The organism is Fodinibius sediminis (assembly GCF_900182555.1).
Taxonomy (GTDB): Bacteria; Bacteroidota; Rhodothermia; order Balneolales; family Balneolaceae; genus Fodinibius; species Fodinibius sediminis.
The window spans coordinates 1-57,671 of sequence record NZ_FXTH01000008.1 but is presented as its reverse complement, the minus strand read 5'-3'; the positions used below and the strand labels follow the sequence as shown (position 1 = coordinate 57,671).

48 protein-coding genes and 1 pseudogene (1 of these 49 running past the window's edge) are annotated in these 57,671 nt (G+C 48.0%); 32 read left to right on the top strand and 17 right to left on the bottom strand.

What is annotated here, in order from left to right; genetic code table 11:
• The 4 genes from FN808_RS10135 to FN808_RS10120 form a co-directional block, all read left to right on the top strand.
• A protein-coding gene (locus FN808_RS10135; protein WP_142714478.1) for a serine hydrolase domain-containing protein crosses the window boundary here: on the top strand, positions 1 to 2,858 show its 3' portion. It extends 88 nt beyond the left edge of the window; 2,858 of the gene's 2,946 nt are visible here — the last part of the coding sequence; its start codon lies beyond the left edge, outside the window; it ends in the stop codon at positions 2,856 to 2,858.
• Positions 2,858 to 3,565 carry a cytidine deaminase gene (locus FN808_RS10130; protein WP_142714477.1) on the top strand — a complete coding sequence of 236 codons (708 nt, stop codon included), beginning with the start codon at positions 2,858 to 2,860 and terminating at the stop codon, positions 3,563 to 3,565. Before FN808_RS10135 ends, FN808_RS10130 begins: the two co-directional genes overlap by 1 nt.
• 10 nt (positions 3,566 to 3,575) lie before the next feature.
• Positions 3,576 to 4,232 carry a hypothetical protein gene (locus FN808_RS10125; RefSeq protein ID WP_142714476.1) on the top strand — a complete coding sequence of 219 codons (657 nt, stop codon included), beginning with the start codon at positions 3,576 to 3,578 and terminating at the stop codon, positions 4,230 to 4,232.
• Positions 4,233 to 4,437: 205 nt separating this feature from the next.
• Positions 4,438 to 4,620 (top strand): histone H1, encoded by a 183-nt coding sequence (locus FN808_RS10120; RefSeq protein WP_142714475.1) that lies wholly within the window; start codon positions 4,438 to 4,440, stop codon positions 4,618 to 4,620.
• A gap of 193 nt (positions 4,621 to 4,813) precedes the next feature.
• Here FN808_RS10120 and FN808_RS10115 read toward each other — a convergent pair whose 3' ends face one another.
• Together FN808_RS10115 and FN808_RS10110 are read right to left on the bottom strand one after the other, a co-directional pair.
• Positions 4,814 to 5,587, bottom strand: a complete 774-nt coding sequence (locus tag FN808_RS10115; RefSeq protein ID WP_142714474.1) for an HAD hydrolase family protein — start codon at positions 5,585 to 5,587, stop codon at positions 4,814 to 4,816.
• Between the two features lie 78 nt (positions 5,588 to 5,665).
• Entirely contained in the window at positions 5,666 to 6,691 is a 1,026-nt protein-coding gene (locus tag FN808_RS10110; RefSeq protein ID WP_142714473.1) for a vWA domain-containing protein, read from the bottom strand.
• Positions 6,692 to 7,050: 359 nt separating this feature from the next.
• On the opposite strand from FN808_RS10110, the gene FN808_RS10105 reads away from it, so the two are divergent.
• Together FN808_RS10105 and FN808_RS10100 are read left to right on the top strand one after the other, a co-directional pair.
• Positions 7,051 to 7,716, top strand: a complete 666-nt coding sequence (locus FN808_RS10105) for a class I SAM-dependent methyltransferase (protein WP_142714472.1) — start codon at positions 7,051 to 7,053, stop codon at positions 7,714 to 7,716.
• A 72-nt stretch (positions 7,717 to 7,788) separates the two neighbouring features.
• Positions 7,789 to 8,985 carry a permease gene (locus FN808_RS10100; RefSeq protein WP_142714471.1) on the top strand — a complete coding sequence of 399 codons (1,197 nt, stop codon included), beginning with the start codon at positions 7,789 to 7,791 and terminating at the stop codon, positions 8,983 to 8,985.
• Positions 8,986 to 9,054: 69 nt separating this feature from the next.
• Here the strand turns inward: FN808_RS10100 and FN808_RS10095 are convergent, their stop codons facing one another.
• The 5 genes from FN808_RS10095 to FN808_RS10075 all read right to left on the bottom strand — a co-directional run bounded on the left by FN808_RS10095 (position 9,055) and on the right by FN808_RS10075 (position 16,689).
• A complete protein-coding gene (locus tag FN808_RS10095; RefSeq protein WP_142714470.1) occupies positions 9,055 to 9,480 on the bottom strand; it encodes a hypothetical protein in 426 nt (141 codons plus the stop codon).
• A 664-nt stretch (positions 9,481 to 10,144) separates the two neighbouring features.
• On the bottom strand, positions 10,145 to 12,304 hold the full coding sequence (locus FN808_RS10090; RefSeq protein ID WP_142714469.1) for a hypothetical protein: 2,160 nt from the start codon (positions 12,302 to 12,304) through the stop codon (positions 10,145 to 10,147).
• Between the two features lie 628 nt (positions 12,305 to 12,932).
• Positions 12,933 to 14,732 carry a hybrid sensor histidine kinase/response regulator gene (locus FN808_RS10085; RefSeq protein WP_142714468.1) on the bottom strand — a complete coding sequence of 600 codons (1,800 nt, stop codon included), beginning with the start codon at positions 14,730 to 14,732 and terminating at the stop codon, positions 12,933 to 12,935.
• 1 nt (position 14,733) lies between these two features.
• Positions 14,734 to 15,177, bottom strand: a complete 444-nt coding sequence (locus tag FN808_RS10080) for a response regulator (protein ID WP_142714467.1) — start codon at positions 15,175 to 15,177, stop codon at positions 14,734 to 14,736.
• A complete protein-coding gene (locus FN808_RS10075) occupies positions 15,178 to 16,689 on the bottom strand; it encodes a sensor histidine kinase (protein WP_221930010.1) in 1,512 nt (503 codons plus the stop codon).
• 262 nt (positions 16,690 to 16,951) lie between these two features.
• Here FN808_RS10075 and FN808_RS10070 point away from each other — a divergent pair, with 262 nt between their 5' ends.
• The 23 genes from FN808_RS10070 (at position 16,952) to FN808_RS09960 (ending at position 42,457) form a co-directional block, all read left to right on the top strand.
• Positions 16,952 to 17,821, top strand: coding sequence for a DUF3078 domain-containing protein (locus FN808_RS10070; protein WP_142714466.1), 870 nt, complete (start codon positions 16,952 to 16,954; stop codon positions 17,819 to 17,821).
• 758 nt (positions 17,822 to 18,579) lie between these two features.
• Complete coding sequence (locus FN808_RS10065) at positions 18,580 to 19,497, top strand: L,D-transpeptidase (RefSeq protein WP_142714465.1); 918 nt, start codon at positions 18,580 to 18,582, stop codon at positions 19,495 to 19,497.
• A gap of 350 nt (positions 19,498 to 19,847) precedes the next feature.
• Positions 19,848 to 20,300 carry an RrF2 family transcriptional regulator gene (locus FN808_RS10060; RefSeq protein WP_142714464.1) on the top strand — a complete coding sequence of 151 codons (453 nt, stop codon included), beginning with the start codon at positions 19,848 to 19,850 and terminating at the stop codon, positions 20,298 to 20,300.
• Positions 20,301 to 20,449: 149 nt separating this feature from the next.
• The gene (locus FN808_RS10055; protein WP_142714463.1) at positions 20,450 to 20,809 is read left to right on the top strand and encodes a 4Fe-4S binding protein; all 360 of its coding nucleotides are present in this window, start codon (positions 20,450 to 20,452) and stop codon (positions 20,807 to 20,809) included.
• A gap of 481 nt (positions 20,810 to 21,290) precedes the next feature.
• Complete coding sequence (locus FN808_RS10050; RefSeq protein ID WP_142714462.1) at positions 21,291 to 21,740, top strand: RrF2 family transcriptional regulator; 450 nt, start codon at positions 21,291 to 21,293, stop codon at positions 21,738 to 21,740.
• A 28-nt stretch (positions 21,741 to 21,768) separates the two neighbouring features.
• Positions 21,769 to 25,347 carry a pyruvate:ferredoxin (flavodoxin) oxidoreductase gene (gene nifJ / locus FN808_RS10045; protein WP_142714461.1) on the top strand — a complete coding sequence of 1,193 codons (3,579 nt, stop codon included), beginning with the start codon at positions 21,769 to 21,771 and terminating at the stop codon, positions 25,345 to 25,347.
• Between the two features lie 60 nt (positions 25,348 to 25,407).
• Positions 25,408 to 26,415 carry a dihydroorotate dehydrogenase-like protein gene (locus tag FN808_RS10040; protein WP_142714460.1) on the top strand — a complete coding sequence of 336 codons (1,008 nt, stop codon included), beginning with the start codon at positions 25,408 to 25,410 and terminating at the stop codon, positions 26,413 to 26,415.
• Between the two features lie 204 nt (positions 26,416 to 26,619).
• A complete protein-coding gene (locus tag FN808_RS10035; RefSeq protein ID WP_142714459.1) occupies positions 26,620 to 26,973 on the top strand; it encodes a 4Fe-4S binding protein in 354 nt (117 codons plus the stop codon).
• Between the two features lie 75 nt (positions 26,974 to 27,048).
• Positions 27,049 to 28,869 carry a 2-oxoacid:acceptor oxidoreductase subunit alpha gene (locus FN808_RS10030; protein WP_221930009.1) on the top strand — a complete coding sequence of 607 codons (1,821 nt, stop codon included), beginning with the start codon at positions 27,049 to 27,051 and terminating at the stop codon, positions 28,867 to 28,869.
• A 2-nt stretch (positions 28,870 to 28,871) separates the two neighbouring features.
• Positions 28,872 to 29,900, top strand: a complete 1,029-nt coding sequence (locus FN808_RS10025) for a 2-oxoacid:ferredoxin oxidoreductase subunit beta (protein WP_142714457.1) — start codon at positions 28,872 to 28,874, stop codon at positions 29,898 to 29,900.
• Positions 29,901 to 29,949: 49 nt separating this feature from the next.
• Complete coding sequence (locus FN808_RS10020; RefSeq protein WP_142714593.1) at positions 29,950 to 31,236, top strand: citrate synthase; 1,287 nt, start codon at positions 29,950 to 29,952, stop codon at positions 31,234 to 31,236.
• A gap of 210 nt (positions 31,237 to 31,446) precedes the next feature.
• Positions 31,447 to 31,908, top strand: coding sequence for an NADH-quinone oxidoreductase subunit A (locus tag FN808_RS10015; RefSeq protein ID WP_142714456.1), 462 nt, complete (start codon positions 31,447 to 31,449; stop codon positions 31,906 to 31,908).
• A 27-nt stretch (positions 31,909 to 31,935) separates the two neighbouring features.
• Positions 31,936 to 32,475 carry an NADH-quinone oxidoreductase subunit B gene (locus FN808_RS10010; RefSeq protein WP_142714455.1) on the top strand — a complete coding sequence of 180 codons (540 nt, stop codon included), beginning with the start codon at positions 31,936 to 31,938 and terminating at the stop codon, positions 32,473 to 32,475.
• A 2-nt stretch (positions 32,476 to 32,477) separates the two neighbouring features.
• A complete protein-coding gene (locus FN808_RS10005; RefSeq protein ID WP_142714454.1) occupies positions 32,478 to 32,960 on the top strand; it encodes an NADH-quinone oxidoreductase subunit C in 483 nt (160 codons plus the stop codon).
• Between the two features lie 16 nt (positions 32,961 to 32,976).
• Positions 32,977 to 34,122: an NADH-quinone oxidoreductase subunit D gene (locus FN808_RS10000; protein ID WP_142714453.1), complete on the top strand. Its 1,146-nt coding sequence runs from the start codon at positions 32,977 to 32,979 to the stop codon at positions 34,120 to 34,122.
• Between the two features lie 30 nt (positions 34,123 to 34,152).
• Entirely contained in the window at positions 34,153 to 35,187 is a 1,035-nt protein-coding gene (gene nuoH, locus FN808_RS09995; RefSeq protein ID WP_142714452.1) for an NADH-quinone oxidoreductase subunit NuoH, read from the top strand.
• A gap of 18 nt (positions 35,188 to 35,205) precedes the next feature.
• Positions 35,206 to 35,790: a NuoI/complex I 23 kDa subunit family protein gene (locus tag FN808_RS09990; RefSeq protein WP_142714451.1), complete on the top strand. Its 585-nt coding sequence runs from the start codon at positions 35,206 to 35,208 to the stop codon at positions 35,788 to 35,790.
• Positions 35,791 to 35,794: 4 nt separating this feature from the next.
• Positions 35,795 to 36,310, top strand: a complete 516-nt coding sequence (locus tag FN808_RS09985) for an NADH-quinone oxidoreductase subunit J family protein (protein ID WP_142714450.1) — start codon at positions 35,795 to 35,797, stop codon at positions 36,308 to 36,310.
• Between the two features lie 14 nt (positions 36,311 to 36,324).
• Positions 36,325 to 36,651 carry an NADH-quinone oxidoreductase subunit NuoK gene (gene nuoK / locus FN808_RS09980; protein ID WP_142714592.1) on the top strand — a complete coding sequence of 109 codons (327 nt, stop codon included), beginning with the start codon at positions 36,325 to 36,327 and terminating at the stop codon, positions 36,649 to 36,651.
• A 38-nt stretch (positions 36,652 to 36,689) separates the two neighbouring features.
• Positions 36,690 to 38,726, top strand: coding sequence for an NADH-quinone oxidoreductase subunit L (gene nuoL, locus FN808_RS09975; RefSeq protein ID WP_142714449.1), 2,037 nt, complete (start codon positions 36,690 to 36,692; stop codon positions 38,724 to 38,726).
• A 40-nt stretch (positions 38,727 to 38,766) separates the two neighbouring features.
• Entirely contained in the window at positions 38,767 to 40,353 is a 1,587-nt protein-coding gene (locus tag FN808_RS09970) for a complex I subunit 4 family protein (protein WP_281280771.1), read from the top strand.
• A 105-nt stretch (positions 40,354 to 40,458) separates the two neighbouring features.
• Positions 40,459 to 41,958, top strand: a complete 1,500-nt coding sequence (locus FN808_RS09965; RefSeq protein ID WP_142714448.1) for an NADH-quinone oxidoreductase subunit N — start codon at positions 40,459 to 40,461, stop codon at positions 41,956 to 41,958.
• A 49-nt stretch (positions 41,959 to 42,007) separates the two neighbouring features.
• Complete coding sequence (locus tag FN808_RS09960) at positions 42,008 to 42,457, top strand: hypothetical protein (RefSeq protein ID WP_142714447.1); 450 nt, start codon at positions 42,008 to 42,010, stop codon at positions 42,455 to 42,457.
• Positions 42,458 to 42,726: 269 nt separating this feature from the next.
• Here FN808_RS09960 and FN808_RS09955 read toward each other — a convergent pair whose 3' ends face one another.
• The 6 genes from FN808_RS09955 to FN808_RS09930 form a co-directional block, all read right to left on the bottom strand.
• Positions 42,727 to 43,398, bottom strand: a complete 672-nt coding sequence (locus FN808_RS09955; RefSeq protein WP_142714446.1) for an ABC transporter ATP-binding protein — start codon at positions 43,396 to 43,398, stop codon at positions 42,727 to 42,729.
• A gap of 13 nt (positions 43,399 to 43,411) precedes the next feature.
• Positions 43,412 to 44,374 (bottom strand): ABC transporter permease, encoded by a 963-nt coding sequence (locus FN808_RS09950; RefSeq protein WP_142714445.1) that lies wholly within the window; start codon positions 44,372 to 44,374, stop codon positions 43,412 to 43,414.
• A 4-nt stretch (positions 44,375 to 44,378) separates the two neighbouring features.
• Positions 44,379 to 45,590, bottom strand: a complete 1,212-nt coding sequence (locus FN808_RS09945) for an FtsX-like permease family protein (RefSeq protein ID WP_142714444.1) — start codon at positions 45,588 to 45,590, stop codon at positions 44,379 to 44,381.
• Complete coding sequence (locus FN808_RS09940; RefSeq protein ID WP_142714443.1) at positions 45,591 to 46,814, bottom strand: Fe-S-containing protein; 1,224 nt, start codon at positions 46,812 to 46,814, stop codon at positions 45,591 to 45,593.
• 379 nt (positions 46,815 to 47,193) lie between these two features.
• Positions 47,194 to 48,078, bottom strand: coding sequence for an alpha/beta fold hydrolase (locus FN808_RS09935; RefSeq protein WP_142714442.1), 885 nt, complete (start codon positions 48,076 to 48,078; stop codon positions 47,194 to 47,196).
• Positions 48,079 to 48,261: 183 nt separating this feature from the next.
• Complete coding sequence (locus FN808_RS09930; protein ID WP_142714441.1) at positions 48,262 to 52,683, bottom strand: aminotransferase class III-fold pyridoxal phosphate-dependent enzyme; 4,422 nt, start codon at positions 52,681 to 52,683, stop codon at positions 48,262 to 48,264.
• A 657-nt stretch (positions 52,684 to 53,340) separates the two neighbouring features.
• Here FN808_RS09930 and FN808_RS09925 point away from each other — a divergent pair.
• A complete protein-coding gene (locus FN808_RS09925) occupies positions 53,341 to 53,874 on the top strand; it encodes a hypothetical protein (protein WP_142714440.1) in 534 nt (177 codons plus the stop codon).
• A gap of 57 nt (positions 53,875 to 53,931) precedes the next feature.
• Here FN808_RS09925 and FN808_RS09920 read toward each other — a convergent pair whose 3' ends face one another.
• Genes FN808_RS09920 through FN808_RS09910 form a run of 3 tightly spaced genes read right to left on the bottom strand, consistent with a single transcriptional unit; the run spans position 53,932 to position 56,107 of the window.
• Positions 53,932 to 54,219: a hypothetical protein gene (locus FN808_RS09920; protein WP_142714439.1), complete on the bottom strand. Its 288-nt coding sequence runs from the start codon at positions 54,217 to 54,219 to the stop codon at positions 53,932 to 53,934.
• Entirely contained in the window at positions 54,216 to 54,854 is a 639-nt protein-coding gene (locus FN808_RS09915; RefSeq protein WP_185958343.1) for a DUF998 domain-containing protein, read from the bottom strand. The genes FN808_RS09920 and FN808_RS09915 overlap by 4 nt, the downstream gene beginning before the upstream one ends.
• Positions 54,855 to 54,898: 44 nt before the next feature.
• On the bottom strand, positions 54,899 to 56,107 hold the full coding sequence (locus FN808_RS09910) for a serine hydrolase domain-containing protein (RefSeq protein ID WP_142714437.1): 1,209 nt from the start codon (positions 56,105 to 56,107) through the stop codon (positions 54,899 to 54,901).
• Between the two features lie 207 nt (positions 56,108 to 56,314).
• Between FN808_RS09910 and FN808_RS09905 the strand changes: the two genes are divergently transcribed.
• Entirely contained in the window at positions 56,315 to 56,908 is a 594-nt protein-coding gene (locus tag FN808_RS09905) for a helix-turn-helix domain-containing protein (RefSeq protein WP_142714436.1), read from the top strand.
• On the opposite strand, the gene FN808_RS09900 is transcribed toward FN808_RS09905, so the two are convergent.
• Positions 56,892 to 57,419 carry a hypothetical protein gene (locus tag FN808_RS09900; RefSeq protein WP_142714435.1) on the bottom strand — a complete coding sequence of 176 codons (528 nt, stop codon included), beginning with the start codon at positions 57,417 to 57,419 and terminating at the stop codon, positions 56,892 to 56,894. The two genes, FN808_RS09905 and FN808_RS09900, sit on opposite strands and share 17 nt — an antisense overlap.
• Before the next feature lie 76 nt (positions 57,420 to 57,495).
• Here FN808_RS09900 and FN808_RS19245 point away from each other — a divergent pair.
• Positions 57,496 to 57,671 (top strand): annotated as a pseudogene (locus FN808_RS19245) (IS1595 family transposase); the annotation flags it as partial.

Below are 57,671 nucleotides of genomic sequence, written 5' to 3'. Positions count from 1 at the left end.
CTTTCCGTGCAGACGCCCCCACTGTAACCACCCACCAGGTAGCCGGACAGCAGACCCTCTTCGACTTCAATGACCCCGGAAACAAGATGCCGGAAACCGCCGCAGAGAAGGAAGTGGATATCAACAACCTGCTGGACGAGATGACACTTCGGGAAAAAATCGGCCAGCTCTTCTTCATCCGCGCCCGAGGCTATTTCAAGAATGTCGAAGACGAATCGTACCGCGCGCTTGCCTCGAAAGTGAAAAACTATAACCTTGGCGGCATCGTGTTCTTCAAGGGCAGTATCTACGGGCAGGCCGTACTCACCAACAGGCTCCAGGAACTGAGCGACATTCCGCTCTGGATGACCCAGGACATGGAATTCGGGGCAGCCATGCGGGTTGAGCAGACCACCCGGCTGACCCCGGCCATGGGCATTGCGGCCACCCAGAACCCCGACTATGCCTACCTGGCAGGCAAGATTACGGCCCAGGAGGCCAAGGTGCTGGGTGTTCGGCAGATCTTTGCCCCGGTCCTGGATGTGAATAACAACCCGCGCAACCCCGTCATCAATGTGCGATCTTTTTCCGGCAATCCCGATACAGTGGCCCTCTACGGACAGCGATTCATTGATGGCGTTCAGTCACAAAGAGTCGTAGCGACGGCCAAGCATTTTCCCGGTCACGGTGATACGGATACCGACTCGCACCGGGCGCTTCCGGTCATCAACCACGATTATGACCGCCTCAAGAAAGTGGAGCTCGCCCCCTTTGAACAGGCCATCAACCACGGCCTCCAGAGCGTGATGAGTGCCCACATCGCCTTCCCGAAGATAAGTTCCAATCCGCAGTATCCGGGCACGCTTGATCCTTCGATCCTGAACCGCATCCTCGTCGACTCGCTCAATTTCAAGGGCCTTGTTGTCACCGACGGCCTGGAGATGAGAGGCATTTCTGCACATTACTCGCCGGGTGAGGCTGTGACACTGGCGCTGAAGGCCGGGGCTGATATGATGCTGCTGAGCCTCGATGAAATCACGGCCATCCAGGAAGTGGAGCGCGCCGTGGAACGCGGAGAAATCAGCGAAGCCCGCATTGACCGCTCCGTGCGTAAAATCCTGGAGAAGAAGCGGCAAGCTGGCCTGTTCCGGGACCGAAAGGTTGACCTTGAACAACTGAATGTGAAAATAAAAAGCCTGGAAAACGAGCTTATTGCCGATGAGATTGCCCGTAACTCCCTCACGCTTCTGAAAAACGAGGGGGGCATCCTTCCGATTACAGCCGACAAGTATCCGCGGGTGCTTGTAATTTCCGTCACCGACACCGATGCTGAGGAAAAAGGCACCGCCCTGGTCAAAGAAATGCGGAAGTATCATCCCTCTGTACGCCACGGGGTCATCTATCGTGATATAAGCTCCGAAGACCGAAGCGAGCTTACAGAAAATGTCCGCTGGGCCGACCTCATCGTTATCGGAGCTCATATGTATATCAACTCCAGCGGCAGCAGCCAGTTTAATCTCTCCCAGCGGCGGTGGCTGGAACAACTGCCCGCACAAACCCCCAAGGCGCTTATCACCTTCGGGAATCCCTATGCTGTTAAGGATCTGCCCGCTGCCAATGTTCAGCTGCTGGCGTGGGACGGTTCCGATCATCAGCTTGAGAATACCGCTCCGGCCCTCTTTGGTGCATCCGGTATCAGCGGCAGGCTTCCGATTAACATCCCGGGGGCCTACGATATGAACGAAGGCATCTCCCTGCCCCAGTCGACCATCCGCTACGACCTTGCAGAAGCAGCTGGTCTTTCGGGAGAGAAGCTGTACCAGGTCGACCAGCTGATGCACGAAGCCATTTTCGACTCGACCTTTCCCGGCGGTATCGTGACGGTGCTGAAGGATGGGATTGTGGCCTATCAAAAAGCATTCGGCTATGAAACCTACGAAAAAGTCAATCCCGTATACAACGGAGATATTTACGACCTGGCTTCCCTTACTAAAATTATCGGTACTACCACTGCCATGATGAAGCTGGTGGACGAAGGGAGAATAGCTCTCGATGACAAGGTGGGCGATTATTTTCCCGAATTTGAGGAAGGACTGAAAAGCCAGGTTACCATTCAAAACCTTCTGCTGCACAATTCCGGGCTTCCTCCTTTCCGTATCTATGTCGACGAGCTCCAGACCCGCCATGAGCTTGTCGAAGCCGTTAAAAATGAACCCCTGATCAATGATCCCGGAACCACCTACAAATACAGCGACCTGGGCTTTATTCTGATGGGAGAAATTGTTCACGAAGTGACCGGCAAACGTCTTGACGAGTACATGCACGAAACCTTCTACCGGCCGCTGGGCATGCGCAGTACGCGTTTCAATCCTCGCAAGGCCGGCAAATGGATTGTCAACCGTATCCCTCCCACCGAACGAGATACCATCTACCGGCACAAGACCGTACGGGCCCAGGCCCACGATGAACGGGCCTACTATATGGATGGCGTCGCCGGGCACGCCGGGCTTTTTTCCAGCGGTTCGGATATCGCAACCTATGCACAGATGCTTATCAACAAGGGCTCCTACGGAGGCAACCAATATATTTCACCGTCCACAGTTGAACAGTTTACCAGGCGCCAGTCAGAGCTTAACAACCGGGGCTACGGCTTCGACCGCAAGAGCGAGGAGGGCCTCAGTACTGCAGGAACGCTGGCCAGTGACCAGTCGTTTGGTCATACGGGCTTTACCGGAACCAGTTTCTGGGTCGATCCACAACGGGATCTGGCCATCATCATCCTTACCAACAGAACGTATCCGTACCGTTCGTACGGCAGAGACATAAGCAAAGTACGAGCCGACGTAGCCGACGCTGTAATATCATCAATCATTGAATAATGGATATCCGCCCTGTTTATGAACAAAGCTACGTGCCCTACTCCCGGCAGCCAGAAGTGGCGGTGGTTCAAAGTGCTGAAGGGCGCACCTACATCGGCAAACGCGTGGAAAACATTTCCTATCCGCTGTCCATCAATGCAGCTCAAAATGCCCTTTTTTGCTGCCTGAGTGAGGGCGACAGTCCGGAAAATCTGCTGGTCACCGATCACGGCGACCGGCTGCTTTCCTTCTGGGAGGAGGAGTACGGCATACAGACAGGCCAGCTTGAGCTCGAAAACCTGTCTGCAGTCGAGCCTGCGCAAATCCTGATAGCCGGGAATTATGAGCCGGTAGATCTTCTTTCCTCCCTGCTGGATCGCGCGCTTGTTGAACAGTCCAATTTTCCCGTTGCCGCCCTGCTTGAGACGAACGAAGGATACATTTGCGGCGTCAATATTGAATGCTCATCCTGGAATATGGGTCTTTGTGCCGAGCGGGTGGCCCTTGCCAAGGCGCTGACCTATCACCAGGGCGAGCTCGGGGATCTTCATGTCCTGAGCCGTGACGGCGACTTCAGCAGTCCCTGTGGGGCCTGCCGACAGGTTATTAGCGAACATCTGTCGCACCGCCAGGTTCATCTGCATCATGCGGACCGCTCCCAGTCAATCCACTTCATTGATGATCTGCTGCCCTTCAGCTTTCACTCTCCATCACTCTCAAACTCCTAACTTTTTCTGTATGCGCTATCTTGCAGCTTTAGATTACGCTCATCTCGATAACGGGGTCTTCCTGACCTCACTTGCACGCTCACTGTCCCAGCAGCAGAATAACCGGGACCTTCGCTCTATCATCGTTCATACCGACAGTGCCTATACCGACCGTATTATCCAAACCGGCGTCATGCGTGAGGAGGCCACCGTGCGAAGTCTCAAAGACCTGAACAAGCGGCTGGTCGCTCTTTTTGCCGACCAGGGCGTTTCAACCATTGGCCTCAATCCCTACAGGCGAAATTTCATTACCCTGCGGGATGACCAACTGGCGCTGGATCACTCCTTCCTGGAGCGCCTTCCCACCGAGCCCGTACTGCTGTTTTCCACACTGGTTCAGGATCTGACCCGCGGCCAGCAGGTGGGTATTGCCCTGCCGCGCATGCTTCGGTTTTTGGAGGATGAACTGAAGCCGGACGAAGTCTTCTTTTTCACCAAATCCGATGAATCCGAAGTTCTTACGTCAACGGATCATCCCGATACCATGCAGTGGAGCACTATGGATTCCTCGTTCCGGGAGAAGCAGATTCCAGACGAATTGACCAGCTTCGATCGTCCCGTTCGCCTCTCAACAGCACGTGATTTCCACCATCTGCCGAAGACAGACCACACGATTTTAATTAAATAGCCCCCTCAATGGCCTCTTTTGAAGACTCTTTGCCCTATTTCAGGCTATAAAAAGCAAAAAAACCGTGCATATTGAATCAAAAAGGGGATTTTAACTTGACAGACCACCAGCATATACATAGATTCGACCATATCGATGATGAAAACGTTGATCATCATCAAGCGACTTTGATTAATATTAATACAAAATAAAACGGAGTATTATAATGAGCCGATACGATGAAATGAGTGAACTATTAGATCAGCTGGAACCTGACATTACCAAGTTCTACGAAAAAGGCAACAAAGCTGCCGGCACCCGTGCTCGCAAAACTCTTCAGGCGATGAAGAAAAAAGCACAAGAGATTCGTATGGAAATTCAAGAATGGAAAAACACTGGCAAAGTGTAAGAATTTCCTTTTTTCTATATACAAGGGGAGCTTCTGCAAAGAAGCTCCCCTTTGTTATTTTAGACCGGAAAAAATTTCCAGTACCGCTTTGAGTCCAGCCCCGGTGGTTTTCTTTACCAGCGGAATTCATGGGCTCCCAGAGTTCGCTTCAGAAGGGAAAAGGAGGGAATGCATCAGAATACAAACCCACGGATTACCCAACCTTCGGAGATATTTTCTCTGACAGGCCCTCCCGGTTTTTTCGGATGATGCGGTTATACGCCATTAACACGGCTTCGGTTACTTCCGCATCGAGTACTTCTGCGTGTTCCTTCACCTCGTCCACCGCATTCCGGGGAGCGTACGGCTGTCCCACAATCTTCAAGCCGGGGATGTCGCCACTGCTGTCGCCGATGTAGGCCACCTGGGCAGGAGTGATATCCAGCAGCTCGCAAAGCTTGCGGATGCCATTCTCCTTATTGTTATCGGCCAGAATAATATTGACCGACACATCGGTTTTATGCACTTCAAAGATCGGATAGTGGTCGGTCACGTAATGTTTGATTACAGGAAAGGCCTCGTCAATAACCTCCTTCTTCGTGTGTATCAGTCCTGCATCCATCTTCTTGGTAAATTCCAGGATCATCCCCGGATACTGTGAAATGACCTCCCGCTCGAGCCACTCTTTCAGCTCCCCCACCTGCTGTTCCGCCTTTTTGTCAAATACGGGCAGAAACTCCACCTCATACTGCTGAATATTGCAAACCCCGGCACTTTCAAACACCGCCGGATACCGCACATTCAGCCACTGAGCCACCGCCTCCACATACGGCAACGGGCGGCCCGAGCAGATTGTAAGCGGTGGAACAGCCCTGTCATCCATATGCTGATCATTCAACCGTCGGATTTCAGAAAGAAGATTCCAGTCAGGGGTCGTAAAAGGTGTAGAGATACAACCGTCAAGGTCAGTAATAAAGAGTTTAATCATCAGTAATCGTTACTTTCTCAAAATTAAGTGTCATTTCTATCCAGGTGGTTCTGCAGGAAAACGCCTGCAGGCTATTTCTCACGAACTATCGGCCGTGTAGTAGGGAAAGGTCACTCCCACGATAACAAACAGCAGTCCAAAACCGACCAGCCACTGGTACTGGTTCTTAAAATCAGCGTATTCCTGGCTGGCAAACTCTCCCTGCTGAAGCTCGTCTATCTGCCCCAGAAAAGCATCAATGCCCGAACCTCCGCTTCGAATTTCATAGTACTCGCCCCCGCCCTCACTGGCAATAGAACGAAGCACCTCCGCCTGCAGCCGGGTCTTTACCTCGGTTCCATTCTCCCCTCTTTTGTACCCTATAAGCGTACCGGAATCGTTATACAGGGGAATGCGAGTCCCCGACGCTGTGCCCAGACCCAGCGTGTAAATGGAAACATTTTCTTCTTTTAACTGCTCAAGCGCCCCGTCGTAATCCGCTCCGTGATTTTCCCCGTCCGAAATGATAAGCAGGACCTTTGCCGCTTTCGATGATTGGCCATCTTTGCCTCCCCTGTCAAATGCATCGGCCGCCGTTTCCATCGCCGCACCAAAATCGGTGGAAGAGGAGGGCATCTGGTTGGTTTCAGCAATATTCAGGAACAGTCGCAATGCCGAATAATCCATGGTCATCGGCGACTGCAGATAGGCTTCGCCCGTAAAAACAACCAGTCCGACCCGGTCGCCCTGCAGTTTTTCAATCAGGCGGCTGACCTCGTATTTGGCTTTTTCCAGCCGGCTGGGCTTGACATCCTCGGCATTCATGCTGGCAGAGAGATCCAGCGCAATAAGCAAATCAACGCCCTGCCGCTTTACCTCGCGCACTTCCGTGCCAATTTTAGGGCCTGCCGCAGCTAGGATCAGCAAAGCGATGCCAATATAGAGGCTGAGATGCCTGATTCGTTTACCCCACGGCCAGAACCCCCGGCGCAGTTTTTGGAGCAACTTGCTCCCAAAATATTTTTTCCTCTTTTCATCCAGCCGTCTATTGTACCAGTAGGTCAAACCAATAAGAACCGGAATGATCAGAAGAAACCACAGGTAAAGGCTATTCTGCCAAATCATAGCATTACATTGTCAGAATTTAATAACTAGCGATTCAGATATAGTATATAACTCAATAAGATAATTGAAATTGCGGGAGGCGACAATTTTATCTGCCGCCTGACTATCCTTCAGCGGTGACCGGCTGCGACAAGATCACAAAAGGGTCAACGATTATGAACATTAAGGAAAGGGCATATGTTATGAAGGTAAACAGAACATGGGGGAGGGTCCCCGGCTTATCTTCACAGCAGCAACATGAGGTATGACCGTATGACGGGCCGGGTTCTGCTTCCGCAAGAGCGTAAAAGGAAAGCATGGGTAATCCCGAATCACAAGATCGACCTTGACGAAACATATGATGAAAGCACAGAAGTCCCATGAATAAACAACGCGATTCTGCACATACCCGAAGCCGCTACGACCTGTTGGCCCCGGTTTATAACCTCATGGAGTGGCCGCTTGAGCGACTGCTGTTCCAATCATGGCGCAGAGAGCTCTGGCGAGAGGTCGAAGGCCCGCAGGTACTTGAAATAGGTGTTGGCACCGGAAAAAATATACCATTCTACCCCGACCATATTACCCTCACCGGTATCGACCTGTCGCCCCGAATGCTTGCCCGCGGCCAAAAAGAGCTTGCTAAATCTGGTAAAAAGCACGTGACCCTCCGGGAGATGGATGCCCAGCAGATGAATTTCGAGGACCATACCTTTGATGAAGTCGTCGCGACCTTTGTATTCTGTTCCGTGCCGGATGCTGTAGCCGGACTGCAGGAAGCCCTCAGGGTTACCCGGCCGGGCGGCACCCTCCACCTGCTCGAACACATGCGTTCCGACCATCCCCTGCTGGGCACCGTAATGAATACTATTGACCACCCCCTCCACTACCTGAGCAGCGTCCATATCGCCCGGCGAACTGTGGACAACGTCGAGAAGGCCGGATGGATGATCAACGAAGTCCAACCCCTTTCTTTCACCGGTATTGTCAAGAGAATAAGGGCCACAAAGGCCGGCCGCGATGTGGAACACCACGCAGATCAAGAGTGAAAAACTATAGCCGGAACTCGAAGCCTGCACAATCCCTTTAATAATCTACCAGTTAACCAATAGCAGCTGACCATGGATTTTATTAGTCTTTACGGCGAATCGGCCAAAACGGCACTGGGGTTTTTCTGGAAATCGGGCTGGGCCTTCGTGCTCGGTTACTTTATCAGCGGGATGATCCAGGCGTTCGTCCCCAAGCAAAAGCTTAGCCGTTACATGGGCGATGCTGACCTGAAAAGCATCTCCCTGTCCACCTTTTTCGGAGCCGCTTCCTCCTCCTGCTCCTTTGCGGCCCTTGCGGCCGCACGATCCCTGGTAAAGAAGGGCGCCCATTTTATAGCTGCCGTGGCCTTCATGTTTGCCTCCACAAACCTGGTGATTGAACTGGGCATACTGATTCTCATTTTCCTGGGCTGGCAATTCCTGGCAGCCGAACTTATCGGGGGACTGATCCTCATCACCATCAGCAGCCTGCTCATCAAGTGGACATACCCGCAAAGCTGGATGCAGGCCGCCCGGGAAAAAGTAGAGAGCGAAGGCGACGGGATGAGCGAAGAGTTTGACTGGCGGAAACGCATTACCAGCAAAGAGGGCTGGCAGCTGGTGGGACATAAGTTCGTCAATGACTGGAAAATGGCCTGGGAGGATATCCTGATCGGCTTTACCATTGCCGGCTTCGTGGCAGTGCTGGTTCCCGAATCGTTTTGGTCGGCGCTCTTCCTGGCCAACGCCAAACAGCTGCCCGCCTGGCTGGTGACCCTGGAAAATGCGGCGGTAGCACCTTTTGTGGCGGCCGCAACCTTCATCGGCTCAATGGGCAATATCCCCCTGGCCACCGTGCTCAATGAGAACGGAGTGCTCTTTGCCGGCATCATGGGCTTCATCTATTCCGACCTGATGGTGCCGCCACTGGTGCACATCAATGCAAAGTACTACGGGTGGAGGGTTGCGCTGTATATCGCAGGCGTGATGTTTGTGAGCATCGTGCTGACGGCCCTGATTCTCAATGGTCTTTTTGCGGTGCTGGGTATTATCCCGGAGAGCCAGAAGGCCGTCTCCAACATCACCCAGTTCAAAATTGATTATACCTTCTGGATGAACCTGGGCTTCATCTGGCTGGCCGGTTGGCTGGCATGGCAAAACAGGCAGTATCTAAAAGATCACGAGATGAAGATGATGGAGATGGAAAGCGGCGGACCGATAAAAAGATTTGTAGTCTTTCTCTTCATTGCCATCCTCCTGGGAGGCATCGCAGTTTTCTTCCTGGCATAAAAACTGTTATTCGGGCACAACAAGACAAGCTCCGGGCAGCATCAGCAAGTGCAGAGGGAATCGTCAGCATCAGTTCTGTTTTCTCTGTACATACCATCCCACAAAGCTGCCCCATATTACACAGTTGAACAGCAGGGGCATGAGAATGCCTTTCAAAGCAAAGCTATTAAAAAAGGCGCCGCCTACAGCGGGTACTACCACTGTCCACAGCCAAAGGGAGGGAAGAAGACCGAACACCATCCCCTTCAGCGGCGTGGGATTTGGAACCAGCCGGAAAACAATGCCCCATATGCCGCCGCTTATGGCAAAAAGAAGTGCTGCCGTGAAATGGTCAAGCAGAAGAAAGTGCTCGCCAAAAACAGCATGGTAGGTGTTGACAAATCCCGGATTCCCCGCCAGTCCCAGTACCTTCAACAGATACATCAGGACGATCAAAATGAAAGCGCCATAGACTGCTCCTGCAAAATAGGTCGACACCGAAGCTTTCCCAGCCATAATAGAAGCTGTTGAATTTGTGTAAGTGCAACTCTCAGTTATTCATCTCAGAAAATATTTTTCTATCCTCCATCATATTACAACCAATACGCTGCTTTGTCAATATTTTGCTCCCCGCAGTATAGCTGTACCGTATGCTATGCGCCAACAAAAGGGTAAAACTGTTAGCCTGATCTTGTTGGAAATCAATATTCTGTAAAGAGGACAACAGAAAGACATCGGAAAATCGCGCCAACCAACGAATAATTTTGCGAAAGTTACTTTCTCCTGCAGGAAATAAAAGCAAGGCAGTAAGCATCAGAAATCCGCAGTCCGTCTTGACCGTAATACCTCAAAACGAACCGATCTGTGCCGTCCTGCGCCTGCTTATCAAAAAGCGTTTGATTGTAATTCATTACAAAACGATGTCTGGCGATCCCCTTAATCTGAGCACACTCCCCATTTCGCAAGATATCAAGATAAAAAGAAAGTCATAACATCGTGCAGGATCAGCTTTTGATTATGATCCCGGAGCCAGCGGGGGACTATCCTTCAGGCTACTGCCTAAACACTGAATTGGGGCAGCGGCTCTTCAGCACGGCAAGCCTTGAGTATTCCCAGTTGAAAAAACAAGCTGTTTTTCCGCTAACATACACACGAAAACTCACCCTCCCTTCTCCAGCTGTTACCTTTCCAGCAGATTTTGGTTCAGGCCGTACCTGTAGCGCCGGTTGTCATTCGGGTCTTTCCTCCTGAGGATCAGCTCATCCTCCCCGGAGACCTGTTTCACAAACTTTTTATTAATCGACTTGATGATGTCGTTCCTGAGCCTTCTCCGGTAATCATACGACTCCACATCACTCCAGAGCAGCTCCTCAATCTCATTCGAATCCATAAATCGCCCCTGCTCATGCATATACTCCAGCAGCCTCACCTCCTTGCTGTTGAACTCCCCGCCCTGCAGCAGGATATCGAGCGATATGAAATCGCGCTGCTCTTCTTCTTTCTCTTTTGTATTGTCATCGGCCTTTCTGTTACTGTATACCCAGAACAGAATTCCTCCGATTAACGCCAGCCCGGTCAGATAGTAGTATAACTGCATGGAGGCATAAAAGGGGGATTCGCCGATCCTGGCCAGCAGCGAATCAGCCGGCAGCCGGAAGATCCGTACCGGGTGGCTCTCCGTGTTGGAAAGCGTTTCCACTCCTACAAACACCGCTTCCTCCGCATTGGGATTGTACAGGTAATTGGTGGGTATAAACTGACTGGAGGAACCGAACTCCAGTGATATTTCAGCCTTTGTCTCCTGGGATCGCAGATCCACCGGTCTGAGATGGAACCTATCGCCCGATGGTTTCGCGTTGAAAGAAGGAAGGAACCACATTCGCTCATCCGGCAGGTACAAGGAAGAGGATTTTTTGTTGGTTCTCCCGATGGCAGGCGAGACTGCAGCATTCGCCGCCTCGCGGCTGGACTGATCAATCGTTAGGATTTTATCCCACTTCTGGTTGTTGAAAGAAAACCTCCAGATATCACGGAATTTCCGTGGGGACACATCCCCGGCGCTGGCATACCCCGCCTCGGTGCCCTCCCCGCCGAATATGTACAACTGGTCCCTTTTCTGATCATAGAGGCCGGTTCCGGGGATCCTGCGGGCCGGGAGCGGGGAGTCCCTGTCGACTTGCTGTATGCCCCACCGATGATGTGATTGGTTATAGAAAACCATGATATTGTGATGCTCCCAGAAACCGTAGCCCCCGAAAACATAGAGCCTGCCCTCCCGGTAGAAGGGATAGTGACCGAACTGGTTCCGGTGATCGAATGAGCGGTCTTCTCGTTCGATATCGTATGTATCCGGGTCAACGGTATAAACCTCTCCCACCCCTCTCGACCACAGCTGAATGACGCCTCCCTGCGGATCGACACCGAATTCAAACTGGCCGAAGGCCCCCTCAACATCTTTCATGGCATCAAGAAACCGCCAGCGGTCATCGATCAGGTCATAGCTCCACAAACCGTTTTTAAGCAGCACATAGACTCTTTCTGAAGTTGTATCGATATCCGCATAGACAAACGAACCGTCTTCCAGCATCGGCCTGAGTCCGCGGATGGCAAAATCCTGCCGACTACGCGGCAGAATTTGATAGAAAGTTTCCCCGGTGTACCCGGAGACATAACGAATTAGGATGCCGCGGATACGGATTTTTTCGCCGCCATCGAGCATGTCAAATTTAAAATCATCGTAATAAACACTGGAACGGGAGACGAAAATATGCAGCGAGTCCTTTGAACCGTCAGGGGGAGCTATTCGAAGCATCTTTATATCTTTGCCGTAATCTCCGTTTTGAACAATGGCCTCTCCGCTTACAAGCACCCCCCTGTGGCGTCCGGGATCCCCAAACACCCGGTTCAGCGGCACTACTTCAGGAATACGGCTGTCTCCCTCAACCACTTCCAAATGCTCGACCACAATTTCCGGTTTGCTGGCATGCACCTCAAGTGTACCGGTAACATGCAGGCTGTCCCCTCTGGCAACCGGTGTATCCAGCGTATCGGAAAATATCATAATTCCTGCCGTGCTGTCCTGCATATACAGGATCATATACTGCTCACTGAAAACGTCCGTTCCCACCGTTGCCCTTCCCCTGACCGTTACCCGCTCTCCCAGCCGGTCGGGCTGCCCATTCCCGTCATGATCTGCCAGCAATTCTGCAATCCTGCTTATTTCACCGTTGTTCAGGGGGTCGGCTTTCGTAGGCGCAAGCGGTACCAGCAACAACATGATTAACAGTACCCATGGAGACAGTGCGGTCAATATACGCCGTCCTGTTGTTGGTTCACTCATTTTTTTACTTGGGCTATCCTCTGAAAGGATACTATTCTCATCCATATAAAGCGATGACATACAACTATAATAATTTTGGTAGTTCAAGAACTGCAGTAGAGGAAATCATTCCGCCTTGAAAGAAAGCCCCAGAACATACGTTTGGTAAATACATAAGATCCGTATGTACCCAAAAGCGCTTTTTTAGCTTCAAAATACACCGATTATCAAACGGGCAAGGACTTCAAATTCCAAGCCGGTTCATAACCTTTCTTCTTTTCTGCCAACTTTCTCTATATCTTATTAAACAGCAAAAGGTAACAAAATTATATCATATTTGATTCCTAAACTTATCTTGACAACCCAGTGACCAAATATTTATCCTGGGTCTAGTGAAGCAAACGATTTAGAGAGGGATAGTAAGATTGGGGCTGTAATATGTACTCTTTTATGAAAGAGGATGCATAACCATCAAAAGAGCCGGGGCAGCCGGAAACAGCGTCATTTTACTTATTGTCTGTCATGAATAAAAACGGCCGGCTGGTAGTATGAGCTTATTGGGATTCTGGAACATGATAAGAAGAAAATAAAATGATAAAGGCACGCTATCATCTCAGAAAGCAGGAACAATCAATGACAAGGTGCAAGGCTATCGGTTGTCGTCTGCCGAAGGCATTTGGCAGAAAACCTCCGTTCCTTCTCCGTTTTCACTTTTAATTTCCAAATGCCCACCAATCATTTGCGCCCGAAAATTCATAATACGGACGCCCATTCCATCGCTTATTTCCTCTGGCCCTGGAAATCCCTGGCCGTTATCCTCAATATGAAGCATAATATGATCCTTCTCCATATTCAACGCAACGTGAACGACCGAGGCATTTCCATGTTTAATCGCATTGTTTATAGCCTCCTGGGCAATGCGATACAGGTGAACGGCCGAAGCATTATCGTCCACCTTTGCCTCCGGCGTATTGGAATATTGGATGTCAATATCATACATCTTCGACAACTTCCTGGTCAATTCCCGAAGCGCACTGTCCAAACCGTTTGATTCAATGTTCACCGGCACTAAACCTTGAGTCAGCGCCCGGGCATACTCATCGGCCTCCTTTACCAAATCGGCAATCTCCTGCACTTTCTCCGCTCCTTCCGCCCCCTGTGATTCCAGTTTATTGGACAAGCTCTGAGCGATAAGTCCGATCCCCGTAAGCATCTGCCCCAGCCCATCATGCATGTCCCGTCCGATGCGCTGCCTTTCCTGCTCACTTATGTTGAGGATCTCCTGTTCCAGTTTACGCCGGTCCCGCACATCACGACCAATTGATATAATGGTAGGCCGACCATTGTAACTGAATGACCGGGCGCTAATTTCCAGCGGAATAACTTCGTCCTCTTTGGTAATATGCTGCGATTCATGGATTCTTTTGCCGCTGTCGATAACATCAGCAATCCGTTTTTGAATTTCATCTTTTTCGGCAGCGACAATGTCATACAATGTTTTCTCCAACAGCTCCTCGTGTGAATACCCCAGAAGTTCACAGGCGATGTCGTTGACATCCAGAAAAGGCAACGGCTCTCTGTTGTCATCGACCTGGAACACCAGAATTTCGTCGGTGGTACCCTGAAATAACATGCGGTACCGGCGTTCGTTCTCACGCAGCTGCAGCTCTGCCCTCTTGCGATCGGTAATATCCTGCGTCGTCCCAAATAATTTTACAACTTCTCCATTCTTGTCCTTGATGGGATCAACGATGCTGTACAGGTATTTCGTTTTTCCGCTTTTCGTTGTAATTCCCAGCTCAAGATAGCCACGCTGACCTCTTTCCTGCACTTCCCGTATCGCGGCATCAATATCCTCCCGGTATTCCGGAATGATGATCGGTTTCAGCTCCTCATACGTTGGCGCCGGTTCTTCCGGATCCATTTCGAAGATACGAAAGGTCTCGTCAGACCAGGTGATCTCTCCAGACTCAAGGTCCAGCTCATAATTTCCCAGATGGGCCAGCTCCTGAGCTTGCTGCAGCCGCTGCTGGCTTTTTTCGAGCCTGAGGGTTAGCTGATGTCGCTGCATGGCATAAAGAATAGCCCTTCCCAGCAGGATTGCATCAATATCCTTTTTTTTCAGAAAATCCTGAGCCCCTGCCTGTACAGCCTCAATGCCCAATTTTTCATCATCCAGGCCTGTTAACACGATAACCGGAACCGTCTCGGTCGTCTTGTGAATGGCATCAAAGGTGGCCAGTCCAAAACTGTCGGGCAGTGATAAATCCAGGAGTATGACATCAAAATCTTTTTCCTGAAGAAAACTCATGCCCTTCTCAAGCGTATCTGCCAACGTCAGAGTCGGCTTAAATTCGAAAAATGATTCTTTCAGATACTCTTCAATCAACCGGGCATCACCAGGATTATCCTCGATTAGCAGCGTCTTTATTTGTTCCAGATCATCCATTCTACTTTCCTTTGATGCCTGTTGGTAATTTTACAATAGTAAACCAAAAGTTTTCTATTGCCGTAATAACCTCCACAAATTGATCAATACCCATCGGTTTCGTTACATAACAATTGGCATGCAACTTATAGGATTTGACAATATCTTTTTCAGCCTCAGAAGTTGTCAGAACCACCACGGGAATAAGTGCCAACCTGTCGTCATTTTTAATCTCCTCGAGAACTTCACGGCCATCTTTTTTGGGAAGATTCAAATCCAGCAGTATTAAATCAGGGGTTATCACATCACGGTAGTCCCCCTTCTTATTCAGAAAGTCCATGGCCTCCTCCCCGTCGCGCACAACATGCAGGTTATTCCGAATTTTCGCCTCTTTTATTCCCTCTCGAGTCAGGCGGATATCCGCCTCGTTGTCCTCGACTAAAAGTATTTCTACCGGCCTGTCCATTTAGCTGAATATTTGGTTTTTTATTGCTTCTTTACGTTTCTCTTCCTGCGCCGACTCAAGGTTTTTGGCAATGGTAAAATGAAAGGTTGCTCCCCTGCCCGGTTCGGAGTCAACCCATATTTCGCCGCCATGCCGCTCGACAATTTTTTTACAGATTGCCAGTCCGATCCCTGATCCGCTGTACGCCTCACGCTGGTGCAAACGCTGAAAAATGACAAAAATCCGTTTTTGATAATTTTCATCAATGCCCATGCCGTTGTCAGCTACACTGAATTGCCAATAATCCTCCAACTCGCTGGCCTTTATTCTGACCTCCGGCTTTCCCTCCTTCTTAAATTTAATAGCGTTCTGGATCAGGTTTTGGAACAGCTGAACAAGCTGCAGTTTATCCGCCGAGAGCTCGGGCAAGGGTGATTCTGTAACAATATTGGCATCATTTTCCTCAATATATCTTTCCAGGTTTTGCAGTACATTCTCTATGACCGCTTCGCTACTAACCTTTTTAAACCGTTTGGCCCGGGATCCCACGCGTGAAAACTGCAGCAGGTCATTGAGCAATTCCTGCATCCGCTGCGCCCCGTTTACCGCATAGTTGATAAAATCACTGGCATCTTCATCAAGCTGATCTTTGTAGCGGCGAGCAAGCAGCTGCGTGTAGCTGGCAACCATCCGCAGTGGTTCCTGAAGGTCATGGGAAGCCACATAGGCAAACTGCTCCAACTCCTCATTTGAATGTTTGAGCTCCACGGCTTTTTGCTTGAGCTCCCGGTGGGCTTTAAGAAGCTTGTGCTCGGCCTTTTTTCGCTGGGTAATATCAATTACATAACTGATGACAAACCGGCCCTCCTCATTTTCAAAATGGTTGAGGCTGACTTCCACCGGGAATTCCTCCCCATCCTTGTGAAGCCCGTATAAATCGCGTCCCTGTCCCATCGGTCGCGGTTCGGGGTCGTCATAGTAGTCCAGGCGAAAACGCTTATGCTTTGGTTGGTAACGGTTGGGGATCAATACCTCTATCTTTTCTCCCACTAGTTCCTCGCGAGGATACCCAAACAACTCTTCAATCTTCTGGTTTGCCATGACAATCCGGCCATTCAAGTCTGATATTATAATCCCCTCTGTTGCGGCCTCAAAAAGTGCCGACATTCGATCTTCGCTTTTCTTGATGCGATTCAGGGATCTTTTGTAGTTGATCACAAACCAGACAGTGCCCCAAATAACAATGATTGCCATTAAACGATTGGCCACTGCCATGACAAGATAACCCGACGGCTGTGAAAAAGAATAGCCCGCAACAATAAGCAGGGTTGACAGTATGCCTGCCCCTACCGTATGACGCTTTCGCCTGGACCAGTAGGTAGCCATTATCAACAGCGCATAAGGAATACCTCCCGCCACCCCCAGCGGAAACCGGAGGTCAATGATAAATACTGCAATGGAGACCAGCCCTAACCCTGCAAGCAGTAGATAATTAAAATTAAATGATGCTGAATTATCGGTCATCTTGCTCATTGGTGGCAACTTAATGCAATAAACAAATTATACCTTGTCAATAATTCAATTTGGCAACCTATTTCTTTAAAGGCAAGCGCTTAGCGATTTTATCCTCTTTCAGGAACCAGAGGAAATAATTTTATGCTTGCCCACAAAACTGCAAAGCCATCGTGAAACAGAGCATAGTTCCGACCCTGGAAAGTTAATTTGCAGACCTTGCTGAAATAACCTTATTTAGATTCTTTCATTTTTCTCATCTATTAAATGACAAGTGGCATTTATGAAGAAAATTGTAATTACAATTTTTGTACTATTAATAAGCTCACAAATACAGGCGCAGGAAGCAATGATTGTACCTGATAGCCTCTCAGGCTGGTCTTACAGCTGGGTTACCGGCCTTAATGGCTCCCAGGCCGCCTATTCCAACTGGTCGCAGGGGGGCGTCAACAATATTGCTCTGTCGGGCAACTCCTCATTTACGGCCAAGCACAGGGAGGACCGTTTTTCCTATGGCTTTTTACTTGCTGCGCGGTATGGGAAATCCAAAATTGAAAAGCAGGGCATCCGTAAAACATCTGACCAACTGGTCATAAAAAATCGGTTTCTCTATGAGCTGATAGAGAAGGAGAGCAATTATTCAGCGTATGCAAACATCAACTTTCGCACACAATTCGATGATGGATTTGAGTATGATGCCGGACCCGACGACAATGATGTACTCATATCCGGATTTATGTCACCGGCCTACTTTCAGCAGGGATCTGGTATTGCATACATACCCACCGATTACTTCAGTGCCGAAGCCGGTTTAGCCCTTAAACAAACCATTGTAACCGATGATAACCTGGTTACCAATTATGGTCTTGAACCCGGCGATACCATCAAGAATGAGGGCGGCCTTACCCTGGGCCTTGCCTATGAACAATCCATAGCCCCAAACTTTCTGCTGAGTTCAACAGTAGAAACCTTCACCAATGTCAACAAATCACTTTCCGGTACTGATGTATATTTTGCCAATGAGCTTACCGGGAAGGTCAATGATCTGATTAGTACCTCGCTCCGGTTCGACTTAGCCTACGACGATGACTTTTCGGAGGAGGTACAGCTGATGCAAACCCTGTCGCTGGGCGTCTCATTTATCCTGATGTAGCAACAGGAGCAGTAAAATTCTCCGCTCTTTGATGAATATCTGGCAGAAAGCCGTTTTATCTCAGACAGGATAGAAGCTGCCGGTTGAAAAGGTCCCCTTTGCAGTGTCTCGCGGCCGGCAGAATCATGCAGAAACGGGAAGGCCATAATTCTGAAACACGGCGGGCACATCCATATTGATGCAGTGGTTATAAAAGGGAGTGGCATCATGGACCAACCTGCTAGCAGATATTAAGATTGCCAGCGGAACGCCATTGTTAACCAAATCCTGGAAGAACTGGAATCTACTTCCAGGATCAACAGGTTCTCAGTACAGCAATAACATAGCCAGCCGCCTGAATATCGTAAATCCAGAGCTTGCAGTATGCGAAAATTGATGAAGCCATGGTGATTTTCCCTGCATACGCGGTCCCCTTCGATACGCCGCTCACCCATCCTTTATCAACTATCCCATTCCATTTGGGGGAGATTTAGCTTCAATGCAAGCCGACATTCAACAATATTAATGAAACAGGCTTTAACAAATATCAGCGTAATACTTTGCCCTACAAACTTCCAATTGGATTAACCGTATGTTAGCTAATGAAAACCAGCGTTTTAAAAAACTAATTGGTAGCGTTTTTATTCCGAACCTGACAAATAATCGCAATTAATTCACGGAGCTGATGAAGGGCAAACGAAAGCCTGCACCAACAGTAAGCGATCTTTTATGCCGACTTTTGCAGCTAACGACACCCCGTACACCACTCTTCCACCACCATGATAACACGCGGTAACATATGGATCCTGCTGGCAACGGCCCTGCTTCTTTTGGCAGGCTACAACAAGGGGAAAGCCGTCATTTCTTTTAATGCATCTGTCGCCGAAACTTCGGCCAACAGGGTACAGCCCCTCCACCTTTTGGAGGATACTGTAAAGGTCAAGGACTATTTTGAGGTGATGGACGATATCGTACACCGGTATGACTCCTTGCTCTCGTACCCTGTTTCGGAGCATCTGATTATCAGGAACAATCCCTGGGTGATCGATTCGCTGGCTGCTACCGATTATTACCATCTGAAGGAGCGTGGAATTACCAACCTGGATCCCAAAGAACTGCCGATCTTCAGGCCCGGCCAACATCTGGTTATACCCGATTCTGCCGCGGCGGACAGCCTGAACCGGCTTTTCAAACAGACCTACCTGGATCTGAATATCCCTGAATTCAAGCTCCGGGTACGGCAGGGAGAACGAACTGTTTACGAATTTCCGGTGCGTGTAGGCCGAGATGAGCGTAAATACCTGGCCATGGCGGGCCGGGTTATGGATCTGCGCACGCGTTCCGGAGAAGGGACCATTGTACGGCACATAAAGAATCCCGTTTTTATCAATCCCGTCAACAACCACGTCTACCACGTCACCCGGCGGGATGACGGCACAGTGACCAGGTTGCCCAATATCCCATGGCTGGAACCCGAGATCAACGGCGTACGCTATGGCCAGCTCATCCATCCCACCACCAACATCGAAACACTGGGCAAGGCCTACTCAAACGGCTGTATCGGCACCTCCGAGGCCGCCGCCTGGTACCTTTATTACTACGCGCCCCCGGGCACGCGCATTGTAATTCGATATGATTTGGAGATCGTGGATGAAAATGGCCGTACCACCCGGCTGCAGAATGTGTATAGCCGATAAACGTCAATTATACAGTGGTCGTGATGAAAGCCTCCGCAATGATGGTTTTTTGCTGTCAATAAAACCGCAGCATAATTCAAGCGCTGCCTAGCGCCCGGCTGCAACTGTTGACACTTCGGATCTTCTCCAAAACGTAGCTAAAGAATAACGTGGAAAAAGTAGCTTATGCCTGCGATCATATCTTGCTGTAAATGGTCACTTTCCCATTTTATAGATTTTTAGGTATTTTTATCCATAATAATATATTATTACCCAACGTTTTTTAGTTAATTCATAAATATTCTGGAGGGTAAGGTTCATTTATTCTACCTTTAGCCTTCGAAAAAAAACCATATAAATTATACATCCATATGTTTTCAACCTCTTGCGATTATGGCTTGCAGGCGATGCTTTTTTTAGCCCTGCATTATTCGGATGAAGAAAATATAGATCTGACCAGCATATCGAAGGAACTCGATATCCCAAAACATTTTCTTAGCAAAATCCTTCAAATGCTTGTTAAACATAAACTGCTAATATCCATGAAAGGCCCAACCGGTGGCTTTCGCCTCAATCGCCCCCCCTCCGATATTAGACTTATTGAGATTATTGATACCATCGACGGCCTTGATATCTTTAATGAGTGTGGCATAGGATTTAAAAAATGCAATGATGAAAATCCCTGCCCTATTCACTACGAATACAAAGAGGTGAGAAATAAAATTCGAAATCTCTTCGAAAATAAGACGCTTAAGGAACTTACTGAAGATGTGGAAAGCGGTGAAAGCATTGTAGCCCTGGGACATAAACCCAGCCCATCCTAATGCCCTGTTTCTCATTGAAGAATTAAAACAAGCGACGGATTTTTTCTGCAATTTTATTTTGGAGTTTTATGTCTAAAAATCTTATACTGATTTAGAGTCCGATAAGAAGGACTGCTTTTATTACCTACAGAAGCTTAGAGAGAGCTCAAATGGCCTTACTAATAACAGATGATTGTATTAATTGCGGGTATTGCCTGGTGGAATGTCCCAACCAGGCAATTTATGAGCCAGACATGGAATGGTCACTGGCGGAAGGCACCCGGCTGAAGGGACGAGTGATGGTTGGTGAGGGAAGAGAAATCAATGCTAAGAAATTCCATCCTCCCCTGTCTAAACAATATCATTTTATCGTGCCCGAAAAATGTTCGGAATGCAAAGGCGCTTATGATATGCCGCAGTGCGCGGAAGTTTGTCCCAATCCCGAAAGCCTGCGAACAGGCAGGCACAGCGAAAAAATTATCGGACTGCTGCTAAAACAATTCCATATGAACCCAGATGTCAATGAGTAACAACCGGCCGGCTGAAAACCATTTTTATTGCAAAATAAGTAATCACTGAATCCCGAATAATGCTGCCATGGATATTGGTATAAAAAAACAAAACCGGAATAATCACCGTAACATCACGGCAAGCCATCTATACGGGCTTATTTCCCTTTACGTAGGGACCTATTCACATGAGCGGATATTTGAAGAGATGATCAAAGGGACAAGAATACTGGATCGCGACGGTACGGGCTTCCTTAACTATTTTCGTAAACATACCCGACAATACAGCACCGGAAAGCAGCTTATTCACCTTAGCAGAGATCTCAAGCCCATTGTCTGCCTCCCACTGCAACACGGATGCGATTCTGACAAGCCCGGTAATTATATGGAAGCCGGAGATTCACCGACCGGCCCTACAGAGCCATGCGGCAAAGGCGTTGCATACTATCCGTCCTGCTATCTTGAACCGCCCGGATCACAACATTAACAAAATTAGGGAGCAATGTTCTCAGCATCGTGCCACTACGGTTTGCAAGCCATGTTTTATATCGCACTGCATTCAACGGAAGAGAAGAATGTGGATCTCAACGAGATTGCGGCTGAACAGAACATTCCCAAGCATTTTCTAAGCAAAATTTTGCAGCTGCTGGTAAAACACAAGCTGCTGGTTTCCATGAAAGGACCTACCGGCGGATATAAGCTGAATCGTTCCGCCGATGAAATTTGCCTGCTCGAAATCGTGGAGGCCATAGACGGGCTGGATATTTTTGATCAGTGCGGCATTGGATTTCGGAAATGCAATCCTGATAAAGCATGTCCCATCCATAGCGACTACAAAAAAATACGCGACCGGGTATACGAACTTTTTAAAGAGAAAACACTGATCGCGCTGAATGAGGAGATCAAGAATGGACAGAGCATGGGAGAAATTGTAAAACCATCAGAAAAATAATTTGAACGTGATATAAGGAGGAGCAACCGTGTCAAACAAACAACTAACCATCGATGCCAATCAGGCAGCGGCCTACGTTGCACATAATCTCAGCGAAATTGTTGCCATTTATCCCATTACTCCCGCCTCACCAATGGGTGAGTGGGCAGACGAATGGAGCATGAGGGGACAGAAAAACATCTGGGGAACCATCCCCGATGTTGTGGAATTGCAAAGCGAAGGAGGCGCCGCCGGTACCATGCACGGGGCACTGCAGACCGGAGCTTTGACGTCTACCTTCACCGCTTCTCAGGGATTGCTGCTAATGCTGCCCAACCTTTATAAAATAGCCGGGGAGCTTACACCAGCCGTGGTGCATGTAGCTTCCAGAACCGTTGCCACCCACGCCCTGTCCATTTTCGGTGACCATAGCGACTCTATGACAGCGAGACTTACAGGAATGGGCATGCTAAGCTCCAACAGTGTGCAAGAAGCGATGGATATAGCCATGATCGCCCATGCGGCCACGCTCGAATCGCGCATCCCCTTCGTTCATTTCTTTGATGGATTCCGGACCTCCCATGAAGTACAGAAGATCCAGCAAATCCCGACGGATGTAATGGCTGAAATGATAGACGATCAATGGATTATCGATCACAGAAACCGGGCACTTACCCCGGATGATCCCGTTCTTCGCGGCACCGCACAGAACCCGGATGTATTTTTCCAAGCCCGTGAAACAGTGAACAGCTACTATAATCATTGCCCGTCTATCGTTCAAAAAACCATGGATACCTTCGCAGACCTTACCGGACGTGAATATCAGCTGTTTCAATATCACGGACCGGAAGATGCAGAACGGGTGATCATTCTGATGGGATCCGGAGCGGAAACGGCTCATGAAACGGTAGACAGGCTTAATAGTGACGGCGAAAAAGTGGGCCTGGTTAAAGTTCGCCTTTTCCGTCCTTTCAGCATGACTCACCTGATCCAGTCGTTACCCGAAAGTGTTAGCGGTATTGCGGTGATGGATCGCACCAAGGAGCCGGGGAGCCCGGGCGAACCGCTATATAATGATGTGCTTGCCAGCCTCTACGAGAATCAAATTGAAAACTGGAAACCATTTGAATCCAACCCCAAAGTAATTAACGGCCGATATGGACTTTCCTCCAAGGAATTCACGCCTTCGATGGTCAAACGCATTTTTGATGAACTTGAAGAGAACAAACCGAAGAACCACTTCACCATCGGTATCCACGATGACATTACCCACACCAGCCTGAAAGTTGAAGAAAACGGCCTGAAAACAGATGCAGACAGATTTGAAGGCTTGTTCTATGGGTTGGGGTCCGACGGTACGGTAAGTGCCAATAAGAATTCCATTAAAATCATCGGCGACAACACCGACAACTACGCGCAGGGCTATTTTGTCTATGACTCCAAAAAATCCGGAGCCACTACGGTTTCTCACCTGCGGTTTGGTCCGAAGCCCATACACTCAGCCTATTTGATCGACAAGGCAGACTTCGTGGCCTGTCACCAGTCGCAGTTTCTCGACCGCCTCGATATGCTGGATAATGCACGTGAGGGTGCTACGTTCCTGTTGAACGCTCCCTACGGTCGCGACGAGGTATGGGATAACCTTCCCGAAAAGGTGCAGCAGCAGATTATTGACAAGAATCTGGATTTCTACAGCATTGACGCCTATAAAGTGGCGCGCAAAAACGGTATGGGCACACGTATCAACACCGTGATGCAGACCTGTTTCTTCGCCATCTCCAATATTCTTCCCCGAGAAAAGGCCATCCTTCTGATCAAGGAGGGCATCAGGAAGGCTTATGGCAGCAAGGGCGAAAAAGTGCTTCAGAGCAACTACGCCGCCGTGGACAACTCCATTGAAAATCTCCACCACATAGAAGTGCCGAAGAAGGTAACCTCAAATATTGAAATGCGGCCTGCCGTTCCCGCGGAAGCGCCCGACTATGTGCAGAAGGTCATCGGTGAAATTATAGCCGGCAACGGCGATGACCTGCCGGTAAGTGCCTTCGAACCGGACGGCACCTTCCCCACCGGAACCACCAAGTGGGAAAAAAGAAATATTGCTCAGGAAATTCCCGTGCTGGATCCCGACATCTGTATTCAATGCGGAAAATGTGCCCTGGTATGTCCCCACGCGGTCATACGCATGAAGGCCTTCGACGGTGATCTTGCGGCGGATGCGCCCGAACTCTTTAAATACATGGATGCCCGCGGCCGCGAATGGCCGGATAATACGAAAGTCAGCGTTCAGGTGTCTCCCGAAGACTGTACCGGATGCGAGCTTTGCGTGGAGGTATGTCCGGTCAAAGATCGCCAGCAGGTGGGGCGAAAGGCACTCAATATGGAAGCCGTCCAGCCGCTGCTGGAACAGGAAATTGAAAACTGGAATTTCTTTGTCGGCCTTCCGGAGTATGACCGTTCGGAAATCAAGCAAGAAACCGTAAAAGGTTCGCAATTTCTCGAGCCGCTTTTTGAGTTTTCCGGTGCTTGTGCCGGATGCGGCGAAACGCCCTATATCAAACTCATTACCCAGCTGTACGGCGACCGCATGGTTATTGCCAACGCCACGGGTTGTTCCTCCATATACGGAGGCAACCTGCCGGCCACCCCCTACACCACCAACGCCGATGGATACGGCCCGGCCTGGTCTAACTCCCTGTTCGAGGATAACGCAGAATTCGGTCTCGGTTTCCGGCTCACAATCGACAAACAGGAAGCACAGGCCCGGGAGCTGCTGCAGTCCATGGGCGATGATATCGACCCCGGATTAAAGGATGATATCCTCAACGCAGATCAAACCACCGAGCCGGGCATTTTCGAGCAGCGAATCCGAGTTGCGCGCCTGAAGAAACAGCTTGAATCTTCGGTCCACAAAAACGCAAAACTGCTTCTAAGCATAGCTGACTATCTTGTTCGAAAGAGTGTCTGGATCTTCGGCGGAGACGGCTGGGCATATGATATCGGCTACGGCGGACTCGATCATGTGCTGGCAAGCGGACGCGATGTCAATATTCTGGTAATGGATACCGAAGTCTACTCCAACACCGGCGGCCAGTGCTCCAAGGCTACGCCACTTGGTGCAGTTGCAAAATTTGCCGCTTCTGGAAAGCGAACATCTAAAAAAGATCTCGGCTTGATGTCTGTTTCCACCGGCAATGCCTATGTGGCTCGAATCGCCCTGGGTTCAAACGACAGGCAGACCATGAAGGCCATTATGGAAGCCGAGCGTTATCCCGGACCGTCTATCATTATCGCCTACAGCCACTGCATCGCTCACGGCTACGATATGAAGTACGGGCTTAATCAGCAGAAGCTCGCCGTTGATTCCGGTTACTGGCCGCTCTTCCGATTCGATCCGCTGAAAATGGATGCAGGAGAGAACCCGTTCCAGCTGGATTCCAAAGCACCCAAAATATCGCTGGAAGAGTATGCATACAATGAAATGCGCTACCTGATGCTGTCAAAATCGAAGCCGGGCGCAGCCAAGAAACTCATGAAGCGGGCTCAGAAAGAAGTAAACGAGCGATGGAAGGTGTATGAACAGATGGTATCGGTCTATGAACCTAATGGGAGTACCGATAAGAAATGAGTGAATTCTTATGCTGATGCTAATAAATAGAAATGTAGAACTATAACAAATCTCAAATCGATGAACCTGGAAACCGAATATCTTGGACTTTCTTTAAAAAATCCCCTGGTACCTTCCGCCTCTCCGCTTTCGAACGAAGTAGACCGTGTCAAAGAGATGGAGGATGCGGGTGCGTCTGCTGTCGTAATGTATTCCCTCTTTGAGGAACAGATTAATCGCGAAAACCAGGCACTGGATCATATTCTAACACGCTCCAGCGAAGGTCACGCCGAGGCACTCAGCTATTTTCCTGATCCCGGCGTTTATCACAACCTGCACGCTGAAGATTATCTTGCGCATATCCAGATATTAAAAAATACTGTCGACATTCCCGTGATAGCAAGCCTGAATGGCGTTTCTAAAGGCGGATGGATGTCTTATGCGGAAAAGATGGAACAGGCCGGCGCCGACGCACTGGAACTGAACATCTATTATATTGCGGCAGATCCTTCGCTGAGCTCAGAAGAAGTTGAGCAACAATACCTCCATGATATTAAAACCGTCAAACAAAACATCCGTATTCCGATCGCAGTAAAGCTGGCACCCTATTTCAGTTCATTTGCCAACATGGCGGTTCAGCTGGAAAAGGCCGGCGCCGACGGTCTCGTTCTATTTAACCGGTTCTACCAACCGGATATCGACCTTGAAAATCTGGAGGTAAAACCGAGTCTGGAACTGAGCAGCAGTTTTGAAAAACGGCTGCCGCTGCGATGGATTGCGATGCTGCGACCGCACCTCTCGGGCAGCCTTGCGGCGACAACCGGCATTCATACCGCAGAAGATGTTGTAAAAATGATACTGGCGGGCGCCGATGTGACCATGATGGCGTCTGTACTGATCAGGGAAGGTATTGAAACCCTGCAGAATATTCTGGACGGTATAGCCGAATTCATGGAAGACAAAGGGTATGAATCAATATCAGAAATGAAGGGGGCAATGAGCTCTGCTTCGGTAGCGGACCCTGGGGCATTTGAACGAGCAAATTATATCAAAACGCTTCAGGGGTTTAACCCGGATGATATTCGCTAGGCCTGTGTCCCTTCGTCAAAACGGTCCACCAACGTCGGTGACAGGCTCTTGAAAATTTTTTTCCAAATTTTTCGACTAGAAGTTGTAAGAGATTTCGAATTTAGCTACATTAAATTAGAGTTTTTTGTCTAAATATCTATAATTAACCAACATTGACGTTCATCCTGATATCTCTAACCCTCACATTCATTAAAGCATACCATTATGGCACTTTCAATTACCGAGACCTGCATCAATTGCGCCGCCTGCGAACCGGAATGTCCCAATCAAGCCATTTATGAGCCGGGCATGGAATGGTCAATGGCGGAAGGCACCAGCCTTGAAGGCACTGTTACCTTAATGAACGGTGAAGAAGTTGATGCCGACGAGATGCAAGAGCCGCTCTCCGACGACTTCTATTTCATCGTTCCTGACAAATGTACCGAGTGCAAGGGCTTCCACGACGAAGAGCAGTGCCTTGCGTTCTGCCCGGTTCCCGAATGCATTATCGTTCATCCGGAACATGACGAAACCGAGGATGCGCTACTGGAGCGGCAGACGTTTCTGCACGAGGCCTAACAGGCCCTCACGAGCTAAACTGAGATTGGAAATATAAAATTTGACCCCATGCCTGATACTAAATCCAAAATGAAAATGAGAAAGGCAGTTGTCCGGTTTTCGGGAGATTCCGGAGATGGGATGCAGCTGACCGGCGAAATCTTTTCACAGTCATCCGGATCTGCGGGTAATGACCTTACCACCATTCCCGATTTCCCTGCTGAGATTCGAGCCCCACAGGGTAGTATAGGCGGGGTTTCAAGTTTCCAAATTCAAATTGGCGGTACGGAAATCTACACGCCCGGCGATGAGGTTGACGTTTTAGTTGCCCTGAACCCGGCGGCACTGTCCGCCAATCTGAAATTTCTGAAACCCGGCGGAACCGTCATTGCGGACCGTGATAATTTCAAAAAGAAATTTCTCAAGAAAGCAAATTACGATGAGAATCCGCTGGAAGATGGATCCCTGGAAGATTATCAGGTTCTTGCAGCCCCCGCATCCTCACTTACAAAAGAGGCTTTGAAGAATCTCGGACTTGATATGCAGTCCGTAACCAGAAGCAAAAATATGTTTGCACTGGGGATTGTCTATCACCTGTTCAATCGTCCGATGGAACCGACCATCGATTTCTTTGAAAAGAAATTCAAGGGAAAGCCCAAGGTAATACAGGCAAATATGCGGGCCCTGAAAGCGGGGTATTACTTTGCGGAAACGACCGATGTTCTCCCGGCCTCTATTGTTATCCCCCCGGCGGATCTTCCCAAAGGCACATACAGGAATATAAATGGCAACACAGCAATTGCGTGGGGGGCCCTGGCAGCCGCAGAAAAGAGCGGGAAGAAATTATCCCTTTCTTCTTATCCCATTACTCCTGCCTCTGAAATTCTTCATGAAATTGCCGCCCGCAAGGACCAGGGAGCCATTGTCTTACAGGCCGAGGACGAGATTGCGGCGGTCTGTGCTGCCATCGGTGCCTCGTATGCAGGCAATCTGTCCATCACCAGCACATCCGGCCCCGGCATATCGTTAAAAACCGAGGCCATGGGGCTGGCAGTCATAGCTGAGCTTCCGCTGGTAATTATCAACGTGCAGCGATCCGGCCCATCTACGGGTTTGCCAACCAAGACAGAACAGGGCGACCTGGCACAAGCGCTTTATGGTCGACACGGTGAGGCTCCGCTGATTGTAATGGCCGCAAGCTCCCCGGACGACTGTTTCTTTTACGGATATCAGGCGTGCAGGGTGGCAATGGAACACATGACGCCGGTTGTTCTGCTGTCCGATTCCTATCTCGCCAGCGGAAAAAGCCCCTGGCGTATACCCTCGCTTGATGAACTGCCGGATATTCAACTTCCCGAATATGAAGGCGAGGCCGAAGATTGGGCTCCCTATCTGCGTGATCCGGAATTTTTGAACCGCTACTGGAAAATCCCCGGTGAAAAGGGGTATGAACACCGCATTGGCGGCCTGGAAAAAGAGGATATTAGCGGTCATTTAACGTATGATCCTGAAAATCACGAAAAAATGGTCCACCTGCGGCAGGAAAAGATTGACCGGGTTGCTAAGAAACTTCCCAGCCAGGAAATCACAGGCGCCCAGTCCGGTAATCTGCTTGTTGTAGGATGGGGAAGTTCTTACGGAGCTATAAATTCAGCTGTTATAGAGCTTCTTGAAGAAGGTCATGAAAATGTTGGATTTACCAATTTCAATTACCTCTCTCCTCTTCCTGAAAACACCGCTGAAATATTTGAAAAATTCGATCGAATTCTGGTCTGTGAATTGAATACCGGTCAGTTCGCTAATTACCTGAGAACAAAGCTGCCTATGTTTACCTACGAACAGTTCAATAAAAATCAGGCACAACCTTTCTTCACTTCCGAAATTAAATCTGAGATTATCAAGATACTGGAGGCTTAGTTATGAAAACCGAAAAAAGGAAAAAGAATGGAAAGCCTTTGTCCGTCAAGGATTTTAAAAGTGACCGGAATGTAAAGTGGTGTCCCGGGTGCGGCGACTACATGATTCTTTCGATGATGCAAAAAACGTTTACCCAGCTGGATCATGCCAAGGAAGATATAGTATGCATCTCAGGGATTGGCTGCTCATCCCGTCTGCCCTACTATCTCAACACCTACGGCATTCACTCTATCCACGGGCGCGCGCCGGCGGTCTCTACCGGACTCAAGCTTGCAAATCCCGACTTAAGTGTCTGGGTAGTTTCGGGAGACGGAGACAGCATGGCAATTGGGGGCAATCACTTTATACATGCCTGCCGGAGAAATCTGGATATTAATATCATCATATTTAATAACAAGATCTATGGTATGACCAAGGGACAGTCGTCCCCAACCACGCCCATAGGCATGAAAACCAAGACGGCGCCCTATGGCAGCTACGAACCTCCCTTCAATATTGGCGAACTTGCAATTAGCGCCGGTGCCACTTTCTTCGCACGCGTTCCGGATAAAAGTCCCCAATTGCTCGGCGAGGTAATGATGGAGGCCTACAGGCATAAAGGGACATCCGTAATCGAGGTTCTGCAGAACTGCGTGATCTTTACCGATGGCATCCATGAAAAGCTTACCGACAGGGAAACCAAGGATGAAAATCAGCTGGTTCTCACGCAGGGCGAACCGATGGTTTTCGGCAAACAAAATGAATTCGGCATTCAAATAGACGGCATGAAATTGAAAAAGGTGCGCCTTGAGGATAAAGACAGCGCCAACACGCTCATTCACGATGCCACTGAAGAGGAAACCCAGCAGCATATCGCTCTTGCCAAATTACAGCTGCCCGATTTCCCAGTCGCAATGGGAATAATCAGAAATACCGAATCCACCAGTTTTGAAGAGGAATTACATAACATTATTGAACAATCACAGAAAAAAAGCAGCTACAAGAATCTCCAAGAGCTGTTCCACAGCGGCAATACCTGGGAAGTTCAGTAACAAGGTATTGTTCTATAAATTATGAATTAAAAAGAATCAGATTATGTCTATAGCAGATAACATTACCCTCCGTTTTGACGGGGAAACCCATCAGCTGCCCCTTGTTGAAGGCACGGAAAACGAAAAAGCAATCGATGTTTCCAGCCTCAGGGGAAAAACCGGCTACATAACACTGGATACCGGCTTTAAGAATACCGGATCCACTAACAGCGCCATCACCTATCTCGATGGAGAAAACGGAGTATTGCGCTATCGCGGTTATCCTATAGAACAACTTGCAGAACAATCCACTTTTCTGGAAGTGGCATATCTGCTGATCTACGGTGAACTTCCGCCCAAACAGGAGCTGGACAATTTTGTCTCTGAGATCACTCGGCATACGCTCATTCATGAGGAGATGAAGAAATTCTATGAGGGATATCCCTCAAAAGCACACCCCATGGGTGTACTTGCTTCAATGATAAGTGCTCTGTCTACCTTCTACCCCGAGTCCCAGAAATCAGAGCTCCATCCTGCTGAAGTTGAACTAACGATTATACGGCTCATTGCCAAAATTTCCACCATCGCGGCGTGGTCGTATAAAAAATCAAAGGGCTTCCCCATTATGTATCCGCAGAACCGGCTCAGCTATACGGAAAACTTTCTGCACATGATGTTTGCGCAGCCCACAGAGGAATTTAACGTAAATCCGGTTATTGCCAATGCCCTGGATACCCTGCTGATTCTCCACGCCGACCATGAGCAAAACTGCTCGGCCTCTACCGTACGTATGGCGGGATCTTCACACGCCAGCCTGTACGCCGCAATTTCGGCCGGCGTTTGCGCTCTCTGGGGGCCCCTCCACGGTGGCGCGAACCAGCAGGTTATTGAAATGCTGAAACAAATACATCAAGCAGACGAAAGTATTCAGAAAATGGTGGAAAAAGCCAAAGATAAGAGCAGCGATTTTCGACTGATGGGCTTCGGCCACCGCGTATACAAGAATTTCGATCCCAGGGCTAAAATTATTAAACAGGTATGCGATGAAGTACTTGATGAACTCGGTATTGACGATCCCCTGCTGGATATTGCCAAGTCACTCGAAGAGGTGGCACTGTCGGACAGTTATTTCGTTGACCGGAAACTCTACCCAAATGTGGACTTTTACTCGGGCATTCTCTACCGGGCGATGAACATCCCCACTGAAATGTTTACCGTGATGTTTGCCCTCGGCAGACTACCCGGCTGGATTGCACAATGGAAAGAGATGCGAGACAATAAAGAACCGATTTCCCGTCCGCGCCAGATTTATACAGGGCCCACGGAGAGGAATTATGTCGATATTGAAAATCGGTAGCATTTCTCGCTGCTTTTCACTCCATCGAAGAGTGATAAATTAAATTGATGAGTAATGATGAACTCAGTAATTCTAAACATACAGGCTGATTGTACCTTCGCCCTGGCAGGAATAATCCCATGGAGGGGGACCGTAGATTCCGGATTTTTTTCACAATTTTAGATATTTAGGTATAAAAATATATAATAACCTTCATTAACCTCTTGAGATATGCTTGCTGAATTCGGTAATGTATTGCTCTTTCTAGTTCTGGGCATCCTTTTTGTAGCTGTGAGTCTTGCAGTGGCCAGGCTATTGCGTCCCGACCGTCCAAATCCAGAAAAGTTGGCGACCTATGAATGCGGTGAGACCCCTTTTGGTTCCGCCCGGGTACAATTCAACAACCGGTTTTATATTATCGGTTTGATGTTTCTCATCTTCGAAGTGGAAATTCTATTGCTCTTTCCCTGGGTGATGGTGTTTCAGGATATCGGCTGGTTCGCATTTTTGGCCATGCTTGTCTTTGTATTCCTCATCTTTATTGGATTTGCCTATGAACTTGGTAAGGGGCACCTGCAGTGGGACATCCCCAGGCCGGTGATTCCCCGGTATATAGAGGGGGTGGGTGTTGTTGAAGACGAGCCGGAGGAATCTTCTGTTGACCCGGCCATGAAAACAAAATTAAAACCTTAACGCTATTTGCAATAAACCGTATGTCGTATGGGACTGTTAGATAAAAAATATCACGACAGCAACATCATCATCGTTTCGCTGGAAAGTGCCCTGAACTGGGCGCGGAAATCATCACTCTGGTACGAACAGTTCGGGCTTGCATGCTGTGCCATAGAAATGATGGCGACCGCAGCCTCCGACTATGATTTCGATCGTTTCGGTATCATTCCACGATCATCACCCCGTCAGGCCGACGTGATGATCGTAGCCGGCACGGTTACCATGAAAATGGCTTCCAGAATTGAGCGGCTTTACGAGCAGATGTCTGAGCCCCGGTATGTAATCAGCATGGGTTCCTGCTCCAACAGCGGCGGTCCCTACTGGGAGCACGGCTACCATGTTCTGAAAGGAGTAGACAAGGTCATTCCCGTTGATGTTTATGTACCCGGCTGTCCACCACGGCCCGAAGCGTTACTTGAAGGGTTTCTAAAACTCCAGGAACGCATATCCAATGAAACCATCATTGAACCCAGAGAAACGGAACAGGAATCGACAGAAGAAGAAAAAGAACCGATAGAGGTCGAATAATCATGATGACAACCGAGGAGATCACAGAATATCTGAACCGGGAGTACGGTGGCAATCTGGATCCCACCTATGCTGAAGCAGGTGATTCATGGATAACAGTATCCCCTTCTGTACTCCGGGAAGTCGCAAAAACGTTAAGAGACGATAAAAACCTTCAATTTAATAACCTCATGTGCCTCAGCGGTATTCACTACCAAAAGGAAAATGAGCTGGGAGTCGCCTATCATCTTCATTCCACTATTCATGATCACAAACTGGTCATGAAAGTCCGTGTTCCTGAAGACAACCCTGTAGTTCCGTCCGTTGAATCGCTCTGGAAGACCGCCAACTGGCATGAAAGGGAAGCATACGACCTCGTCGGCATTACATTTCGGGGGCATCCCGGCCTCCTTCGCATTCTAACGCCGCAGGACTGGGAGGGGCACCCGCTCAGGAAGGATTATGAACAGCAGGAATCGTACAGAAACGTATCAACAGGAATTTAAATGAAACCGAAGGCTCATGGCACCAGTAACGTCTCCCCAACCGGCCGCAATAGAAAATAGGACGATGACCATTAATATGGGACCACAGCACCCGTCTACGCACGGGGTACTTCGCCTCGAAGTAACTGTTGATGGAGAGGTCGTTACAAAAGTGAAACCCGATATCGGCTATCTGCATCGATGTTTTGAAAAATATGCGGAATCCCTTGGCGATTATGCCAAAGTGGTACCGTACACCGATCGCATAGATTATGTTTCCGCTCTTCATCAGGAGATGGGGTATGTAATTGCTGTTGAAAAGCTACTGGAACTGGAAGTGCCCGAACGCGTGGAATACATGCGCGTCATTCTCGCCGAGTTACAGCGTATTGCCAGTCATCTTCTGGGTATCGGAACCTTCGGGCTCGATCTGGGCGCTTTTACCCCCTTTCTCTACTGCTTCATCGAACGGGAAAATATTCTGCGTATTCTTGAAAAAGTAAGCGGTGCTCGTCTGCTCTACAACTACCTCTGCGTAGGCGGTTTGATGCGTGACATTCCCACTGATTTTACGTCTGATACCTGGGAATTCGTTACTTCCTTCCGACCCAAAATCAAAGAATTAAACGATCTGCTGACAACCAACAGTATTTTCATCGACAGGACAGCCAATATCGGCGTGCTGCCGGCAGAAGTTGCACTCAACTACAGTGCATCCGGGCCTATGCTGCGGGGGTCCGGCGTATCCTGGGATCTGCGTAAAAACGACCCCTATTCCATTTACGATCGCTTTGAGTTCAACGTTCCGGTGGGCCAAGGGGAAATGGGAACCGTGGGAGACTGCTGGGACCGCTATATCGTCCGGGTTCGGGAAATGGAAGAAAGTTTGAAAATAATCGAACAGGCTCTGGACCAGATGCCCGGGGAAGGCGATGTAAAAGAAGCTGTTCCCAGAAGAATACGCTCAAAAGAGGGCGAAGTTTATGTTCGGACCGAAACGCCGAGAGGGGAGCTGGGATACTACATTATCAGTGAAAAGTCCGGCCCCTATCGCATAAAAGCACGAACACCGAGTTTCGTGAATCTGAGTATTCTGCCTGCCATATCAAAAGGGGCGCTCGTAGCAGATCTGGTAGCGATTGTGGGCAGTATCGATATTGTGCTGGGAGGCGTAGACCGATAATCCTGAAAACGAAACGATTGAATATCACTTATGCTGAGCTTACTTGAACAAATAACCCCTTCATCAACAGTGGCATTGCTCATATTTGCCACTTTGCCTCTGCTGTTAATCGTCGGTTATGCTCTCTTTGCCATATGGCTGGAGCGAAAGGTGTCTGCCCATATACAGGACCGGCTCGGCCCCATGCGGGTAGGCGGCTGGCACGGATGGGCTCAAACCATAGCCGACATGCTCAAATTGATCCAGAAAGAAGATATTATACCGACCAATGCCAGTCGATTTCTATTTAAATCGGCCCCCTTTGTACTATTTGCGGCATCCTATGCGGCTTTTTCGGTGATCCCCTTCAGCAGCGCCTATATAGGCAGTTCCATAAACATCGGCGTCTTTTATCTGCTCGCTGTAACCTCCCTGCTCACGCTTAGTGTAATAATGGGGGCCTGGGCATCAAACAATAAATGGTCGCTGCTGGGCGGAATGCGAACTGCGGCCCAGATGGTGAGCTATGAAGTTCCCACCATTATGTCGGTACTCTCCGTACTGGTGGTTGCCGGTTCCCTGAACCTGATGACTATAAGCGAAATGCAGACCGGCAATGATATACTTGGTTTTCTGCCCAACTGGCTGATCTTTCAAAATCCTTTCCTGATTGTAGCATTCATCATCTTTTTCATTTCGATTGTAGCCGAGTCGCACCGGGTGCCTTTTGACCTTCCGGAGTCAGAATCGGAACTGGTTGCGGGCTTCCAGACCGAATACTCCGGCATGCGCTGGGGCATCTTCATGCTCGCGGAATACGCTGATATGCTGCTGCTGTCTCTGCTTGGTGCTGTACTTTTCTTTGGCGGATGGGCAAGCCCGTTCGGCTCATACTTGTCCGGTCCGGTCTGGGGATTCATCTGGTTCATGCTGAAAGGCCTGCTGTTTGTATTTGTGATGATGTGGATGAGATGGACACTCCCGCGATACCGTGTGGATCAACTTATGGAGATATGCTGGACCATTTTGATCCCCGTCTCATTCATAAATTTTGTGCTGATAGCATTATGGGAAATGACCTTTTAATACTAGAAAAGTGAACTTATGGTACAGACTCTGAAAAAAAGCTGGACAACCTTCAAAACAATCTTTACCGGGATGGGCGTAACCATGCGCCACCTCTTGCAGCCATCGGTGACCCTCAGATATCCCGAAGAGCGGGATGAACTCCCCTCCGGGGCGCGCAGCAAGCTGTTTGTACATATTGATGACTGCATTGGCTGCAAGCTCTGTGAAAGGGCCTGCCCGGTTAACTGTATCGCCATCGAAACGGTCCAGGCTACCAAAGATGTGGATCTGGGAAAAACTTCCACCGGAAATCCTAAACGTTTCTGGATCACAACCTTTAACATAGATATGTCGAAATGCATGTATTGCGATATGTGTGTCCCCCCCTGCCCCACCGAATGCATAAGCATGGTACCGGAATATGAATACTCCGAATATGATCGAAACAATCTTCTGTTCCAATTCAGCGAATTAAGTGCCGATAAAGTAACCGAAGTAAAAGAAAAAGCGGAAAAGGAACAGGAAGAGAAACAGAGAAAAAAGAAAGAGGCGGCCCGGAAGAAAAAAGCGCAAAAAGCAGACCAAACCTCAAAAGCCAAACAGAAAAATTCAGAAGGATAAACTGATGGATCTCACTGCTATAGTTTTTTATCTCTTTTCAATTGTAACCGTGGGGGCCGCGGCCATAATGGTCTTTTCAAAAAATATCGTGCACTCCGCCTTTGCGCTTATGTTTTCACTGGCCGGCATAGCGGTACTGTATGTGCTGCTATATGCCGATTTTATTGCCGCTACCCAGCTGCTGGTTTATGTAGGCGGCATTCTTATCCTCATTCTTTTCGGGCTGATGCTCACCGAACAGGCGGTAACACAGAAGTTTAAAGCTGTGACCGTCAATATGCTGCCCGCATCTTTGCTGGCTGCGGTGACAACGGTACTTCTGGTCTACGCCTATGCTACGACCTCATGGCAGATGGTTATGCCGGAGGAGCGAAGTGAAACCGTCTATGACCTCGGCATACTTCTCATGAGCGACTATATACTGCCTTTTATTATTGCAGGCGTACTGCTCCTGATCGCCATCGTGGGAGCCATACTGATGTCGACCCGATTAACGGCAATTAAAAACGAAGAACAATAGGCATTATGGAACTCATGATAACACCGTGGCTTGCGGAACCAGGACTAGTTCATTTTCTGATAGTAAGTGCACTGCTGCTTTCACTGGGGCTGATGGCCGTACTGTCCAGACGTAACGTAATTATGGTTCTCATGGGCGTAGAATTAATTCTAAACTCCGCCAATATCAATCTCATTGCCTTTAGCCGCTATACCTCTTTGTCTCTCGAAGGGCAGATGATCGCACTTTTTGTCATAATCATCGCTGCAGCTGAAGCCGCTGTTGCACTGGCTATCGTATTAAACATGTACAGCAGATTCAATACGGTTCATCTCGACGAAATTGATTCACTAAAAGGGTAATACGCAAGAAAGAAAACCAATTTAACCGGATATAGCGAATGTTTACTCAACTGCCTCTTATAATACTGGTTCTGCCCTTGCTGGGTTTTTTACTGCTCATATTTTTAGGCAAGCGTCTTCCCCGGAAAGGCGACTGGCTTGCAGCCGGCCTTCTGATAACAGCCCTGGCACTGTCTCTCAGCCTGCTAATCTCAAAGCTGGCCGGTCAGCCCGACGAATCTTTTACCCAAACATTCAGATGGCTTGCAATAGGCACACACACCATCCATTTTGGCATTACCATTGATAACCTCTCGGCGGTGATGCTGGTAGTCGTTACCCTGGTCAGTTCTCTGGTGCACCTGTTCTCTATCGGGTATATGAAAGATGATCCGCGATATTCTCGATACTACGCCTATCTCGGGCTGTTCTCCTTCTCCATGCTGGGAATAGTTCTCACTAGCAACCTGCTGTTCATGTACATATTCTGGGAATTGGTTGGCATTAGCTCCTATCTGCTTATCGGCTTCTGGTATGAAAAGAAATCGGCCTCTAATGCCGCCAACAAGGCGTTTATCGTGAATCGGGTGGGAGATTTCGGGATGTTTCTCGGGATAATGATCCTATTCGTAAACTTTGCCACCTTCTCTTTCAAAGAGATCTTCGATCTCGTCGAAGCGGGACAGCTTCCCTACGGCAGCACGGGCTGGCTAACCACTGCGGGCCTGCTCATTTTCTGCGGAGCTATCGGTAAATCAGCACAGTTTCCGCTGCAGGTATGGCTGCCCGATGCCATGGAGGGCCCAACTCCTGTCAGCGCTCTCATTCACGCGGCGACCATGGTAGCAGCCGGTGTCTATCTCGTTGCCCGCATGTTCCCGATGCTTACCGCAGACGCCTTGCTGGTAATCGCCTATATCGGTGCCATAACATCATTCCTCGCCGCATCCATCGCACTAACGCAATTCGATATCAAACGGGTTCTGGCGTTCTCTACAATTAGCCAACTGGGTTATATGATTCTTGCACTTGGCGTCGGGGCCTATACGGCCGGCTTTATGCACCTGGTAACCCATGCCGCCTTTAAAGCCGGTCTCTTCCTCGGGGCGGGCAGCGTAATCTACGCCATGCACCAGGTATTGCACGCGCAGAATGATCACCATACCGATGCCCAGGACGTGCGGAATATGGGTGGGCTTAAATCAAAGATGCCTGTCACCTACTATACATTCCTGATGTTTACTCTGGCTATTTCAGGAATTCCACTTACTTCCGGATTTCTGAGTAAAGATGAAATTCTGGCAGGCACACTGGCCTACAGCACCCTTAACGGGCACTGGCTGTTGCCCCTCCTCGGTTTTGTTGTAGCGGGGATGACCGCATTTTACATGTTCCGCCTGCTTCTCCTCACCTTCCACGGCAATCCATCCGACAGAGAACGCATTTCAGCAATTAAGGAATCTCCCCTGGTGATGACCCTTCCGCTCATTGTTCTGGCAACAGTTTCCCTGTTCGTTTTCTACAGTTTTAATCCCTTTGGAGCAGCTGACGGATGGTTATACCAGGCCATTGAGCGGCCCATAAGTATGGTTCCGAACATGCTGCAGCCTGTGGATGCGGGAATTTTTGAAGAGGCAGTCCATCACATTCACGGCACAGCCATGGTACTGTCAATCTTATTTGCCCTGAGTGGTATTCTGCTCGCCATCGGCATGTATTACTGGAAAAAGATCAAAGCCGAAAACCTTGTACAAAGAACGGGCGTTCTATACGATTTGTCTTTTAACAGCTGGTATTTCGACGAGCTGTACGACCGTATCTTCGTAAGCGGCCTGTTCCTGTTAACGCGAATATCCAAGTGGTTTGACGAGCATATCATCGATGCTATAGTCAACAGCTCAGCATGGGTTAGCCGCGGCATCGCAAGCGTTGCCGGACTGTTCGATACCAACATAGTAGATGGACTTGTACATGCTACTGCCGCATCTGCCGATCGTGCCGGAAGCATGCTTAGCAAAATACAGACCGGTAAAATCCAAACGTACCTGGTCTATGTGATTTTTAGTTTCCTGGTACTATTTATCCTTTTTATCTAAACGAAATTTCAACAATCAATAAAAACTGAGCGCTGAACTTATGGAATTTCAATTTTTAGGCCTAGGTATACTTTCCTGGATTGTTTTCATACCGATCCTGGGTATGATAATCATACTCCTTATTCCTGACAGAAATCGTAATGCCATTCGATGGACTGCCGCTGCCGTTACCAGTATACAGGTACTTCTGGCTGGTATCATCTATTCGGTTTTCGACCAGGCAAAAACGGGCATCAACAATATTGAAAGCTTCCAGTTTGTAGAACATCATAACTGGATCACCGTCGATGCCGTCCCCTGGGTAGGGAAAATCAAGATCGATTACTTCCTCGGCCTGGACGGGTTGAGTATTTTAATGGTAATTCTAACCGCGCTAATAGCGTTTGTCGGTGTCATCTCATCCTGGAATATCAAAAAGATGGTAAAAGGATATTTCGCCCTCTACCTTCTGTTGATTGCCGGTATTATGGGCGTATTTGTGGCCCTCGACTTCTTTCTGTTCTTCATATTCTGGGAGGTCATGCTGCTGCCAATGTACTTCCTGATCGGTATCTGGGGCGGTCCACAACGGGAATACGCGGCTATCAAATTCTTCCTGTACACTTTTATAGGAGGTATCCTGATGCTGCTTACGATGCTGGCCCTCTATTTCAGCGTTGCATACACCGATCCCGCTACAGGCGAATCCATCCATACCTTCAACATCCTGCATATGATGAATCCCGATAATTTTGTGGATGGCGGGCTGCTGGGCGGTTTGGATACCACCTGGCGTTATGTAGCATGGATGGCACTATTTATAAACTTTGCAATCAAAATACCTATTTTCCCATTTCATACCTGGCTGCCGGATGCTCACGTACAGGCCCCCACCCCTATTAGTGTAATCCTGGCCGGTGTTCTTTTGAAACTCGGAGCCTACGGCCTGCTGCGAATCAACTTTCCGATATTCCCTGACGCTACGCTCTATTTCGGATACTTTATGGCGGTACTTGGAATGATCAGCATCATTTACGGAGCCTTTTGTGCCATGGCGCAGGATGACTTCAAAAAACTGATTGCCTACTCCTCCATCAGTCACATGGGTATCGTAATTCTCGGCATCGCGGCTCTCAATACGCAGGGTATGGTAGGCGGGGTACTACAGATGTTCAATCACGGTATTATTACCGCTGTTCTCTTTCTCTCGGTAGGGGTGCTTTATGATCGGACCCACACTCGGGGGCTATATGATTTCGGAGGCATGGCCAATCAAATGCCGAAATATACGGGGATCGCCATGGTGGGTATGTTTGCTGCTATGGGACTACCGGGGCTTAACGGCTTTGTAAGTGAGCTGTTCTCATTCCTCGGAGCCTTTGCAGCCTATCGCTGGATTACCATCATATCGGTTACCGGTATCATAATAACGGCCGCCTATATCCTGTGGACCATACAGAGAATATTTCTCGGAAAAACGCCGGACCGCTGGGAGGATCTCAAAGACCTTACTCTAAGGGAATATATAAGCTTTGTGCCGCTTATTATTCTCATTGTTCTGCTTGGAATTTTTCCCTCGCTGGCCATTGATCTAATTAACAGCTCGCTAAGCGGTCTTGTGGAACTTGTAACCGGAGGAGGTATATAGCATGGAAACTTCTGCAAGAAACATTATCAAAAATACGATGACGATTCTGGATGGAACATCATCACCGGAGTACAAACGCAAATGTTTTAGAATTATTAGCTGATTATGGTTGAACAGATATTACATAGTATTAGCCAGTTTTATCCTGAGATTATCATCGTACTTACCTTGTGTGCTATAATTATTGGTGATCTTTTTGCAAAAGGGAATAGTAATTCTGCCGGGCTGATCATGCTGGATGGACTGATACTCGCCGGTATCGCCACCCTTTTTCAAATTGGTACGAATGAAGCGGTATTCCATGAGGTATTAGCGGTTGACCCTTTCGCCGTATTTCTTAAGATACTCGTTATTCTCGCCGCTGTATTTGTAGTCCTGTTTTCCATGAACAGCAGTGAACTGAAAGAATATCAATCACGGACAGGCGAATTCTATATGCTTCTTTCCGGCATGGTGCTGGGAATGCTGCTTATGGTAGGAGCGACGAATCTACTTCTGATGTATCTGGTGTTTGAGATTACCAGTATCAGTTCGTATGTACTGGTAGGCTTCACGAAAAAATCGCGCCGCTCTTCCGAATCTTCCATGAAATATATCATATTCGGGGCAGTTTCATCGGGAATCATGCTTTACGGGCTCTCACTCCTTATTGGTGTGACGGGAGCGACCGATATATTTGCTGTTAATGCCGCTCTGAATGCAGGCATTTCGCAGCCTGTGATCTTTAACCTCTCCGTAGCCATGATACTGGTCGGTCTCGGGTTCAAGATCGCCGTGGTACCCTTCCATTTCTGGGCTCCCGATATTTACGAAGGAGCAACGTTCTCCATCGCCGCCATTCTCGCTGTAGCCTCAAAAATTGCGGCGCTGGGCCTGCTTGTTCGGTTATTCACGGTCTCCTTTATCGACATCGGCACTATGAGCGAGAGCGGTGTATGGCAGACTATTTTTACTGATGATGTTCCTTGGGATATCGTAATCGGCATAATGGCGGCACTGGCTATGATTGTCGGCAATTTGACGGCTCTGATGCAGGATAATATCAAACGCATGCTTGCCTATTCCAGCATTGCCCATGCGGGATATATTCTTATGGGCGTGGTGATATTCTCGGAACAGGGCGTTTCATCCATCCTGGTTTACACCTTTATTTACCTGTTTATGAACCTGGGAGCCTTTTACACGGCCATGCTCTTTTCCGATTCTTTCCATACCGAATCCATAGAAGAATACAAGGGGCTGGGCCACCGTGCGCCGATGGAGGGTATAGCTATGACAATTTTTCTTGTATCGCTTACGGGACTGCCCCCTACCGGCGGATTTATAGCAAAACTGTACATTTTTGGAGCAGCCGTAAGCGCCGGATGGATCTGGCTGGTGGCCATCGCTGGTATTACTACCGTTATTTCCCTCTATTACTACATTCGGGTAGTTCGGAATATGTTCCTTTATAATCCGGATGAAGGCGCATCAAGAGCTAAATTCAATATCCGATCAAAAGTAATGCTGGGGGTCCTGCTGGTTCCAACGCTTTTACTGGGCGTATACTTTACTCCCCTTGTTGAGTTTGCAAAACAGTCAATTGTAATATTTGGACTAAAATAGTATGGAAAGACCATAAAACCATCCAACATTCACTTAAAAATACAATATCATGGATGATGAAAGAGTAGAAATACTATATGCAAAGGCCGACAATCTATTGTCGAAGGCAACCGAAGAGCTGCATAAGCCGGAGGAAGACGTTGTAACATATTCCGCCTGCATATCAGCCCGAAGCTCCCTGTACCATTTTCTGGGATGTTTATATGTTCACAAGTCTAATGAGGAAATTGATAAAACGCTCGAGCAGGGCAAGAAAACAATTGATGAACTAATCGAATACGCCACACAGCACGTAAGCGGCGTTGGTGAAATAGATTTCTCTCCCATGCGATGTACCTGCAAGGATGTTAAAGAGATCGTAAATGATGAAGAGATTTATTTCTGCAATAACATCAATATTGTCAAAGAGTGCACCCATTTGGCACAAAAGGTTAAGGATATCATCGTTAGCGATGCATTTGGCGGGCAGGCTCCCGGTGATAAATCGGTCGCAGGATAGCCCGGAATATTCCATTGAATATCCCTTCGCCTATTGAGCTGCAGAATTGCCTCAGACAACATTCGGTTTATACGACCGGCATTTTAAAAAATGGATGGCAGGCCAGTGGTGTATTTATTGCCTCAATTTCCTCACCCCAAAATTTCAGCACCAGGATATCCGCTATCCCTGATGCTTTGGATAGGAAAGGGAATAAGAACAGGGAACAGCTGGTCCTGATGATTAGAAAATTGGCGCCCATTCCATGGCATTGGCAGCACACCATGAATCTACTTAACCATTTCAAGTTCTCTAATACGGTGGTTATCAACTCTGCCATGTTTCAACCTGATAACTTCATCACATTGTTCCCCAAGCGAATGATTATGGGTTACGAGAATAATAGTTTTGCCTTCCACTTTTAACTCCTTGAAGATATCCATGACCATACGCTCATTATCCTCATCGAGATTTCCAGTTGGTTCATCCGCCAGAATGAGCTCAGGGTCGTTGGTGATGGCCCTGGCGATGGCTACTCGCTGCTTCTCCCCACCGCTTAATTCGCCTGGCAGGTGATCCGCGCGGTCGCCGAGCCCAACCATCTTTAACGATTGCATGGCATCTTCCCTGTCAGGCATGCTGTGGAAATACTGTGCCAGCATCACATTATCCAGAGCTGTCAGATAATCAACCAGATGAAATTGCTGGAAAATAATACCCAGGTGTTCCAGGCGAAACCGGGCCTTCTCATCATTATCGAAATCCGTAATATCAGTCCCCCCTATGCTAATTCGGCCGCTGGTTGACTGATCCAATCCGGCGATCAAGTTAATAAGGGTGGTTTTTCCACTTCCCGACGGCCCCATAATACTCATTATTCGTCCTCTTCCCACTGAAAAGGAAATATTGTCGAGAGCCTTTACGCTTCCGTAATCCTTACAAAGATCAACAGTCGATATCATAGTGATATATTTTTTATACGCCACGCAATTCATGGACAACATTGTGATTGTGAGATTCTATCATATACGTTAAACCGGCAAAACCGAACGCAATAAAAGTTACACCGCTGATATAAAAAATAGTTGTGAGCCCTATAACCGGTGCATAGTCAGCAACGTACTGCAGAATTGCCCAGCTTAACAGCAGGGTGCCGGCCACCCCCGCGATTATCGAAACCAGGGACAGAATCAAATATTCAGAACTTATTAGCAGTAGTATTCGGCTTCCCGACCCTCCCAGCGATTTAAAAATCCCCAACTCTTTTCTTCTTTTCCCCGCATCGAGCCTGGCCAGATTAATAACCGTAGCGAACGAAGCCAGGACCGAGATCATTGCAATGGTCAACATCAGCGATTCTATACTGCCCAAAAACCGATATCTGGTTTGTACCATCTCCTTGAGAATTATGGCATTTCTGCCTTCATACATTCCAGGATTATCAGTCCTGATTAACGCTAATGAAGCATTCTGAGGCGTTCCATTGCTAAAAATATAGCTATCGAACCGGGTGCCGCTTTTGAGTATGGACGGCTGTATAAGCGCTCCATCAATGGTAAGGGCATCCCCCTGTTCGATTCCCAGTTCATCGGCTACAAGCTGACCGACAACGTAATCGCTCTGTCCCAAAATAATCCATGCCGGATTGATCTCCATTAATGAAAAAACGGGAGTTACCGCAAGTTCTTTTTGCTCCCCGTTCACGGAAGCTGTTTTCAGCTGAACCGGGACGCCGGCGGTAGCCTGTTCCCCTTCTTCGAGGCGGAGAATCACGTTTATGCCGTATTTGCTCATTTCCCGATCGATAACCCGGTTAAACTCGTCTCCAACCACTTCAGCGGCGCCTATCAGGCTCAACGTTATAACAACGGCCATAATCATGGGAAAATACAGGTCTCGGCGCGACTTTATTGATTTGGTTACGATGTTCAATAACATGCTACTATCTCAAAAGTTCAGTGGTATTGTTTGTCAATCCCTTCCTGGCAAACAGCAGCGCTGAAAAAGAGATTAAAAATGGAATTGCCAATGACATGACAATCAAAAGCTGGTGCGATGAAAACTCGATATTAAAAATAACGTGACTCACATAATTCAGTGTCAGTGCGCTAAGCATGTAGGTAATAGCAGCGGAAATGAACGAGGCCATTCCCAACTCGACCAGAAGCTGCAGCATTATTTTTTTACTCGATCCGCCGATCGCAGCCATAATTCCAAAATCCTCGAGATGTGAGGTTACATACATTTTTTCTGCGCTGATGATGGCAATGAGGGATGATGCCAGGGTCAAAACAAACAGGCCAAAGAAAATGCCTGTAGATGCCTTGATGACCCCTCCCTGTACTTCGGTTATCCTGCGAAGTATGCGAACATTATTACCCGGAAGAACCTGCCCGACTGAATACGCAATTGAACCGGCATAAGGTGAACACGACCATTTTTCCAGCTCCTCTGAATTCAGCGTATTCACGCCATACTGTTCTGCCTTCCGCGATAATTCATCCTGAGGCTTAATCAATGCACTGACAAGGATTTTATCTATACTGCTCCTTTCGGCCAGTTCCTTGAGTTTCTCGATATCCATAAAAATATAATCATCCCAGTAGGTACCGGTTTCTATCATTCCGGCTACCATGTATTCTGCTTTCCTGCCATGTATTGATAATGCGATTGCATCGTCAATATCGATATTGGCTCCCAGAATCACGCTATTGGCGTCAGATGAAGACACCCCCTCATACTTCCAGCCGTCAAAATGCAATAATCCAAAGTTGTATCTCTCTTCGTCTATTGATACCTCTTTGCGAAACCAGGTACCGGCCACATGTACCGTTTCCCCATCGATGACGGCCTCGGCTTCGAGAATGGGCATGGCGTTCAACACATTATTTCGCCAGAAATGGCGTTTCGTTTTCAGCTCTTTTATATCCTGTACTTTCAGTATGTTATCATCGAGCAAATCTCCACCATTTTGAATAACCATATTCGGCACCCCGCTTATATCCATCGCCAACTTTGACTCGGCATTCATATAAACCGATGACAGAATAACCAGCAGAGAAGAAGCAGCCACCATGGTTAGCGTTAATGATAAAAAACGGAGATTCTTGATGCGCACCGCGCGGGCTGCCAGGCGCAATATAAATGAAATCATCTATTGCCCCCAGTGTGTTGTTAGTTCATCTGCAGAAATGCTGATGGTGTCCGAACCGGTTTCGTAGTCAATAACCTTCGGGTTACAACCGCCGGCATGACCTATGGTAGACGGATCGATGGGCGCTGAACAGGTCTGGCATACCAATTGCTCACCATTGTATCCGTAACCGGTTGGCGGACATATATAGCAGCGGTCCAGTGCCGCTTTAACCTCCCCCTCTTTTCGAGTAACCAAGAGTCGAATGCCTTCATATTCATACTTGTATAAACCATCTTCCTGCGGAATATCAATGGTGATTACTCCATTTACCGGTGTAACGGATGCCGGTTCGGGGACCACCAGGCTTGAAGTGGCTACTGTCGTAGAGAAAAGGGGGACCGCCAGAAAAATCAACAGGCCTGAAAGCGACATCTTTGCATATTTTTCCTTGTAAAAACGGTATCGCTTTTTGCGCCGGTCGGTAGGTTTCAACCCTGAAAACTCGGGGGGATGCGATTTAATCAGATCGTACATCACCAGCAGAATCAGGGCGAATAGCATCAGTGCAATAATTAACGTACCAGTAGAATCTTTGGCAAGAAATCCAATACCCAGCATCACCATTTCCGTGGAGGGAAGCACCCCGATTTCAAAAAGTTCATGAAATCCGTTGGCCGTCAACTGCAAAACCAGTATTGCCAATATCACGGATGTAACTTTGAAAAAACGACCCATGTGGATCTTTGTCGTGCCCCAAAGAAAAACAAAGCCAAAAATGATCGATAATACCATTCCCATTACCCCTCCTAGAAAATTCTGCACCGGCGTATTGCCAGCCAAAAGCAGGCTTTGCATAAAAACAACAATTTCCGCCCCCTCTCTCAGGACCATGACAAATGCAATAAAGCCCAACATCATACCGCTCGAACTCTTCTGCATTTTTTCTTCTATATCGGACTTCAGATCACTTGAGTGACGAATCATCCAGATGGTCAGGGAACCGACCAGAATCGCTGAAGCAAAATACAGCATTCCCTCCACCCATTCATTTTCCGGATTAACTCCAATGTGAGACAAAATTATACCCGCTGCTATACTAATGATCACTGCTATAGAAGCACCGCCGTAAATATAGCGCTTTCGATTTTCCTGTCCGCTTCGCTTTAGATAGGCTAACATTACAAAAATAACGAGAATAGCCTCAATTGAATCTCTGAGTGTAATACCTGCTGCCTCTAACATATGACCTTATTTTAGGTGAACAGTTCGGTTGCCTTTGGCTTTTCATATTTTTAGACCTTTATATCTAATATAGTCTTAATCTAAATAATTCTCCAACTTTAAATTACCTAATGACCGTATATATGACGGGTAGCATGTGTCAGAGTCACGGCAATTGTAATTGGCCAACGGGGCAGCACACGGCCTGCGACACTATCTCCACGGCAGGAAGATCATACATGGATCCATTAGCCCTGGTCTGCCTGTTATGGTAATGTTACACAGGCTGACCAGTTACCCGACTAAAAGCATTGTCATACCCCATCCCCCAACCGGCCGTTCAAGATGATCTCTGATAAAGCATTCCAGCTACAGGCATACGTACAGATATTCTAATATCCTAATTAAGCAGTTCTTTGAGGAAATCTTTGACGATTGCTGCAAACTCCGCGCTGTGCGTTCGCTGATGGTTTTCCAGATCAATGAAAGTGCAGTCTTTCAATTGATCGGCCATTTCGAGCATCTCCTCATGGTTGTGAAAATGGTCTTTTGAAGCCCCCACAATAAGTGTCGGGGCATCCACCGATTCGAGGCGCTCCCAGATTTTATAACGACTCAACGAAAGTACTGCCCTCTTCAGCTTGTATGGATCAGCAGCATCGAGTGCACGAGATGAAATTTCATACATCTCGTAATCCTCCTGAATATTGATACGATAATTTTTTAAGTAGTATTTGGCTACCGGTTTAATGATTCCGTATGTATAAGAGGAGAGATAGATTAACGGAATACTCCAGCGCGGAATTTTAAATGAGGCATTGGGCTCTAGCATGAACAGGGCAAGAGGTCTGTCAGCCAATAACCGGTATGAATCTACTATAGCTGTGGCACCAAGGGAAGCGCCCAAAAGGATGTATCCCCTGTTGTCAAGCCCCAGCTCTGAAATTGCCAGGGCAATGTCTTCTCCTATCGCCTCGATTTCGAAATTCCGCTTCCCATTTGTTCTCGATGTTTTTTTTTCGCGGGTTTCCAGATAATGGACAGTGAAATCACGGGTAAGCGCTCGGGTAATCTCCTTTGAGCTCTCCATAACTGACGCCAGTCCAGTAATCATCACCACCGGTGGATGGACACTCTTCAGGGGATAAAATGATACGACACGCAGATCAATCCCATTGGGCAGCGAAATATATCGATCGATAATCCGACGTGAGCAGGGACCGTACCTGCTCAGATCTGTATCTTGAGGCTCTGTCTTGGTACGGAATAATATTCGTTTTGCCATCTCTCTCATATTTGATAGTTATCACAGAATTCTGGATTCCTCTAAAACTGTATCCGCACAGATAATATCCAGCCATGCCTCCCCGGTGCCGGCTACGCACAGCACTCGACAAGCTGATGAACGGTCAATACTTTTAACTTCATCGCCGGATTATCGCGGGAGGCACCGACATCATATAAAAATTCAGAAATATGCATTACTCTTGAAACTGCTTAGAGTGCCAAACTCACCAAACAATCCCCATTTTTCAGCAAGCTTCATCATTAATTCGATCGAGGATTCTTCCAATGTTCCTCTAAGAGGCACATTGACCTCTTCCAACCCGCAGAGCATGGCTTCTACGGAACAACAGAACGCCGTTCCCCTGGGGGTGTGAGAACTGATAACGAACTCCGGATCCATTGGCAGTTTCAAGTATGAAGAAAAGGGGACCATTGTGACGCGATCCATTTTTTCGACCTCCGGGGAAAGGGCACTCGGCACGGAATTGTCAGAAATAAGGACCGGATAATCTGGGTTGATATGTTGTGGGAATACAAGGGGTTTGTTGGCATTTGTGGTTATCACTATAACATCACACTGCCGCAGGTGCTCCATATTCACACTGCATGCTATTTCAATTAACGGCGATTTATCCGTTGATTTTTGTAACTGTTGCTCCAGCCATACCTGTTGTTTCGTATTATGGACGATCAAGTTGATCCGATTGAAATAGTGCTCCTGCTTCGACATATAGTCGGTAATCGCTCGTCCGATATTCCCGGCCGCCCCCACTATTCCAAGTGTACACGGTTTATTAACATCCGAACTTGTCTTAATCTCATGCAGCACTCGCCGAATACCTGAAGCCGCTGTAAGCGTATTACCCGTTATAATTTTTGTCGATGAAGGCTCAACCAGGGCCATGCCGTTGTTCGTAAAAATGGAGGTATAACCTCCCAGGGCCACGAACTCGGAACCCTCTATAGCAGCTTCATCCACTCCTTGCTGAATTTTTTCGATGATTTCTCTTTTTTTCCCCTCCCGGTGCATTCGTTCGAGTTCAGCTGATCCCAGGGGTATAACTTTCATCTGGAAGTGGATACGTCCTCCAAACAGTTTCTTGCTGAAGAGTGTCACTGGCTTCATCTCCATTAATACCTGCAGATGATTAAACAATAGTCGCAGGCCGGTGTTGGAGGCCTTGGCAAAGGAGGGCTCCAGTATTCGCAGTTCGTCAGATGGACTGGTGAAATGGGCCAGGAATGTGACCTGTTTAGCTCCCTCCTCCGGTAGATCCAGGGCAGGATAGATCAAACCGCCCGGGGGCTCATACCCTTTTTGGTCGTCAAAGGGATCATCCTCCATAAAATGGAGAAACAGATCGTAGAGTGACTGTTGCTGGATGATTTCAGCCAGGCTTTCCAGGGCTGTTCCCAGTTGATTGATCTCTTCATCCGTGATAAATACCGATGGTTCAACTCGCAATACATTGGGAGCAGAAAGAGTAGGCAGTACCCTGATGAAGTGCCGGTTCAGCAAGTAGGATGCACAAACATATCCCAGGAATTCCTGGCGATACATCAACCGAAGAAAAATGTTGCCGAGAGCTGAAAAATCCCTGAAACGGATGCCGAGCATCAGTCCTCTGCCAACAACCGCATCCAGTACATCAGGATATCGATTGACAGCCGCCTGCAAACGGTTTTTTAGTCGTACTCCGCGTTCGCGCGCACGTTTTGGAATTTCTACAGCGCTAACCAGCGACAGCATTTCCCTGGCAACCCGTGCCGCAAGCTCTCCATTTCCGAACGTGGTGGTATAATACTTGCCAAACTCATCTATATATCGATTTTTATCTACCAGGAGGGCTGAAATTTTTTCCAGTCCCCCACCCAGCGATTTACCCAGCAGGTAGTAATCACCGGCAATCCCTTTCGAGGCAAGAAATTCTCCGGAACGCCCAAGCCCACTCTGTATTTCATCCAAAATGAGCGGAAACTTGCAGCCGGAGAGGTAGCGCAATACCGCCCTGTTTACCTGCCGAACTCCTCCTTCGCCCGCGATAGGCTCAGCAATTGCAGCAATAATTGTGGATATTCGTTGGGTTGTAGTCTGGATGCGACCTTTTCTTTTCTTGTAGATTGTAAGTTCTATATGAGCCTGCTGAATATGCTGGTCTATTTGATCGCGCCAGCCAGGATTACTATCATCAACAGGCAAAGAATCCAGCGTCAACATATTGCTGAATTTGTAGCGTTGATCCTTGTTTCCGATAAGGGAGCGAGCCCCGGTTGAATGCCCGTGAAAGGCAGACTTCAGGGTAATCACGCCAAGGCGGGTGGTTTCAATTTTTTTTCTGTTTTGCTCCCATATTTCCTGGAAGTTTCCCGCATCCCGGCTGCCAAATTGTTGAAGCTGGCGCCGCTCCATCTTCTGCATTCGCTCTCTCCACTCCATGCAGGCGTGATGAAGCGCCATTTCCACGGCTTCTGCGCCCGTTGATCCAAATAACGTACGAAAATGGCGGCCTGTTTCACGGCCTGCCATATCATTCAACTTCTCGGCCAGCCGACCTACCTGATTGTGAATACTTCCCTGGTTTGCAATAGCAATGGCCCCGCGATCCAGGAATTTGTTCAAGGCCTTTCGCAATGCAGGATAATTATGCCCCAGCAGATTCCCCCCATATCCTCCAACCAGATCGAGGATCTCAATTTCTTTTCCTTCCCTATATGCAAATAGGGAATCTTTCTCCGCCCGATGGTAAACCAAGTCCATTTTGAGATCCCTGAGATACCGCCCCACGTACGAATTGGCATGCTCGGTAAACGTATCGAATTGCAGCTGGCGGGTTTTGACGGTGTGGATCCAGTCTTCTGAGACAAAATATTTTCGTAAAGCGAGAATTATCGAAGCATGCTTTTGTTGTATCAGCTTCTGGGATACATTGCCTTTTAGTGTTTTGGGGGGCTCCGCATTTAATAAAGTAAAACGCCGTATCGAGCGGTGGCGAAATTCAAGCGGATTTAACTCCCTGAACAACTGGTCATTAATTGTTTCTAACCGGCTTTTAATATTGGTAATGACCTCCTTGTTTTTCACCTTTCCCGGCAATAGTGAAGAAGTCCTAACAAATACCAAGGCTGCCAATCCCGGTTCTCCCTGCAGAGTGTAAAACTCGATATGGGAGATCATCGGATCAAGCTCCCGGTAATATTCACCTACACTATTTATGGGTATTTTCACCCCGAATCCATCCTTGAAAAAGTCTCTACCATCACGGCCGGCATAGACAAGCTTCCCTTTTTTCAATTCCACGATATCCCCTGAATAGAAATACTCATCTTGTGGAGTTATCCCCTCCTTGCTTAGGATTCCAGAACATCCAAAGGGCGACTTGATAAACAACCGGTAGGTATTTCCAATTTCTCCCCGTTTCAAGCCCAAGCTTACACCGGGCAGCGGGGCGCCAAGGCCGCCGGTTACGGGATCTTCATTCGGATCATCCCTCATGGTATTGGTCACCTGCTGCGTCTCGGTGGTACCCAGTGCATTATGGATCGGCAGCTCAAAGATAGATTGAAGCTCTTGCACCAGCCTGGAATCAAATGGGGCCCCGCTGGATACCAATGTTTTAAAATGGTTTCGAAAACCCGGAATCAGCTCTGGGAAATTTCTCGTCATCTCAAGCAAGAGCTGAAAAGCGGCTGGACCACCGGTAATATGTTCCGGTTTCATTTTTAACAAAAAATACCTCACAATCTCCGGCTGCTCTTCGAACCACTCCGTATTGATCAGACACGCGGGGTTTCCCGTCCACAACGCGTTAAAGAAGGTTCGAATCCCCATAGTGTGGGTAAAAAGCGGCGTAAAGCCCCGACCGCCAAGCCTGCTTTTTTCCAGCATGCCACCCATCTGCCAACTCAGGCAGCTGTTAAGAAAGGCGCCCTGACGGTAAACAACCAGCTTAGACCGTCCCGTGGATCCCGAGGTCGTAATGATCAAAGCCTCCTGATTCAGGTTCGTTCTTTCGACAATGGCTGCAACAAGCGGATCTGACAGGAAATTGTCTCTGGGAAGCTCGCAGTTCAACCAGTGCAAAATGTTAAAAGAGCTGAACGTATCCCAGATCTTGATGCCGTGCCCTTGAACCTTTTCAATGATGTCATCAACAACGGCTTTTGCCTTTACATGATGATCTAACCGGCGAATTTCTGTCATGGGAATAATTGCCAGCCGGCAATTAGAAACAGAAAGCCATTCGTCCAATTCGTTCGTCTCCATAAACATTGGCATAAATACACGAACACCGTAGGAAGACAATGCCGAAAACAGTAGTGCCTGGATCATCTCGTTGTTGCCTGGTACGCCCGCAAGGAGCATTGTATCCCCCTGTTTAATGTTGTTCTCAGAGAACTGTTTGTACAATTGCAGATGAATATAGCGGTACCGATGCAGAGATATCCTTATGAGCTTTTTATTATCGTGCCCCAGAATAATTTCTCCTTTTTCACTCCGGTGATTTAGGTTGTAAAATATCAATTCGGCCAGGTTCTGTACCGGTGACTCTGTTAATTTGATATCTGCGTTTATAATGTGATCAAACCGAATTGAGTCTCTCATGATGCCTTTTTATAGTAATATCTCTTCCATTCTACTACATTCACTGAATACCAGCACTGCCATGATCTCCACGAGCATGAGCAAGAGGAATACCAGAAATTACATGTTCTCTCCATGCCCTATGGTCATATGTTCTGCCTCGCGTACTTCGCACTATGCTATATCTTATATATTTCAAGCTAAAAGTTATCCCGACCAATCATGAACGGAATTAGCAGAGTAATTTGCAGTAAAAAGGCTGATCCTGTCGTAAGGGGAAATCCGGGCAGTTTAGGTAGCCCCCCTTTTGATCGCTCTTATCTCCATTGTGGATAAAAAACACCAACGATAATTCAATTATCTATTTTAACATCTCCCAATATTTCTTTTATACTTGCTCCATCAAACCAATTTAATACAATACCCTTTTCTGACCTGGACGAGAAAACTGCTATCCTTGAGTGTAAGATGGGGCGATTAGATTATCTGCTTTACCTTCCCCCCTTAGTACTGTCAAGAAAGACATGAACAATACCCTCAATCTCACCCTAATAGCCCATCAGTTCAGCTTTGCCAAGAGCAGATTGCCAACAGCATGAAGAAGTCCGGGTACCGTAAGGAGAGCAAAGAAGCGCTCAAAACAGAAAAATAGATGGTAATGACACCTATAAAGTCATCATGGAAGTGTCCATCACCGGATGGGATGAGTCTGACAGCAGAGGGAAAGAAGATCTGATGAAAACTGTTATCCAGTCAGTAATTCTCAGCTATATGATGAAAACAAAAGAGATATTGAGATCAACTATTTGGGAACATACAGTTGGAACTGGAAGCGGAGTAGACATAAATAAAAAAGGACGGACCGGCTCTCGCCTGTCAGTGCTTGAATTTCTGAGCTCCATGGTAATTGGCGACCTGCGAACTATTTTTTCAGTAAAATGTCTTATCAGAGTTGATGACAGGGGTCCAAAGGGAATTGAGTATTTGATTCATTACGAAAAACAGGCCGAAAAGTACCCCAATTGGAACAATGCGAACAAATACAAAACGGTTAATTCTGTTGACCGAAAACCAAAGAAAAAGGGCCAAAATAAAGAAAAACAGAGGGACATATTTGAACAACTTTTAGCCTCTGGGAAGGTAGATTCGCAAGCTGAAATTGCTCGAAAATATGAAGTTAGGCGCGCCTGGGTTTCTAAGGTATTGAAATAAAAATTTTCGGTTCTAACTGTATTACTGATTGATACTCTACGATTATCATATTCTAGCTTAACATGCTTCATCAAATTGAAGGTAGAAACCAGTGGATTCTTTGCTTATACCAAAATCAATGTGCACGTTGGCTGGGTCATCATTGTTTACATCAAATCGAATTATGGTATCTGTCGCCCATGTGTAGTTGTTTAGCCAGAAATGCCCAAAGCCCCCCCTTACCAGTGCCGGCAAAGTCGCCTCGGCCTGGCCATAGACGTTAATACTGGAGGCAACAAGTGAGAGCCCAACTAAGAGAAGTCCTGCGATCCCCCTGATTCGGTACGGTGTTTTGGAGATATTCATTGTTCGCTTCCACTCCGGCTACGCAAGAGGCCGATGGCCAGTACTGCGACCCAGAGCATGTACCCGTAGACGTTAATGCGCTCATAAATTCCCATCCAGGGCGTCGGCAGGTCTGCCGTGACCCGATCGGCTTGCAGGAAAGTCAATCCGCCGAACACCACAAGCATCAGGAGCGTCACAATCGAATAGATGCGGAACCGTTTTCCAAAAGCATTAGCCCCGAATCCGATGATGAGCAGAACCAAAAGAACCGTTACCGCCGCCATCCCGACGTGCAGGGTATCGGTCAGCGTAAACTCGGTTCCCCTGGGATGCATCGGGACAAAAAACCATGCAAAACTGATGATTCCGTATGCGATTAACAATCCTGCAGATATGCGTATAGAGTGCTTTCTATGAGTGAACAACCAGACTCCAAAACCGAATGCGGTAAGGAGGATGCTGTACGCAACGCCGGTTTGGACCAAGAGCGTTTTTGTCGGAGTCCCAATAGCACTCAACTCACTGGGGGTTTGATGGAAATAGCTATAGCCCTCCAATAGTGTGGATGCAATAATATCGGCAGCAATCCAAAGCACCGAAGACAGGATGCCGCAGACAAGCAGTACCTTTTGACCAACCTGTCTTGTTTCCAATTTTTGATTGTATATGAGCTTGTAATTTACATTAAGGAGTCAAATCAATTATCATTAATGACTGAATACACCGCTTTTCGGAGTGCGAGGTCCCGGGGATCGCCTGTTAGCGTTGTTCCCATTTGGCTGGTGACGTATCCGTAACCGATTCCGTTCTCCGGATCGGCAAAACCCATGGCCCCACCCGCTCCGGGAGAACCGAATGAACTTGAACTGCCGAACGGTATGGTTGGATTGGATTTCATAAATCCCAGCGAGAACTGCACCTCCCCCTTCATCCCCTCGTCGAAAAAGCCGTTTTCAGAAGGGATCGCCGGTGCAGACAAGGCCTCCACTGTCTTCGGGCGCAAGTTCAATTCCCTTCCACCAGTCGCAAATACGCTATAAGCTTTTGCGATTGACCGTGCGGTTCCGACCCCGCCTCCGGAAGGAACCTCGAAATTCCTCGCGTAGATGCGCTCCTTATCCAGTGATATACCGGCACCCGGATTCACAATGAGCGCACGGTGGATATCAGAACGAGTATTCATCCCGGCCAAGGTCAATCGAATCGGAAAGTGCAAAAGTCTTTCTAGCAAACTCGGGCTGGAAAGGGTAGCCAGCCTGGAGTTTGGAATCGACTCAGGCAGACGGATATAAAGGTCCAGACCAAGCGGCGCAGCGATCTCCTCCTGGAAGAACTGCCCCAGGCTGCGATGCTTCGGATCTATCCGGCGCAGCAACTCTCCTTCGTAGAAACCCAGCGTGAGCGCATGATAAGACTGACGGGAGCCTGGCTCCCAGGCCGGTTTCTGGCGGGCAAGTACAGTGGCGAGCATATCAAGATCGGCGACCACACTTTTATCGACCGGCTCATCGAAGGCAAACAGGCCCGCCTGGTGCGCCAGGAGCTGTCGGACGGTGATGCTCTCTTTTCCGTGCTGGGCAAACTCCGGCCAGTATCTGCTAACCCGCTCCTCATAATCAAGCCAGCCCCGCGAATGGGCAACTGCGAGTGTCATCGCAGCCAGGCCCTTGGTGGCCGACCAGATGATAACCATGGTGTCCTCTTCCCAAGGTTCGCCGGTCTCCCTGTTCCGAACGCCACCCCACAGGTCGACAACCATCTCGCCTCGGTAGTACACACAACAGGCGCCACCCAGCTCGTGCCGGCGATTGAAATTCTCAGCGAATGCTTCACGCACGGCTTCAAAGCGTTTGCCCACATGTCCCTCAATTTGGTGGCTTTGGGTTGGTTCCTTGAGTTTTAGCATAATAAGCCCCTCCTTAAACCATGTAATGTTTTATGCTATTATATTATTACTTTTACAGCCTGGCTTATGTAAGGAGATTTCTAAGAAACACGTAAGGATTTTCCATTTAAATATTGAATCCTCACCTGTCCTTTTGCAACAAAATTTTTTGAAAGACAAATATTATGATCTCCACTTTGGGTTGCTTATCTGATACAGGAATACTCTATGAATGTGCTCTGGATAGTTATAATATCCCTCATTGGATCGACTGTAAGGATTAAGATCCTTAAATATTTCATCGCCGAATGGAAGAACGGACACATCAATAAGCGTGAACACATTGTAAAAGCGTTAATTCATTCTGTTAACGCCAATGTGGACGAGAATGGCACTGGAACGATCAAAATACAGTATATAGCCGATAAACAGCTGGAAAAAGACTGGCATAAAATAAGAAAGTGCGAACCTGGAAAGGACCAAGTTCGCACTTTAGCTTCGATCGGCTCCCCACGAGTCACCGCAATGCGAACTATTTTTACTGCAAAAATGCCCCTCAGAGCTGTTAACCAAGGGCCTAATGGAATTGACTACCAAATTCATTACCGAAAATTGGCCGAAAAGTACCCAAATTGGAGCAATGCGAACCATTACAAAACGGTTAATTCTGTTAACCGAAAACCCAAGAAAAAGAAGAAAAGCAAAGAAGAGCAGAGGGAAATATTTGAACAGTTATTAGCCTCAGGAGAGGTCGATACTCAGGCTGACATTGCCCGAAAATTTAACTGCTCCAGAGCGTGGGTTTCTAAAGTTTTGTCTTGAGAACGCTCTGAGCTAGAAAATCCAACGCTTGATTATCAGGTAGGGTACTTAGCCTAAAATCTATAATTAGATTTATGAGTGCATTTAGGTAGAGTTCCTGCTTTACAGGCTCTCCTCCCATAGGAATCAAATTACCTACAGAGCCAATAGCTAAACCACAATTCTCATTATATTCGGAGGTCTGCATCCTCAGATATTTGGTTTCCTTAACCACTAAGTCCCTGAATCTTTTGGAGGTATCAGGGAAGAGTTTTGTCTTAAAGATTTGCCCTGCTTTGTAGTGCTTCCCAATAGGCTCTTGATGAGCCTCAGTAGTGTATTCGTTTTGCTTTAAATACTGAACCTGATCCAATATTCCTTCCAGTGTTTTCCTGTATCTCTCATTCTCAATTATTGATAGAGCTTGGTGCAGTTTAGCAAATTCTCTTTTCTCCTCAACTACCTCACCAATCTCCTCTAAAGCAGAGTCAATTTCCTTGAATATATCCTTCCCAATATTTGTATCTGACATAAGAAAGATCAACTTAAAAATTAAGGGTCTAGTGAAGCATAGCATGTTATAAAACTTTGTAAGATATTGCTATGCAATGATTAATAAGTATTATAAACGTTCAAAAATTTCTGAGGCCAAATTTCGGCGATTGATTCGTTATTTTTCGATGGATTTGACGGCCACCGATGCCGCTGAACTTACTGGTATTTCCCGACGGTCGGTCACTGATATTTACGGGCGGCTTCGCCACAAAATCGCTCGCTGGTCGGA

What these genes read in the sequence shown, in the direction of transcription:
- FN808_RS10125 (WP_142714476.1), top strand. Translation starts at nt 3,576, where the DNA reads ATGCGCTATCTTGCAGCTTTAGATTACGCTCATCTCGATAACGGGGTC.
- FN808_RS10080 (WP_142714467.1), bottom strand. Translation starts at nt 15,177, where the DNA reads ATGGACAGGCCGGTAGAAATACTTTTAGTCGAGGACAACGAGGCGGAT.
- FN808_RS10075 (WP_221930010.1), bottom strand. Translation starts at nt 16,689, where the DNA reads ATGAGCAAGATGACCGATAATTCAGCATCATTTAATTTTAATTATCTA.
- FN808_RS10070 (WP_142714466.1), top strand. Translation starts at nt 16,952, where the DNA reads ATGAAGAAAATTGTAATTACAATTTTTGTACTATTAATAAGCTCACAA.
- FN808_RS09960 (WP_142714447.1), top strand. Translation starts at nt 42,008, where the DNA reads ATGGATGATGAAAGAGTAGAAATACTATATGCAAAGGCCGACAATCTA.
- FN808_RS10060 (WP_142714464.1), top strand. Translation starts at nt 19,848, where the DNA reads ATGTTTTCAACCTCTTGCGATTATGGCTTGCAGGCGATGCTTTTTTTA.
- nuoL (WP_142714449.1), top strand. Translation starts at nt 36,690, where the DNA reads ATGTTTACTCAACTGCCTCTTATAATACTGGTTCTGCCCTTGCTGGGT.
- FN808_RS10095 (WP_142714470.1), bottom strand. Translation starts at nt 9,480, where the DNA reads ATGGCTGGGAAAGCTTCGGTGTCGACCTATTTTGCAGGAGCAGTCTAT.
- FN808_RS09910 (WP_142714437.1), bottom strand. Translation starts at nt 56,107, where the DNA reads ATGCTAAAACTCAAGGAACCAACCCAAAGCCACCAAATTGAGGGACAT.
- FN808_RS10050 (WP_142714462.1), top strand. Translation starts at nt 21,291, where the DNA reads ATGTTCTCAGCATCGTGCCACTACGGTTTGCAAGCCATGTTTTATATC.
- FN808_RS10000 (WP_142714453.1), top strand. Translation starts at nt 32,977, where the DNA reads ATGGCACCAGTAACGTCTCCCCAACCGGCCGCAATAGAAAATAGGACG.
- FN808_RS10110 (WP_142714473.1), bottom strand. Translation starts at nt 6,691, where the DNA reads ATGATTTGGCAGAATAGCCTTTACCTGTGGTTTCTTCTGATCATTCCG.
- FN808_RS09900 (WP_142714435.1), bottom strand. Translation starts at nt 57,419, where the DNA reads ATGTCAGATACAAATATTGGGAAGGATATATTCAAGGAAATTGACTCT.
- FN808_RS10030 (WP_221930009.1), top strand. Translation starts at nt 27,049, where the DNA reads ATGAGAAAGGCAGTTGTCCGGTTTTCGGGAGATTCCGGAGATGGGATG.
- FN808_RS09990 (WP_142714451.1), top strand. Translation starts at nt 35,206, where the DNA reads ATGGTACAGACTCTGAAAAAAAGCTGGACAACCTTCAAAACAATCTTT.
- FN808_RS10015 (WP_142714456.1), top strand. Translation starts at nt 31,447, where the DNA reads ATGCTTGCTGAATTCGGTAATGTATTGCTCTTTCTAGTTCTGGGCATC.
- FN808_RS10130 (WP_142714477.1), top strand. Translation starts at nt 2,858, where the DNA reads ATGGATATCCGCCCTGTTTATGAACAAAGCTACGTGCCCTACTCCCGG.
- FN808_RS10025 (WP_142714457.1), top strand. Translation starts at nt 28,872, where the DNA reads ATGAAAACCGAAAAAAGGAAAAAGAATGGAAAGCCTTTGTCCGTCAAG.
- FN808_RS09905 (WP_142714436.1), top strand. Translation starts at nt 56,315, where the DNA reads ATGAATGTGCTCTGGATAGTTATAATATCCCTCATTGGATCGACTGTA.
- FN808_RS10100 (WP_142714471.1), top strand. Translation starts at nt 7,789, where the DNA reads ATGGATTTTATTAGTCTTTACGGCGAATCGGCCAAAACGGCACTGGGG.
- FN808_RS10115 (WP_142714474.1), bottom strand. Translation starts at nt 5,587, where the DNA reads ATGATTAAACTCTTTATTACTGACCTTGACGGTTGTATCTCTACACCT.
- nuoK (WP_142714592.1), top strand. Translation starts at nt 36,325, where the DNA reads ATGATAACACCGTGGCTTGCGGAACCAGGACTAGTTCATTTTCTGATA.
- FN808_RS09965 (WP_142714448.1), top strand. Translation starts at nt 40,459, where the DNA reads ATGGTTGAACAGATATTACATAGTATTAGCCAGTTTTATCCTGAGATT.
- FN808_RS10105 (WP_142714472.1), top strand. Translation starts at nt 7,051, where the DNA reads ATGAATAAACAACGCGATTCTGCACATACCCGAAGCCGCTACGACCTG.
- FN808_RS10010 (WP_142714455.1), top strand. Translation starts at nt 31,936, where the DNA reads ATGGGACTGTTAGATAAAAAATATCACGACAGCAACATCATCATCGTT.
- FN808_RS10065 (WP_142714465.1), top strand. Translation starts at nt 18,580, where the DNA reads ATGATAACACGCGGTAACATATGGATCCTGCTGGCAACGGCCCTGCTT.
- FN808_RS10085 (WP_142714468.1), bottom strand. Translation starts at nt 14,732, where the DNA reads ATGGATGATCTGGAACAAATAAAGACGCTGCTAATCGAGGATAATCCT.
- FN808_RS10040 (WP_142714460.1), top strand. Translation starts at nt 25,408, where the DNA reads ATGAACCTGGAAACCGAATATCTTGGACTTTCTTTAAAAAATCCCCTG.
- FN808_RS09970 (WP_281280771.1), top strand. Translation starts at nt 38,767, where the DNA reads ATGGAATTTCAATTTTTAGGCCTAGGTATACTTTCCTGGATTGTTTTC.
- FN808_RS09935 (WP_142714442.1), bottom strand. Translation starts at nt 48,078, where the DNA reads ATGGCAAAACGAATATTATTCCGTACCAAGACAGAGCCTCAAGATACA.
- FN808_RS09985 (WP_142714450.1), top strand. Translation starts at nt 35,795, where the DNA reads ATGGATCTCACTGCTATAGTTTTTTATCTCTTTTCAATTGTAACCGTG.
- FN808_RS10120 (WP_142714475.1), top strand. Translation starts at nt 4,438, where the DNA reads ATGAGCCGATACGATGAAATGAGTGAACTATTAGATCAGCTGGAACCT.
- FN808_RS09925 (WP_142714440.1), top strand. Translation starts at nt 53,341, where the DNA reads ATGGAAGTGTCCATCACCGGATGGGATGAGTCTGACAGCAGAGGGAAA.
- FN808_RS09940 (WP_142714443.1), bottom strand. Translation starts at nt 46,814, where the DNA reads ATGTTAGAGGCAGCAGGTATTACACTCAGAGATTCAATTGAGGCTATT.
- FN808_RS09950 (WP_142714445.1), bottom strand. Translation starts at nt 44,374, where the DNA reads ATGTTATTGAACATCGTAACCAAATCAATAAAGTCGCGCCGAGACCTG.
- FN808_RS09920 (WP_142714439.1), bottom strand. Translation starts at nt 54,219, where the DNA reads ATGAATATCTCCAAAACACCGTACCGAATCAGGGGGATCGCAGGACTT.
- nuoH (WP_142714452.1), top strand. Translation starts at nt 34,153, where the DNA reads ATGCTGAGCTTACTTGAACAAATAACCCCTTCATCAACAGTGGCATTG.
- FN808_RS09930 (WP_142714441.1), bottom strand. Translation starts at nt 52,683, where the DNA reads ATGAGAGACTCAATTCGGTTTGATCACATTATAAACGCAGATATCAAA.
- FN808_RS10005 (WP_142714454.1), top strand. Translation starts at nt 32,478, where the DNA reads ATGATGACAACCGAGGAGATCACAGAATATCTGAACCGGGAGTACGGT.
- FN808_RS09945 (WP_142714444.1), bottom strand. Translation starts at nt 45,590, where the DNA reads ATGATTTCATTTATATTGCGCCTGGCAGCCCGCGCGGTGCGCATCAAG.
- FN808_RS09955 (WP_142714446.1), bottom strand. Translation starts at nt 43,398, where the DNA reads ATGATATCGACTGTTGATCTTTGTAAGGATTACGGAAGCGTAAAGGCT.
- FN808_RS10090 (WP_142714469.1), bottom strand. Translation starts at nt 12,304, where the DNA reads ATGAGTGAACCAACAACAGGACGGCGTATATTGACCGCACTGTCTCCA.
- FN808_RS10055 (WP_142714463.1), top strand. Translation starts at nt 20,450, where the DNA reads ATGGCCTTACTAATAACAGATGATTGTATTAATTGCGGGTATTGCCTG.
- FN808_RS10035 (WP_142714459.1), top strand. Translation starts at nt 26,620, where the DNA reads ATGGCACTTTCAATTACCGAGACCTGCATCAATTGCGCCGCCTGCGAA.